Annotated in this window: 50 protein-coding genes and 1 pseudogene (1 of these 51 running past the window's edge); 12 read left to right on the forward strand and 39 right to left on the reverse strand. The window is 57.3% G+C overall.

The annotated features are described in order from the left end of the window. The first annotated feature begins 220 nt into the window (after positions 1-220). The 4 genes from tnpA to GOQ28_RS16470 all read left to right on the forward strand — a co-directional run bounded on the left by tnpA (position 221) and on the right by GOQ28_RS16470 (position 3,060). A complete protein-coding gene (gene tnpA, locus GOQ28_RS16455) occupies positions 221-562 on the forward strand; it encodes an IS66-like element accessory protein TnpA (RefSeq protein WP_160357220.1) in 342 nt (113 codons plus the stop codon). Further along, the gene (gene tnpB, locus GOQ28_RS16460) at positions 562-903 is read left to right on the forward strand and encodes an IS66 family insertion sequence element accessory protein TnpB (RefSeq protein ID WP_160357221.1); all 342 of its coding nucleotides are present in this window, start codon (positions 562-564) and stop codon (positions 901-903) included. The genes tnpA and tnpB overlap by 1 nt, the downstream gene beginning before the upstream one ends. 67 nt (positions 904-970) lie before the next feature. After that, positions 971-2,488: an IS66 family transposase gene (gene tnpC / locus GOQ28_RS16465; protein WP_160357222.1), complete on the forward strand. Its 1,518-nt coding sequence runs from the start codon at positions 971-973 to the stop codon at positions 2,486-2,488. After that, positions 2,449-3,060 (forward strand): plasmid pRiA4b ORF-3 family protein, encoded by a 612-nt coding sequence (locus GOQ28_RS16470; protein ID WP_160348593.1) that lies wholly within the window; start codon positions 2,449-2,451, stop codon positions 3,058-3,060. Before tnpC ends, GOQ28_RS16470 begins: the two co-directional genes overlap by 40 nt. Before the next feature lie 28 nt (positions 3,061-3,088). Here GOQ28_RS16470 and GOQ28_RS16475 read toward each other — a convergent pair. The 20 genes and pseudogenes from GOQ28_RS16475 to rfbB all read right to left on the reverse strand — a co-directional run. After that, positions 3,089-3,534: pseudogene (locus GOQ28_RS16475) on the reverse strand (transposase); the annotation flags it as partial. A gap of 211 nt (positions 3,535-3,745) precedes the next feature. Next, positions 3,746-4,630: a hypothetical protein gene (locus GOQ28_RS16480; protein WP_160357223.1), complete on the reverse strand. Its 885-nt coding sequence runs from the start codon at positions 4,628-4,630 to the stop codon at positions 3,746-3,748. Positions 4,631-4,965: 335 nt separating this feature from the next. Next, entirely contained in the window at positions 4,966-5,985 is a 1,020-nt protein-coding gene (locus GOQ28_RS16485) for a hypothetical protein (protein ID WP_160357224.1), read from the reverse strand. Between the two features lie 105 nt (positions 5,986-6,090). Further along, positions 6,091-8,871 carry a glycosyltransferase family A protein gene (locus tag GOQ28_RS16490; protein ID WP_160357225.1) on the reverse strand — a complete coding sequence of 927 codons (2,781 nt, stop codon included), beginning with the start codon at positions 8,869-8,871 and terminating at the stop codon, positions 6,091-6,093. A 33-nt stretch (positions 8,872-8,904) separates the two neighbouring features. Further along, on the reverse strand, positions 8,905-10,245 hold the full coding sequence (locus tag GOQ28_RS16495; RefSeq protein ID WP_160357226.1) for a class I SAM-dependent methyltransferase: 1,341 nt from the start codon (positions 10,243-10,245) through the stop codon (positions 8,905-8,907). 146 nt (positions 10,246-10,391) lie between these two features. Next, the gene (locus tag GOQ28_RS16500; protein WP_160357227.1) at positions 10,392-11,471 is read right to left on the reverse strand and encodes an alginate lyase family protein; all 1,080 of its coding nucleotides are present in this window, start codon (positions 11,469-11,471) and stop codon (positions 10,392-10,394) included. Positions 11,472-11,614: 143 nt separating this feature from the next. Then, entirely contained in the window at positions 11,615-12,781 is a 1,167-nt protein-coding gene (locus GOQ28_RS16505) for a nucleotide sugar dehydrogenase (RefSeq protein ID WP_160357228.1), read from the reverse strand. A 124-nt stretch (positions 12,782-12,905) separates the two neighbouring features. Next, a complete protein-coding gene (locus GOQ28_RS16510; RefSeq protein ID WP_160357229.1) occupies positions 12,906-14,882 on the reverse strand; it encodes a glycosyltransferase in 1,977 nt (658 codons plus the stop codon). Between the two features lie 87 nt (positions 14,883-14,969). Beyond that, on the reverse strand, positions 14,970-16,034 hold the full coding sequence (locus GOQ28_RS16515; RefSeq protein ID WP_160357230.1) for a polysaccharide biosynthesis/export family protein: 1,065 nt from the start codon (positions 16,032-16,034) through the stop codon (positions 14,970-14,972). Positions 16,035-16,071: 37 nt separating this feature from the next. Next, positions 16,072-17,184: an ABC transporter permease gene (locus GOQ28_RS16520; protein ID WP_160357231.1), complete on the reverse strand. Its 1,113-nt coding sequence runs from the start codon at positions 17,182-17,184 to the stop codon at positions 16,072-16,074. Positions 17,185-17,201: 17 nt separating this feature from the next. After that, a complete protein-coding gene (locus GOQ28_RS16525; protein WP_160357232.1) occupies positions 17,202-17,858 on the reverse strand; it encodes an ABC transporter ATP-binding protein in 657 nt (218 codons plus the stop codon). Positions 17,859-17,860: 2 nt separating this feature from the next. Continuing rightward, positions 17,861-18,658, reverse strand: coding sequence for an ABC transporter permease (locus GOQ28_RS16530; RefSeq protein WP_160357233.1), 798 nt, complete (start codon positions 18,656-18,658; stop codon positions 17,861-17,863). A 119-nt stretch (positions 18,659-18,777) separates the two neighbouring features. Further along, positions 18,778-20,769: a glycosyltransferase family 2 protein gene (locus GOQ28_RS16535; protein WP_236844397.1), complete on the reverse strand. Its 1,992-nt coding sequence runs from the start codon at positions 20,767-20,769 to the stop codon at positions 18,778-18,780. 155 nt (positions 20,770-20,924) lie between these two features. Next, positions 20,925-21,839 (reverse strand): glycosyltransferase family 2 protein, encoded by a 915-nt coding sequence (locus GOQ28_RS16540; protein WP_160357235.1) that lies wholly within the window; start codon positions 21,837-21,839, stop codon positions 20,925-20,927. 47 nt (positions 21,840-21,886) lie between these two features. Then, positions 21,887-22,723: a UTP--glucose-1-phosphate uridylyltransferase GalU gene (gene galU, locus GOQ28_RS16545; protein WP_160351728.1), complete on the reverse strand. Its 837-nt coding sequence runs from the start codon at positions 22,721-22,723 to the stop codon at positions 21,887-21,889. Positions 22,724-22,888: 165 nt separating this feature from the next. Next, positions 22,889-24,850, reverse strand: coding sequence for a capsular polysaccharide biosynthesis protein (locus GOQ28_RS16550; RefSeq protein ID WP_336603793.1), 1,962 nt, complete (start codon positions 24,848-24,850; stop codon positions 22,889-22,891). A 45-nt stretch (positions 24,851-24,895) separates the two neighbouring features. Then, positions 24,896-25,447, reverse strand: a complete 552-nt coding sequence (gene rfbC, locus GOQ28_RS16555; protein ID WP_160357237.1) for a dTDP-4-dehydrorhamnose 3,5-epimerase — start codon at positions 25,445-25,447, stop codon at positions 24,896-24,898. A gap of 6 nt (positions 25,448-25,453) precedes the next feature. Further along, positions 25,454-26,332 carry a glucose-1-phosphate thymidylyltransferase RfbA gene (gene rfbA / locus GOQ28_RS16560; RefSeq protein WP_160357238.1) on the reverse strand — a complete coding sequence of 293 codons (879 nt, stop codon included), beginning with the start codon at positions 26,330-26,332 and terminating at the stop codon, positions 25,454-25,456. Positions 26,333-26,356: 24 nt separating this feature from the next. Beyond that, complete coding sequence (gene rfbD / locus GOQ28_RS16565) at positions 26,357-27,265, reverse strand: dTDP-4-dehydrorhamnose reductase (protein WP_160357239.1); 909 nt, start codon at positions 27,263-27,265, stop codon at positions 26,357-26,359. Further along, positions 27,262-28,338 carry a dTDP-glucose 4,6-dehydratase gene (gene rfbB, locus GOQ28_RS16570; RefSeq protein WP_160351733.1) on the reverse strand — a complete coding sequence of 359 codons (1,077 nt, stop codon included), beginning with the start codon at positions 28,336-28,338 and terminating at the stop codon, positions 27,262-27,264. The genes rfbD and rfbB overlap by 4 nt, the downstream gene beginning before the upstream one ends. Positions 28,339-28,580: 242 nt before the next feature. Here rfbB and GOQ28_RS16575 point away from each other — a divergent pair, with 242 nt between their 5' ends. Further along, a complete protein-coding gene (locus tag GOQ28_RS16575) occupies positions 28,581-29,594 on the forward strand; it encodes a glycosyltransferase family 4 protein (protein WP_160357240.1) in 1,014 nt (337 codons plus the stop codon). 72 nt (positions 29,595-29,666) lie between these two features. On the opposite strand, the gene GOQ28_RS16580 is transcribed toward GOQ28_RS16575, so the two are convergent. From GOQ28_RS16580 to GOQ28_RS16605, 6 genes are all read right to left on the reverse strand, one after another. Beyond that, on the reverse strand, positions 29,667-30,455 hold the full coding sequence (locus tag GOQ28_RS16580) for an SDR family NAD(P)-dependent oxidoreductase (protein WP_160351735.1): 789 nt from the start codon (positions 30,453-30,455) through the stop codon (positions 29,667-29,669). Between the two features lie 120 nt (positions 30,456-30,575). Beyond that, entirely contained in the window at positions 30,576-31,067 is a 492-nt protein-coding gene (locus GOQ28_RS16585; protein ID WP_160357241.1) for a Dps family protein, read from the reverse strand. A gap of 104 nt (positions 31,068-31,171) precedes the next feature. Continuing rightward, positions 31,172-32,119: a LysR substrate-binding domain-containing protein gene (locus tag GOQ28_RS16590; protein ID WP_160351737.1), complete on the reverse strand. Its 948-nt coding sequence runs from the start codon at positions 32,117-32,119 to the stop codon at positions 31,172-31,174. Between the two features lie 88 nt (positions 32,120-32,207). Further along, positions 32,208-34,364, reverse strand: a complete 2,157-nt coding sequence (gene recG / locus GOQ28_RS16595; protein WP_160357242.1) for an ATP-dependent DNA helicase RecG — start codon at positions 34,362-34,364, stop codon at positions 32,208-32,210. A 17-nt stretch (positions 34,365-34,381) separates the two neighbouring features. Next, positions 34,382-34,771: a Rid family detoxifying hydrolase gene (locus tag GOQ28_RS16600; protein ID WP_160357243.1), complete on the reverse strand. Its 390-nt coding sequence runs from the start codon at positions 34,769-34,771 to the stop codon at positions 34,382-34,384. 378 nt (positions 34,772-35,149) lie between these two features. Then, entirely contained in the window at positions 35,150-35,926 is a 777-nt protein-coding gene (locus GOQ28_RS16605) for a ferredoxin--NADP reductase (protein ID WP_160351779.1), read from the reverse strand. Between the two features lie 347 nt (positions 35,927-36,273). Here GOQ28_RS16605 and GOQ28_RS16610 point away from each other — a divergent pair, with 347 nt between their 5' ends. The 3 genes from GOQ28_RS16610 to GOQ28_RS16620 all read left to right on the forward strand — a co-directional run bounded on the left by GOQ28_RS16610 (position 36,274) and on the right by GOQ28_RS16620 (position 39,874). Next, positions 36,274-37,314, forward strand: coding sequence for a Fe(3+) ABC transporter substrate-binding protein (locus tag GOQ28_RS16610; protein WP_160357244.1), 1,041 nt, complete (start codon positions 36,274-36,276; stop codon positions 37,312-37,314). A gap of 106 nt (positions 37,315-37,420) precedes the next feature. Beyond that, a complete protein-coding gene (locus GOQ28_RS16615) occupies positions 37,421-39,091 on the forward strand; it encodes an ABC transporter permease (RefSeq protein ID WP_160357245.1) in 1,671 nt (556 codons plus the stop codon). Between the two features lie 3 nt (positions 39,092-39,094). Beyond that, complete coding sequence (locus tag GOQ28_RS16620) at positions 39,095-39,874, forward strand: ABC transporter ATP-binding protein (protein WP_160357246.1); 780 nt, start codon at positions 39,095-39,097, stop codon at positions 39,872-39,874. Positions 39,875-39,988: 114 nt separating this feature from the next. On the opposite strand, the gene GOQ28_RS16625 is transcribed toward GOQ28_RS16620, so the two are convergent. Both GOQ28_RS16625 and GOQ28_RS16630 read right to left on the reverse strand, forming a co-directional pair. Beyond that, entirely contained in the window at positions 39,989-40,873 is an 885-nt protein-coding gene (locus GOQ28_RS16625) for a pirin family protein (protein ID WP_160357247.1), read from the reverse strand. 134 nt (positions 40,874-41,007) lie between these two features. Further along, complete coding sequence (locus GOQ28_RS16630) at positions 41,008-41,706, reverse strand: pirin family protein (RefSeq protein WP_160357248.1); 699 nt, start codon at positions 41,704-41,706, stop codon at positions 41,008-41,010. Positions 41,707-41,855: 149 nt separating this feature from the next. Here GOQ28_RS16630 and GOQ28_RS16635 point away from each other — a divergent pair, with 149 nt between their 5' ends. Beyond that, a complete protein-coding gene (locus GOQ28_RS16635) occupies positions 41,856-42,776 on the forward strand; it encodes a LysR family transcriptional regulator (RefSeq protein ID WP_160357249.1) in 921 nt (306 codons plus the stop codon). 37 nt (positions 42,777-42,813) lie between these two features. Here GOQ28_RS16635 and ntrC read toward each other — a convergent pair whose 3' ends face one another. From ntrC to GOQ28_RS16665, 6 genes are all read right to left on the reverse strand, one after another. Then, the gene (gene ntrC / locus GOQ28_RS16640; protein WP_160357250.1) at positions 42,814-44,397 is read right to left on the reverse strand and encodes a nitrogen regulation protein NR(I); all 1,584 of its coding nucleotides are present in this window, start codon (positions 44,395-44,397) and stop codon (positions 42,814-42,816) included. After that, positions 44,394-45,461, reverse strand: a complete 1,068-nt coding sequence (glnL, locus tag GOQ28_RS16645) for a nitrogen regulation protein NR(II) (protein ID WP_160351747.1) — start codon at positions 45,459-45,461, stop codon at positions 44,394-44,396. Before glnL ends, ntrC begins: the two co-directional genes overlap by 4 nt. A 64-nt stretch (positions 45,462-45,525) precedes the next feature. Further along, on the reverse strand, positions 45,526-46,938 hold the full coding sequence (gene glnA, locus GOQ28_RS16650) for a type I glutamate--ammonia ligase (RefSeq protein ID WP_160351748.1): 1,413 nt from the start codon (positions 46,936-46,938) through the stop codon (positions 45,526-45,528). A 185-nt stretch (positions 46,939-47,123) separates the two neighbouring features. Then, positions 47,124-48,341, reverse strand: a complete 1,218-nt coding sequence (hemW, locus tag GOQ28_RS16655) for a radical SAM family heme chaperone HemW (protein ID WP_160357251.1) — start codon at positions 48,339-48,341, stop codon at positions 47,124-47,126. 12 nt (positions 48,342-48,353) lie between these two features. Then, a complete protein-coding gene (gene rdgB, locus GOQ28_RS16660) occupies positions 48,354-48,989 on the reverse strand; it encodes an RdgB/HAM1 family non-canonical purine NTP pyrophosphatase (protein WP_160351750.1) in 636 nt (211 codons plus the stop codon). Positions 48,990-49,085: 96 nt separating this feature from the next. Next, a complete protein-coding gene (locus GOQ28_RS16665) occupies positions 49,086-50,027 on the reverse strand; it encodes a LysR family transcriptional regulator (RefSeq protein ID WP_160357252.1) in 942 nt (313 codons plus the stop codon). Between the two features lie 133 nt (positions 50,028-50,160). On the opposite strand from GOQ28_RS16665, the gene GOQ28_RS16670 reads away from it, so the two are divergent. Both GOQ28_RS16670 and GOQ28_RS16675 read left to right on the forward strand, forming a co-directional pair. Beyond that, the gene (locus tag GOQ28_RS16670; RefSeq protein ID WP_160351752.1) at positions 50,161-51,321 is read left to right on the forward strand and encodes an acyl-CoA dehydrogenase family protein; all 1,161 of its coding nucleotides are present in this window, start codon (positions 50,161-50,163) and stop codon (positions 51,319-51,321) included. A gap of 88 nt (positions 51,322-51,409) precedes the next feature. Continuing rightward, a complete protein-coding gene (locus tag GOQ28_RS16675; RefSeq protein WP_160357253.1) occupies positions 51,410-52,777 on the forward strand; it encodes an MmgE/PrpD family protein in 1,368 nt (455 codons plus the stop codon). Positions 52,778-52,875: 98 nt separating this feature from the next. Here the strand turns inward: GOQ28_RS16675 and rph are convergent, their stop codons facing one another. After that, positions 52,876-53,634, reverse strand: coding sequence for a ribonuclease PH (gene rph / locus GOQ28_RS16680; RefSeq protein ID WP_160351754.1), 759 nt, complete (start codon positions 53,632-53,634; stop codon positions 52,876-52,878). Positions 53,635-53,839: 205 nt separating this feature from the next. On the opposite strand from rph, the gene GOQ28_RS16685 reads away from it, so the two are divergent. After that, positions 53,840-54,805, forward strand: coding sequence for a YicC family protein (locus GOQ28_RS16685; RefSeq protein ID WP_160351755.1), 966 nt, complete (start codon positions 53,840-53,842; stop codon positions 54,803-54,805). A gap of 2 nt (positions 54,806-54,807) precedes the next feature. Here GOQ28_RS16685 and GOQ28_RS18555 read toward each other — a convergent pair whose 3' ends face one another. From GOQ28_RS18555 to GOQ28_RS16700, 4 genes are all read right to left on the reverse strand, one after another. After that, entirely contained in the window at positions 54,808-54,975 is a 168-nt protein-coding gene (locus GOQ28_RS18555) for a hypothetical protein (RefSeq protein WP_202109520.1), read from the reverse strand. 158 nt (positions 54,976-55,133) lie between these two features. Further along, positions 55,134-56,462 carry a type II toxin-antitoxin system HipA family toxin gene (locus GOQ28_RS16690; RefSeq protein ID WP_160357254.1) on the reverse strand — a complete coding sequence of 443 codons (1,329 nt, stop codon included), beginning with the start codon at positions 56,460-56,462 and terminating at the stop codon, positions 55,134-55,136. Beyond that, a complete protein-coding gene (locus GOQ28_RS16695) occupies positions 56,459-56,755 on the reverse strand; it encodes a helix-turn-helix domain-containing protein (RefSeq protein WP_160351757.1) in 297 nt (98 codons plus the stop codon). The genes GOQ28_RS16690 and GOQ28_RS16695 overlap by 4 nt, the downstream gene beginning before the upstream one ends. Positions 56,756-56,916: 161 nt before the next feature. After that, on the reverse strand, positions 56,917-57,671 hold the 3' portion of the coding sequence (locus GOQ28_RS16700) for an AMP nucleosidase (protein WP_160357255.1). It continues 739 nt past the right edge of the window; the window shows 755 of its 1,494 coding nt (coding positions 740-1,494); the start codon falls outside the window, past its right edge; its stop codon occupies positions 56,917-56,919.

Raw genomic sequence — 57,671 nt, forward strand, 5'->3', positions numbered from 1 at the left:
TTCCAACTCGCGGTAGATCCGGTAGACGCGTTTGTGGTTGTATTTCAAACCCTTCACGTTGCGCAGATACAGGAAGCATAGGCCGAACCCCCAATTGCGCTGTAAGCGTCCGCTGAACACCGTCTAGCGCGGTAATAAATCAGCCCCGAGAATACCGATCTCGGGCACCTTCAAATTCGTGTCCACAAAAAAATTTATGGACATAAATTTCAGGGATAAGATGACAGACAGGCCGCGCAAGTACCAACACCACCCCACCGCGTTTAAGCGCCAGGTTGTCGAGGCGTCGCTGGTGCCGGGGACGTCAGTCGCGGCGTTGGCGCTGGAGTACGGTATCAACGCCAACCAAATCTGGGCCTGGCGCAAGTTGTATAACGAAGGGCGTTTGAACATGGCGGCGCAACCGTTGCTGGCCGTTGACGTCGTCGATGTCGAGCCGAAGTCGCCCGGGACCTCGCCAGCAGGCCAATTTGAGATCACGATCGGTTCGGCACGGTTGCGCGTGTCTGGCACAGTTGATCCTCTAATGCTCAAGACGGCGATTGCCGCGTTGCGCGCGTGATGCTGCCGCCGACCAACACCCGCATCTGGATTGTGGCTGGCGTGACCGATATGCGTTGTGGCTTCGATGGGCTGGCGGCCAAGGTGCAATTGCATTTGCGATCAGATCCGTTCGGCGGCAATGTATTTGTGTTCCGTGGCCGGCGTGGTGATCGCATCAAGATCCTGTGGTTTGATGGCGATGGGATGTGCCTATTCTGCAAACGCTTGGAAGCGGGTCGCTTCGTTTGGCCGCAAGCCGAGAACGGACGCGTGGCGCTGACATCGGCACAATTGGCCATGCTGCTTGAAGGCATCGACTGGCGCAGCCCGCGACGCACGGCGCCGACGCTTGTGGCGTGATAAAAAATTGCAGCGGTAATGGCGTCAATCATGCATGACGCTGGCATAGCCCGATAAAATATCGGCTATGCAAACAACACCTGCTGCCGACACGAACGACATTGCTGCCCTCAAGGCAGTCATTGCGTCCATGCAGCAAGAGCTGGATTACCTGCGTTGGCAGCTTGCCAAGGCTCGGCAAGAGCGCTTCGGGCGCAGCAGCGAGCGTGGTGACCTGCTCAATCAGCTAGCGCTGTATCAAGAAGCGCCGATTCCTATGGATACGCCGGCCGCGGATACCGTCATTGCGCCTATCAAGTCAGATACGCCACGTCAGCCATCGCACCGTAAACCCTTGCCTGAGAGCCTGCCACGCGAAGAGCATGTGCTGCTTCCCCTGACGGGCTGTGGATGTCCGGCCTGCGGCGGTATGCTCAAGCCACTGGGTGAGGACGTCAGCGAGATGCTGGAATACGTGCCAGCGAGCATCAAGGTCGTGCGCACGGTACGCCCCAAGCTGGCTTGCGGGCGTTGCGATGCCATCGTGCAAGCCCCCGCGCTCAGCCGCCCCATCGAACGCGGCCTGGCCGGTCCCGGCTTGCTCGCCCAGGTACTGGTGTCTAAGTACTGCGACCATCAGCCGCTCTACCGCCAAAGCGCGATTTATGCGCGCCACGGCGTGGAACTATCTCGTTCGACGCTGGCCGATTGGGTCGCCGCCAGCAGTCGGCTGTTGCGTCCCTTAGTGCAGGCCCTGCACGGCCATGTGACGGCCAGCCAGAAGATCCACGCTGACGACACGCCAGTGCCGGTGTTGGCCCCAGGTCGTGGCAAGACCAAGACGGCGCGCTTATGGACTTATGTCCGTGACGATCGACCGGCCGGCCTCGATACGCCACCCGCCGTCTGGTTCGGATACTCGCCGGACCGCAGGGGCGAACATCCCGCCAAACACCTGAAGCACTTCGCCGGTATCGTGCAAGCCGATGGCTATGCGGGATTCAACCGTTTGTACGAGACGGGCAACGTCTTGGAAGCCGCCTGTTGGGCGCATGTGCGCCGCAAGTTCTACGACATCGCGCAGCAGCAGGCCAGCCCCCTGGCATTGGAGGCCATCGCACTCATCGGCGAGCTCTACAGCATCGAGGCACAAATACGTGGCCAGCCGGCAGATCAACGACAGCAGGTACGCCAGGCGCGGGCCGGCCCCTTGTTGGCGTCGCTGCATGACTGGCTACATGGGACATTACGCGCGCTTTCGCGCAAGTCGGCGCTCGCTGAGGCGATACGCTACGCGCTTGCCCGCTGGGTTGCCTTGACGCGCTACGTCGATGACGGTCGCATCGAGATCGACAACAATGCAGCCGAGCGAGCCTTACGCGTGGTCGCTCTGGGGCGCAAGAACTATCTGTTCGCAGGATCGGATGCGGGCGGTCATAGCGCAGCGGCAATCTACAGCCTGCTGGGTACGGCGGCGCTCAATGGAATCGAACCCATGGCCTATCTGCGAGAAGTGCTGGCGCGCATCGCGGATCACCCCATCAACCGCATCCAGGAGTTGTTGCCATGGAATCTGGTTTTACCCTGCAACGAAAAGGCGGCGTAAGCCGCGCAAAGGTCGTTGCCTTGCAAGGCACGGCGCTGGTGTTACGCATTGACCTGCGCCACATCACGCCAGTCATCCATCGCACGATCGTCGTGCCCAGCCGCATCACACTACCCAAGCTGCACGTGACGATTTTGCGGGCGATGGGCTGGCAGGGCGGGCATCTGCATGAGTTCACGATCCATGGCAAGCGCTATGGCGAACCGGACCCCGACTATCCAGAGCTCAACCTGCAAAGCGAAAAGCGGGTGCGACTGGACAAAGCGTTAGGCGATGCCCAAAGCCTCCTCTATCTCTACGACTTCGGTGATTACTGGGAACACGATCTGCGTATCCTCGAGGTGGCTTCCTTCAACGGCCCGTTGACTTCACCCTGGTGCCTGGACGGCGCCAACGCCTGCCCGCCGGAAGATGTCGGCGGCCCGCCAGGCTATGAACACTTCCGGCAAGTGCTCTCTGATAGAAATCACCCTGAGTACGATGACATGCTGATCTGGCATGGCAAACGCTTCGATCCCGCCGCCTTCGACCTCAATGAGGTCAACCAGCGGTTGAGCCAGATACAAATCTAAAGCAAGACGGCCTGGGCCGGACGCTTACATTGCGCTGGTTGTGCGTCAACTTGATCAGCCAGTCAGCAATAGCTTCATTTTCGGCTGAACCCTTAGCCTGATAGCGGTAACAGGTCTGGCTCACGCCAAACGTGTCGCACGCCAGGCGCACAGTCATTGACCGTTCTCGAACCGCTCTTATGGCCATCTCACGTCGCTGAGATGGCCTCACCACTTTTTTTCGATAGCCTCTTTCAGAACGTCAGCCTTTAGCCGCTCCTCGGCGTACATTTTTTTGAGCCGAGCGTTTTCCGCCTCCAACTCTTTCATGCGCGCCATCAGCCCTGCGTCCATACCGCCATACTTGGCCCGCCACTTGTAGAAACTGGCGCTGCTCATTCCGTGTTCTCGGCAGAGTTCAGGCACGGGCGTTCCGGCCTCAGCCTGTTTCAGGATCGCGATGATTTGGCTATCGGTAAATCGTGAGGTCTTCATGCAAAATTTTCCAAGGTCCTGCTGTTAGAAAATTCTACCTTCCACGACGGTTAACTAGCGGGGGGATTACCGTAGGAAATTCCCGGACAGGTCATAGCACACAGAGCCATTAGGCCAACAGTTTGCAATCATCTCGAACCCACAAACCTTTCCTCCGCCCTGACTCGGATACGGAGGTTTTACTCAGGCAATTTGCATCCGGCTGCGCCGCTTATGCGAGATGATTCCCATGCTGCAGCGCCGCCACACACCGATCGCGAAGTTGTTTAATGCTTTTTTCGTTCGCTTTTCTACCCATTTCAGGCATCTTTTCAGCGGCAACTAACAGCCTCAACGCAGCCCGATACCGGCCATGTCGTACGGCATGCTTTGCCAGATTGAAGACATAGAATCGGGTATTTTTAGCCTCCGTGGACAAACCCGAAAACACCGGATTGTCTCCAGAGATATAGCCACGCACCAGTTGCTGCAACTGGCCAGACCTCGCCAGGATCAAGCCAGAGGGATGACCAGAATGCGGAACTTTGACGTAATCAAGTCGCGGGAAGGCCCGCTTGACGATATGTCTCACATATTGATTGTCAAACTTATCATGAGGATCGTAAATCACTGCCCCCTTCTTGCCCTGGATACTCCAGCGCTCCATCTGCTCGTGTAAATAGGGTACATGTCGTCGGCGATAAATATCACTCCCGAACTTTGGATGTATAGACATTCGCGGTGAGATGGCAATTGGGAAAAAGTCATTATTCCTACTGAAATACAAAGCCGCATATGCCCCTCCACTGCTTCCATACAAATAAACCCGCTCATACGCGCCCGATATGCCCGCTAGGACGTTGTCGAACTCACACAGCGATAGATCTTGATACCACAGGGGCCGCCTCCTACAGAAGCTGAGCACGTCACACCCGAGATTTAATAGAAAACTCTTACCGAAGGTTGGGTGACGGAGCAGCTCATCCTTCGTATAACGCGCTTTGACTCCAGCCTCGAAGGTGACGACAAGCGTGGCCACGGGGGAGACGGCGCGCGTGAACAACGCGATTGTATTTCCGTTATCAAAAATCTCTTTAGTTTCGTACCCGTATTTCAATTCACATCACCATTCTCTTGCGCTCTGCTGCGAGTTTAAAAGATAAACGAAGCGTGAAACCGAGCTTGCACCCGGACTGTATCCATCTTTAGCCCTGCACCGGAGACGATTTTCTTCATAGCCGACCTCCTTGAGAGAACACAATCACCAGCCACCCATACGTTGCGAGCGCCGAGCGTGCTGGCGATGTACCCTCTTTGCCGCAGCCAGGCTGGCCTAATTTCTACCGACCCCAAAAAGCGTAACTCCAGCCCGCGTAATTAGCTCAATGCCAGGGTATCAAGCATGATCTGAAGAACCGGAGCAACCAACGAGCGGGGAGTTCAAAATTACGCCTACACTCGTCCTAAAATTTTCTGAGCATGTCCCGTTTCAAACAACTCGTCTACAGATCCTTGTTCAAGGTATAGATTGGACAGGATTTGCGACCAAACATCACCGGGAGCTGCGGTGTGGCCTTTCCCCCAATTACCCATTAGGGCAAGCACGTTGCCCTGCTGAAACGGACCAACTTCCATCGACATCTTCACACCCAAGGCGCGCATGAACCTAGAGTAATGCTGTTCGACGTGAAACTTGTCATTCACGTTCTGCATATAGATAATCCGATTAAGCATCTTTCCTTGAGATGGCCGATAAAACCAGCAAAGATTCTTCACTATACCTAGAGTTAATTGCGGCTTTTTAGCGGCTAACTCAATATCATCAATGCCATAGCAAGTCCGTAAAAATTCCAGGACAATTCTTTCCCAATACTTGAGTATATTGGTTTGAGGATTACAGACTAGCGCGATCGACCGTGGATAGAGCCGCGAAAAATACAGGCTGGCAAAGCCTCCTCCGGAAGCTCCAACGAACACAAGCATGCTTGGCTTAGCTAACGAAATCAACTTGTCGAGCACTAGCGGAACTATAACCTTCTGAGTGGCGAATTCCTTTGATCCTGCATACCAACCTATGATGATTTCCTTGTTAAAGTGTAGCGCCGGATCACTAATCGCTAGCCGAGAGCATTCCTGAGGATGAATACGATTTCCGGAAAATATCGGCAGTTTAATATTTCGCTCTACACGGCGTTGCGCCCCCTGGAAATAGATATATAGAGGCATACCAGGCTTAATAACAGAGTACAAGTCAAGGTAGGTAGCACCGATATTGACCGACGTAAGGCCGTCTTTCAATTCCTCAGCCGCAGCGAAGTCCGCCAAGCTTTCAAAATAATTCCGCATCCCTCCCCAGCGTGATTCGTTCCGAAGATCGTTATCCCCCAGGCTGATAATGCATCGCGGCTCGCTATCGCGTTGCCCCCTTTCAGGAAGCGTCGATACAGCCCTGGCGTTGGTACTTTTCCGCATATATTAATGCCGACGACTTAAAAATCAAATAGTAATGGTCGCCCGCCATCGTTTGGAAATGGCGGGTAGCCTATAGCACGCTCGCCCTACCTGTGAAGCCTATTACTACGCAGCTTGGCTTTCAACTGCCGAAGTTAATGTGGCAGCCTGAAGGCGCACAGATTCCAGCTGCGAAATACGTTCACCAAATGTGCGCACATCACAATATCGCACAACAAACTGGCGGCCCCGTCGCACCTGTTCGAGATAACGGGCCTCTGAACGCCATAATCCTTCTATCACGTCTCCCACGTCCTCCGCATCGGCATATAGCGCGGCATCACCAAAAGTTTGCCGGAATACTGGGGGCAAAACCACAGCTACCCCGATAGCCATTGCTTCCATCACCGCACGGCCGAACTCTTCAATATACTTTTCATGAGGGTAATGGATATAGAAATCTAGATCCTGGAGAAAGTCGTCTGCTTCGATGCTACCGAACGGGATAACTTCCCAATTGGGAGGAAGGTCGCCTATAACATCTGAGGCACATGACGCTCCACCCAGCATGCGTACCGGCCAAGGTTTGTTCGCGAGATAGGCCGCTCTCAAAGCGTCAGGATTACTCGGCCACTTAGTGTACGCATCGCGGCCGTGCCTTCCAATTATGGGGACAGCTGAATAGCCACCGCGCCAGCGCAATGTGCCCTTTGTCCACTCCTCCGCCTCGATCATAGGAGACCACACGCCCGGATACGGCTTTGGATATCGCTCGTCGCGTTCCATTAAGCCACGAACCAATTCCGAAATAGCAATCCAAATACCCTCTTTACCGAACAGCGTACGCAGGTTGGCGCGCACGATCAGAGGGTCATACTGCGGGTCCGAACCGTCGTATAAGCGCTCTGCAAACTGATTGACGATGACGATCACTTCATCCGTTCGAATCTCGGGGAAGTCATCGAGCATATTATTTATAATGGCCGGATAACCAAAAAGTACGAATTTGCTCGTGACTTTGTCACCAGGCGTCAATATATCCACGTCATAATTTAAACAAGCATCATACAACTTTGGGTTTACGGAGGCATGGATATTTAGGTCAAACTTCCTCCAGTGAACGACTGCAACCTTTTTACCGAGCTTACACGCGGCAATTATGTAATTTAGAGTCGAAACGAAGGCGCCGCCCTTAAGTGCAAAATCCGAAATAACCACAAAATCGTAGTGCACGTCGTCCCCACGATTAACGCGCATGCCCCGCGCAAGTGGGTACTCACGTTTGCCGCTCAGCAACGATTGGTTATGCCAAACAACACGCTTTGCGTGCCAATATTGATAGGCGTCGCGGTGGAACCAACGCATGCCGAACAGAAGACTGCGGACAGCCGTAGCCTTAGACCTGGTAAGCGAGTCGTCTCGAGACAGCGCCAGCGAAAGAATCTGACTATATCGTGTCTTGCAGATAGCGTCAGGCCCAAATCGCTGTAATAGACGAGTACGAAACTCCGCGTCACCGTTCACGCGCACCACATCCCAGCCACCCAGTTCCTGCAATACAGTCCGGTCGAACATCAGCGACGAAAAGTTCAGGTCTAAGAGTGATGACTTTGCTCGCCAAGGACCAACCACCTCTAAGTTCTCGGTTACACGAACCCAGTATGAGATGCAGGCGTGCGCAGTCGCGTTACGCTTTAGCGCGTTGACCTGTAGTTCAATCTTAGAAGGATGAGACCAATCATCGCTATCATGAACAGTAATGTAATCTCCCGTGGCGTGACGCAGACCAGCGTTGCGAGCAGCATACGCGCCCCCATTCCGCTTCTGTCTAATTAACTTTATTCGTCTGTGTTCGCGCTGGTACTCTTGAACAATCCTAACGCTGTCATCCGTACTGACATCATCGACGACGATTATCTCTAAATTTCGCCACGTCTGGTTTAATAAGCTATCTAGTACCAGCGCTATCGTCTGTCGCGCGTTGAACATCGGGATGACGATCGATACCTTCGGCCCGCCGGTCGCTTTCGCCGCGTTACCCCGTTTGGATGCCAGATTGTAAAAGTGAAGTGGTTGGGAAGGATCTTTTAACTGAAGGCCGGACAATTTCCCTTCCGAAAACATTTCATTAAGGACCGCCAACTGCGCCGACTGCACCTGAAGCAAGTCCTCGCCACGATAAAGACCTTCATGACGTATAAGTGTCGCCTTGAGTAAGAGCAGATCGGTCTTAACTTTCATGTGCCTCATGCCGAAATCTATTCGAGCATGTGCTTGATCCCATCGACGCAACTTTATGCATACGAGGACCTCCAACAACAACACCTTCTTTTCAAACTCTGGGTGGAAAATATTATAAAACTGAATATTTTCTAGTGCCCTTAGATTGTCTTCGTGGAAATAGTACCAACGTGCTAAAAACCAGGCGGCCTCAGCGCGCTCAGCGGACAAGACACCTTCATCTCTCTTAGTCTCCTCTAAGAGAGAAGAGGAAAATCTGGAATAACCACCCCACAGCTTGCGATCAAGCTCCTCAACGGCGAACTTACTGGTGGGCCTCTGGATTTCCGAGGCCGCTGCTGACACAGTGTGTAAGCCCTCTTGAGGAAATTCTAGACGCGGGACAATTTCGACAGATTTCTGAGCTCTTCTGCCTTCACGTTGGCCATATTTCAAGAAGTGGTAGTACGGATTTAACCCGGCCTTTTTTACGTCCGGATACGTATTCAGGTACACCCGCGTGGAGAATTCGGGACTAGGGTCGCGGTCCAAAAGCGCCCCCAGATGGACGTAGTGATAAATGGGATCGACACCCAGACGAAGAACATCTGGGTATCGCTGCAGATACCACTCGCAATCGAATTCCCCGTTTTTTTTAATGTACTCAATGATATGATTACTTTCCATTTTCCAAATCTGTGTATGCATTACAATCAAAATTTATAGGCTATTTATTTTTCGATTTTCCGCCTGACCGAACCTAAGAAAATGGACTAATGGATTTAAACTCGAGTCTCGGACATCCGGGTTATTTTCCAGATAGAAATTCGTATTAAATTTCTGTGAGGGATTGAAGCCGAGCGTCGCGCCAGTCGTCAGATAGTGATACGCACTCTTGCGCTGCATCTTCTCGTTACCGAGATAGGTGCGAGCATACCAAGCACTATCGAAAAACTCCGAGCTTTCAATTAAGCGAACGGCCGCTGACAAATTTGACGTCTTGCGTGTTGCCGACGGTTTGAACCATCTTGCTACGCGCTTGAAGTCAAATTGGGTGGGCTTTTTATTCGAAGATGCTGGCGGCCTTTTCGAACAGCGGTCGATTAACGCTTGCTTCTCGATGACTAAAGCGCTCAGCTTCGTGAGGTCCTCTTCCAATGCCTCCACTCGGTTTCGCATCTCGGTCCAAGCCTTCTGTAGCCTTAGGTTCTCCTCGCGGAGAGTCTTGCGTTCGGAGTCTCGCAAACCAGTAGGATCCCTATCCCCCTGCCCCGACTTTAAAGAGGTACAAACTGCGGCCAACGTCGGAGCAACTTCAGCTTGATTCCTTGGCGGATCCTCATGTGTCACGCTCCCTCCTGCCGCACCTTTTGCAGAAAGCCCGCGTCCTAAATGCTCGAACATATTTCGCAAAACCATCCGCTCTTCACGCGTTTTAGTATAAGAGAACAACTGTTCTACGGTATGTGACAGAGAGCCCCCAATCGCGAACATACGGAGGCCTGATGCGTGAACGAACTCGATTGACCGATAGCGCGGAACCATACTGGCCAGTATTCTGGATGCTTCTTCAGTCATACGTTCAGACCGCGTACCAGAAATCATCATGACCCCCCGCTGCGAGACTCGTTCCAACAGCGTCCGCACCGTCTCCGAGTTCATGTCTGCAAGATGAGCTATATCGAGGTGAACGATGTCAATACTTTCAGCGGGCAACGACGGCAAGCACTCACTTAGCGTCCCCCGCATTCGCCTGGCGGAAGTTAGGACATCTCGAGCCCGTTTTGGAGCGTCAGATAACGTGGCGTAGTCACAAATTACATCTAACTGCAGACGTTGAACGCCTTCGCTCATCACCACTAATGAGCTCATGTCTTCCGTGCAGAAATCAATAATTCGGCGTGGACGTACGGCGTCTATCATCCAGAAAACAAAAGGTGCATGCTCAATCCACGAAGACGAGCGGATGTTTCTTGGACGCCAAAACATCGCTGCTGACCCCAACGCTTCTATAGGATGAGCCAAACTACAGCTACGAATTTGTTCAGGTTCCGTATGCATATTAACTAATCGTTGATCGTGGTTAGCGTGCATTAAAGAGCACAGGCCAATAAATACACCGCTCGTCGCGTGATCTCCGCACCAGTGCCGCGTAATTCCCCGGCAGCTGTCCGCAGGGTAACATGGCCGGCAGCGAGACACGGACACTATTGGTAAGGTGTAGAAGTCAGCTTGCCACCAAGGTACAAAGTTCCTTTTATTGGATATTTTTTCAAAAAGGCGTTGTATTTCGCATCCGGAAATCGGTTAGCGAACGGTACCAACCATTCTAAGTCCGTCCCGGATACGGATTGTTTGAGCTGCTTAACGCCGGCCTCCCGCTGTACGATTCGCGGATCGTTAAGGCCATCCAAAGACAGGTTAACTAGACGGTACAGTCCGTTGTCGTTAAGCGAATATAAATCGTCACCGTTAATCCATGCGATCTCGGCAATAGCTATTAGAGGCTGAAGCGCAAACAGATGATAGCGAAGCGCCCGCGCTCCACGCTTTAGTTCCTGCGGCAGCGTTCCGTCCGGCCGAATTGAGTTGATCCCATGCCGAGCCCACTGGACACCCCATTCATAAAGATCAGGTCTCCCGCCGGCAATTCCCGCGTTGATTACAGCAAGGCCAGCCCAGTATCTGAGGTTATGCTCGCTAGTTTTAGGCATAAAGGTCGAATGGAATCGCATAACTCCTTCAGCGAGCGTTACAAGCCATTCAACAATTATTCTCTGCTGGTTCGAATCCAAGCCACTTGCGTGGCGCACCTTGAGCCAAGCCGTGGCGTACGAATTCAATATCCAAGCACGGAACAATTCTGCCTGATTCCCGGTGAGCTTTCCGGTCAAAGCGCGGCCCTTAGCTTGATCCAGCAACAAGCGGCTCGCACATCGCGCCACTTCAGTATCTCCAGCAGCCCGATACGTGTCTGCCAATTCAACAACTTGTTTTGCTGCCGTGCGCGCATTCCGTGTAGCGTCCAGGTACGCCGATCTCTTCGCGGGGTCGACGGTATAGCTGTCATCCTCATAGTATTTAAACGCTTTAATGTTCCTAACCGGCGCGACGCCGGTAGGACAACTGACGTTCTGATTTCCGTACGACGATGTCGTACTGTCCCAGGGGCTCTCCAATGTCGCGGCGTTAGCCGCGAACGCCGGAAAAATCTCTATAAGTAGCCAGACCACCCAAGCAACGCATCTAGCCCCGAAAAGTCGCTGCGGAAAAGCAAGTTGGACCACGTTCCTCTCCAGAAGTAACTGGCGCGGTAAATACCGCAGCACCCAACGAAGTTATGTATGCATCGCCTGACGACAGTGTGTCCACTCCTGCAACATCTCGTGCAAGAAATTATCGGCCCGACAACCTGACGAGATGACCGCAACTAGTCGCCACCGAACACATCACGCGAGTACACTTTGTGGCATACGCTAAGTAGTGCCTCGGACATACGGTTAGTAACGATGACGTCGGAGAGGTTCACAAACTCCTCAAAGTCATTGACGACACGAGAGTGAAAGAATTCTGGTTCTTGAAGCGTAGGCTCATACACGATGACCTCCACGCCTTTGGACTTAATGCGCTTCATCACTCCCTGAATGCTTGATGAGCGAAAGTTATCGGACCCGCTCTTCATAATAAGTCTATGTATTCCGACAATCTTAGGCTCCCGACGGAGAATATCGTCAGCGATAAAATCTTTCCTGGTTGTATTTGATGTGACGATCGCCTGGATTAGGTTCTGTGGCACGACGTTATAATTCGCCAGAAGTTGTTTGGTATCTTTTGGTAAACAATAGCCACCATAGCCAAATGACGGGTTGTTATAACCATGGCCCACGCGCGGATCGAGGCAGACACCTTCAATAATCTGTTGTGTATTAAGATCGTGGATGGCGGCATATGTATCTAACTCATTAAAGAAAGAAACTCGCATTGCCAGATATGTGTTAGCGAACAACTTTATAGCCTCCGCTTCAGTCGACCCAGTAAACAATACGGGGACGTCTGGAACCAGCGCAGCAGAGCGGAGTAAATTCGCAAAGCATTCCGCTCGCTCAGACACCTCTCCGACGATTATTCTTGCTGGATACAAATTATCATGGAGCGCCTTACCTTCACGCAGAAATTCCGGGGAGAAAATGATCCGATCACACCCGAACTCGCTTTTGACCCTCGCCGTGTACCCAACGGGCACAGTCGATTTAATGACCATGATAGCTTCGGGATTTATTTCCATCACATCACTAATGACCGCCTCAATCGACTTGGTATTGAAGTAGTTGGTCTCTGGATCATAATCCGTCGGCGTGGCTATGATGACATACTCGGCGTTAGTATAGGCTTCATGTTTGTCCAGTGTGGCTCGGAAGTTGAGCGGCTTCTCCCGGAGAAACATTTCGATGTCCTGATCCACGATGGGCGACTCATTGCGCGCCAACATCTCCACTTTCTCAGGAACAATATCTAAAGCGACTACTTCATGCTGCTGGGCCAACAGCACGCCGTTAGACAACCCTACATAGCCCGTGCCTGCAACGGCAATCTTCATATAGACCTCTATTTATCACGCAATGAAATGACGAGGGAATGGGATAAGCTAGGTAAAGCCAGAAGCCGCAAGCAATTCAGCGTAAGTTGTGGCGCAGCATATCCGCCGTACAGGCCGGGACTCTTCATGAGCTCATCCAAGGAAGTTCCACAATATTTAGAGCCGCTCGTAATTGGTCAGGCCATCGATTCTGAACGAACATAATTTTAAAATCTTCGCTAACCGCAGCGCTGCTACGTTGAAGCTCGCGTGTCGCCGCCTGTGCCGCATGGCGGACCTTAGCGTTCGCCACATAAACAATGCGTTTTCTGAACATATTCCGGACCAGATCGCACATAATCCTGTCGGATCGATAGTGGCGGCCGTTCGCGTAGTCCAGACCTCCGCAGCTATCCCAAACAGGGCGTTTTATATACACGCAAAAAAAAGGCGCGAAATTCAACTCTACCAATCGGCCCTCATGGAACAATGAAATATCACTTATGTTTCTATGGTGCGCAGAGAGGGAGACGTCACATTCCCTTTGCAGATCGGCGTATGGAACATGATCACGCATGTTAGCCGTTCCTGCCGGTACAACCTGCCTTGGCACGCTAATCGCAATCTCGTCGTCGTGATATGCGGTCTGCTGCAGAATGGTTAACGCATCGGTTTCCAATTCGGCATCGTTGTTTAATAAGAGCACGTCAGCGTCCCTTGATGCAACCGCCACTCCCTGGTTGACAGCGTACGAAAAGCCATAATTCACGTCATTGAGAATAACTTTTACGTTTGGGTGACGCAAACTAGTGACAAACTCCTTTACCTCGTCGGAGGAGTTATTATCGACGATGACCAACTCAAATAATTCTTGCGAGAGATACGGCTGCAGGGAGTCCACGCATCGACGCAAATGCTCTAAAGCCTCAAAACTCGGAATCACGACACACACGCGCCTGGCGAGAGTAGCCTTTGCAGAGGAAGAAGCGCCTGTCCATTTATGGCAAACATAGTCGTAAGCCGGCTGGAAAGGCACCGTGCTTGTAATCGAGTTAGCGACCGAAGCGGCGTAATAATTCGATTGGACAAACGGAACGGAACATATGCGGCCACTGGCCTTAATTTGCAAGATGAAGTCCCAGTCGACCAACCTTTGTAAGTTCTCGTCAAAACGAACTCCGGCATCTAACACGCGACGCCGGTGCACTAGGCAATTTAAGTCGATATAGTTGTGCTGCTCGAGCAGAGATTCATTCATCGCCCCAAATCTAATTGCGAACGGTGCCTTGGCATGAATCGAGTCATAAAGATACTGCCCACTGTATACTGCATCGATCTCGGTATGATCGTTGAGCGACGCGATTGATGCTGCCAGAAAATCGGATAACCAGATGTTATCAGAATCCAGATACGCAATTATGTCGCCGCGCGCCTCCTTCAAGCCGATATTTCTAGCTGCACATACACCAACATGTTCTGTGAGCACTACATGTCTAACTCGGCTGTCGACGCACGCTAGTTCGCTAGCTACAGCGACCGATTGATCCTCACTTCCATCATCAATAATGATGAGCTCTAGATTCAGGTAGCTCTGAGTCAGCACGGACACGGCGGCTCGCCTCAAGGTAGAGTCACGATTCCGCACAGGCATAATGACAGAGACCAAAATGGTGTGATCGGTCAAGCGATTAACCAAGCAATTCTTGATGTTTTCCATGGCGGCAAAACAGCGCCGGTCTTCTTCGGTGAAGGGCGCACGCACGATGGGACACAACAGGCTGAATATTAGGTATTCACTCAAGTTCGTGTACGGTTTGGGGACGCTCGCTGCCGGCCCTGCAACAAAAGGTCTATGCTGGATGTAGTGCAACAACGGATTAGCAGTCGCCTCATCCGATCCTATCGCGTGGATATACGTTTCCGGGTCGAACCAAGGCCCCGGCCGTCGCTGCTCTGCAGCGCCGTGACGCACGTAATGGACTGCTGGGTCAAAGCCAGCATCAGCAACATCCGGATACTGGCGAAGATACCAACCGGCGTCGAACAGATCGCTCTGGCGCACGATTTGGCTAACCGCGTCGTCAATTGATGTGAGCTTTCGCTTACGCCGGAAAAATAACATGATTAATTAGCTCGCTTAACCTTACAGCACCGCCCCAAAAAACCCCAGCGGCGTTGGCCAGTATCATCCTCAAATAGATTTCCGCTGCTAAAAACCATTTTGCAGCGTGCGACCGAAGGCCATGGCTTGGACGATTGGCGTGATGATCTTCTGCCACTCATGAACGGCGGCATTAGTCACATAAACAGCGTCCTCAGCCTTGACCAAAAACTCCTTGGCCAGAAATACTGCCGCAGGGTCTCGCATATTCAAGCGGAAGACCTCGGGCGTTGGTTCGCTCGCCCCATTTTTACGTTCTAAGCGGAATACAAAAACGCCTTGTGGATCCGCCATCGAATCATTTAACCACCCCGCCTGCCCCAGGACTTCCAGAAGGCTCGGCTGATCAGAAGGCAAATCGTGCAACCCTGGCGTTTGGACCGCACCCATCGCCACAAACCGCTTCTTCGCCCGCGATACCACGATCTCCGAACGTGGTGAGATGGGCCGATTCAGACCATTCAAGAGACTCTGATACGAATAAACCTTCGCATCTTTTCCATCCCGCACGGTAACCGACACCAGATGCGGCTCCAATAGCGGTCCCCCCGCAAGATTTATCGCGTCTAAAAGCGTCAGCGGCCCTTGCAACGCCGAGAAACGTCCAGGTTGCTTCACTGCACCCGCCACCAGCACCGACCCCGAAACATCCCCGAGTAGATTAACCATCACCTGCGGATCGGATGCAACACCCTTGAGTCGACGGCGAATCTCCTCCTCTACCCCAACCAGTGTCTTGCCCGCGACGGGAAACCGGCCAGCATAGGGTAACGAGATCTTCCCAGCGGAATCCACACGCGCTTCGAACTTGGTGCCTCCCGCAGCTAACGGTGCAAATACTGCACTTTCGGCGCCAATATCAGCGATCATTACTTGCAAAACGTCGCCGGGGATTAACCGCACCTCAAAGCTTTTAGGTGAGGAGACCGTCGTCGCGACAGTCTCATCTCGCAGCCGAGCATAAGTGCCGATGTTCGTGGGAGCCAAATCCACTAGTTCATAGGGGATCGTGCGTTTTTCGGGCGCTTCTACAATCGCGCCAATGCGCGGGCCGGTGCCAGAGAGGATTCCCCCCGCACAACCAGAGAGCAGCACCACTAAACCCAGCGACATAAACAGCCGGGAGGAACTACGCAGGGGAAACGCTGTGCTAGTCACGATGATCCTCGATGCTCGCAATTACGAAGCGGACAATGCCGTAGATAAGAAGCAAAGCTACGAACAACGTAATTAAGTTGTAGAGCTTGTGTGGGTAGGTGGGGTCCTCGGGCACGTTTGGCTGAACAACAGTCACGAGGCTGTGGACGTTTTTATTCGCTTCGATTTTGGCGTTCTGTAATGCCGAGACGCTGAGGCGATACGCCTGCTCAGCAATTTCCGCGTCGACGCTCAACTTGCGGTAGGCTGCGGCAACGACGTTCAGGTGCCCCCCTTTCGAGGACGAAACCAGATTCGCCTTTTCGGCGTTCAATTGCCGCTCCAATGCCGAAAGTCGGTTCTTTTGCTGACGGACTTGGGGCGAATCCGCATTCAGCGTCGCTTGTAAGCTCTTCAGCGTTGCTTTCTCTGTGGCGATCGTCGCTTCCAGCCCAGCGATGATGCCTGCCTGTGACTTGGCCGAGGCTTCCGCATCCAACAGACTGTTCTTGCTTTGAAATTCGACGAGTTCTTCTCGCTTGCGCTCGTAGTCCGCATGGGCTTTCGCAAGCTCCTCCTCAGCAAACAACACTTGGTTACGCGCAATCTGACGAGAAACGTCGTTGATGTATTTCTGGCTCTCGTCAAGGATGACACTTAAGGTCTTATGAGCGAACTCCGGGGTCAAGCCCTGGACTTCGATGGAAATCAGGCCCGTCATCTCATCAATATGGACCGTCACCACCCGCTCGTAGAACTTCAACAGATCTTCCTTGGAAACGGTTTTACTGAGCCAGTAAAACGGATCCGTCAGCTGGTCTGCGAAATGCTCGTGCCACTGCAGTCGTTGCTCCAACTGGTGAAGCATGTCGGGGGAGGTCAGGTACTCGTAAAGGAAGATGGTTTCAGCCTTTGAGATCTGACGTGTCGACGTTGCAAGAATAGCGGCGCCGGCATTCTGCTGAGCCATGGCCGCCGCTCCAGCGGAGTCCACCACCACCACTTGAGCGGTGCTGGCATAGCGATCGACGGCCAGTACTGCGTAGTAAATCGCCGCAAGCAGCATCGGGATCCCTATGATCCAGAGCTGCAATCGCCTATTCCGCCGTTTAGAGCTTTTATCCATTATCGCTTTTCCATGCCTTATTTTTTTCGATATGCTTCAATACCTTGCTGCACATCGTCGTAGACGATAAGCTGGCCTTTATCAACCAGAATCACCAGGTCGCAGAGTCTCTCAACCTCCCGCATATTATGCGTGGTGAGGAAAATCTTCGATTTTACAAGCTTCTGGGCGAAAACTTCCTCGCATTTTTGGCGGAAAGTGTTGTCGCCTGCCGCCATTACCTCGTCGATTAAGTAATAGTCGAAATCGAACGCCATACTGAGGCCGAATGCGATCCGAGACTTCATCCCGGAGGAGTAGGTTCGGATAGGCTCATCAAACCAGTCACCTATATCGGCGAATTCCTGCACGTACTTTACCTTCGCGCGCATTTCCTCGCCGACGAACCCATACACCCGGCACACAAACTTTACGTTGTCGCGGGCGCTCATACTGCCCTGAAATCCTCCAGCCTGTCCAACCGGCCAGGAAATACTCTTGTCCGTGCGAATCACGCCAGAATCCGGCGCATCGACGCCGGACAACAGTCGCATCAGTGTCGACTTACCCGCACCGTTCTTACCAATAAGCGCAATATTCTTATCAGCAGGAAAAGTGAACGAGAGATTTCGAAATATGTATTTCCGTCCGCTTGCCGTCAAATACGACTTAGTGATGTTATCGAGCGTAAACATCGCTAAACAATTCCCTTAATTGCCAACATTCGATTTTTCCGCAGTTTAAAAAGCCCCAGGCCAACGCATAGAAAGATTGCTGCGGAAAAGAGCACGTAACGCAATGAAGTAATGTCCAACACTCGGTAAAAGGGAAACGCGGCCTCTCGGATAAGCTCGATTAAATGCAAGAAAGGATTCCACTGCACATAGGGCAGGACGTAACTCGGGAATCGAGAAACGGGAAATATTGCGCCCGAGGAAAAATAGAGCACCAAAAAAGCGAAGCGAACAAACGTGCGCAACTCGGGAAGTAGATCGACGACCACGGCTAATACCATTCCAATGCCGAATGCCAACCCCACCCCTATAGCGAGTAGTGCCAACCACTCCAACGGGTGCGCGATCGTCATGTCGTACCCGTACCAAGCAAACGCGAGAGCCACTATCAGATACGAAATACACGCAAGGCTGCACTGCAAAATCGTCCGTGCGACAAATGTATCCATGGGGGTCACCTGTTTATAGGCAAACAAACCCCGATTCGCCGATAGACCCTCCATAATCAACATCGCTACTCCGCGGAACATCACAAAAGGCGCGATCCCGGAGAGCAGAAAGACGGGAAAAGGTATCCCTTGAACATCGCCCCGACCCCGTATGATGCCGATCACTACGGTCATCACTACGAGCTGAATCACTGGCTCTGCCAGCATCCAAAAAGCACCCATGCGCCGCTGCCCGAAACGCGCGCGCATCTCGCGAAGTAGCAACGCGAAGACTACGGCACGAGTTATCTGAAATGGGCTGCGATGAATCATTAGGAATCAATTTGCGTGAAGAGTGCTGCGGTGCAGTATACCTACGATCGGGGCGAATTAACCTGACTGTTTGTTCCAAAAAGTTCAATCGCCGCAGGACGCGCCGGTGACGGGCCTCGTCATATCATGCTCCAAGGAAATTGAACATTAGGCATACCACTCAGTCCAAAATCAGGATGCTGGTAGTTCAGGTTCGGATTATAAAAAGGGTCATGATGCATTAAATGCGCCCACCGCGTCCGCATATATTCAACTTCTGCCCTCGCGCGCGCGATCTGATCCGGACTAGTGTCCTTCCCGCGTGTTACCGACTCATGATGGTAGAGCAGCGCGTGAGGCGTCCACACGACCCGATAGCCCGCCTCACGCACGCGGAGACAATAATCCACGTCATTAAACGCGACGGTCAGTTGGACCTCATTGAGCCCATCCAACGCTTGATACACGGATTTCTTAGTCAGCAAACAAGCCGCAGTCACCGCCGACAGGTCTTGAGCGACTAGCGCACGGCCGCAGTAGCCGGGATCATCGCGACCAATCCCCGAATGCAAATGATTGGCGCATCCACCTGGCCCCACCGTATCCCCACCGTGTTGGACCGTATCATTGCCGTACAACAGCTTGGCGCCTACCGCTCCCACACCTTCTTGCAACAGGCGGCCCACCATCTCATCTAGCCAATCCGGCGAAATAACTTCCGTATCGTTGTTCAGCAAACAGACCAGCTCACCATTCGACTGAGCCACGGCATAGTTATTGATTTTGGAGTAGTTGAAGGCCTCATCAAACGGCAGTACGCGTACGTTTGACGCGCGGGCAATTTCTCCCAAGTACTTCAACGTCTCCGGCACGACAGACTGATTGTCCACGACGATAATTTCATATCGCGGGTACGATGTCAGCGTCATCAAGCTCTCTATGCAGCGTTGCAGGTGTTCTAAACCATCTCGCGTAGGGATGATGATACTCACCAGCGGCAGCGCGTCTGGCAGAGCGTAGCGAACGCGGCAACGATGGGGCCCTGACGCCGCGACGCACGCGGTCACCCCGTGGGCTGCCAGATGCGCTTGCACTATCTCGCGCGTTTCTTCCCCGTCGGTAGGATCCGCCGAGCGGTTGTCGTGGCGGATGTGCCATAGCGGCGCCGGCACATGCACCGGTTCCCTGCCCTCTGCCGCCAGGGCTAATAAAAGGCTGTGGAGCGCTCCGTTCACGCTGTAGCGTTGCGCTTCGGCGCTGTCCCAGAATCCGGTCACGTCGCGCAGACGCCACGTAAAAGCATCGCCCATATAGTTCGTCGCCCGTAAGAGCTCCGGCGACCAGTCGGGCTTGAAAGCTGGATCGCACAATCGGCCATCGACGCCAATCTCATCATGATCCGCATATACGACGTCGGCGCCCTGGCTGCCATCGATGACGTGGGCGAGCCAATACAGGGCTGCCTCGGCAAGGCGATTGCCTTCCCTCAAGATAATCACCCACTTGTCCCCGGGCGACTTGGAAGCGCCCGGCGCGATGGCATGCGCCGAGCGAGAGGCGGCCACCAACCTCGGTATCCACCCGTTTTCGGGCCAGACTTCCGCGGTGAAATGCGGATAAATTTGCTTATCCAAACCGGCGTGGTAAAGCACAGAGGCGGACTCCCGACCGTTCCTTGCTAACACAACGATTTGGAACTGCGGGGGGCTAGACCACTTGGCCAAACGCCTGCGCATTGCCTGGCGGTCTTCGGGCGCGATCCGGTAAAACTCCGCGTACCAGTCCGCGTAGCTACGCATGTAGGCGTTGGCGCGGAAGCGGCAAGCCACGCCGTAGGCGTAATCAAGATCAGTAATCAGCGTACGCACCCGAAAGCCAGCACGAAGACGTCGTTCGACAGGCTGGCGGAAAAAGACCGGCACCGCGCGTCGTAACTGGCGCAGGCGATATTCAACCCAGGTCAGCCGTCGAAGTTCTATCGACAGATCCAACACCTGTTCCGTATCGGAAGGGCCTTGAAGCTTTACAGCCTCAATGGCATCCGGCACGGAAACGATCTCTAAGATACGGCCGCTACGGGGTATCAGGATATCCAGGTCGACAACCCGCCCACCGCGCAGCTTAAATGACAATACGGCCCCGTAGGCGCGGTCGTGCCCGGTGGCCAGTCCTTGTACCAGGTATCTTCCAGCTGCGGCGGATCCGCTGTCTGAATTGGCAGGCGCCGACCAGTCAGATTCGGGATGCGGTATGAAAACCTTGGTCTGTAAAAACATGTCGCCCCGAATCAACCTCGTTTCAAACCGGATTTGAGGTTATGCAACCATTGTCTCCAGGTCGGTTCGGGGTCAACTGAGTCCACGACAGGTGCAATGAGGGCTTCGAGCCGGGCAATCTCCGCTTTGACGGCGGGGACCAGAGTCAACATTGCATCGCAAACTTCATTATTTTTATCGTGCAGTTCGAAATATTTCTTATGTTTGACCCGGCCGGCCTTTGAAGCACTGCCTTTAGGGCTTTTGCGTAGCACAAACTCTTCGAATGACTTCACGACATAATGATTAACACGTAGGTGGTCCCAAACCACCGTTTTGCTCAAACTATCTTTACGGCCCTCGCGAAAATCCAGCTCCTGCCCTAATGCGTTGATGTAGCGCCCACGCTTTAATGTCGCGTGGTGGGGCGTCGTCCAGTGATCAACATATCCCGGCCGGACGACTGCCTTGTAATGCTGGTTCACGGAAAACTTATTCAAAGAACGCTTGAGAAAGCGCTCGATGACCAAGCCGTCTTCCCAGAATCGATGCCCCGCGGATCCAAAGCACGCCCAATTCAGCGCCAGACCACCCACATCCGCGTCGGAAAACAGCTCTGTCAGTTTTGGCACAACCGATGAGGCACCCCCCATAGGCGCGATGAACTCGTCGGCGTCAATAAACGCAATCGCGTCCACGTCCGACGGACACATTTTGGTCAGCAGGTTGTACGCCCCAAGCTGCGGGCGCACGTCCGGCTCATCCTGATAATCAACGACCGTGATCGGTTCGTGCTTTTCCAGGGTAGACAGTATCTGTCGGGTCAAATCGGTGCTGCCATTATCGGCGATCAAAAACCGACTGAACCCCACAACCTTGTGGAACGCCAACCATTCCAATACATATGCGTCTTCGTTCTTGAAAATCGCACCCACTGCAAACTTCATAGGATGATGATCAAAATGGTTGTTATGCGTGTTAGAGCAAACTGCGGTCAGATACTGAAGCCGTGATATTTCTGACCCAACGCCAGAGTAGCGGAGAAGAAGCCCTGTTTATTGCCACAATCGTAGCGGGTGCCAGCATACTGGTATCCAAATACCGGGCGATCGCGCAACATGGCGGCGATACCGTCGGTGAGCTGAATTTCGCCGCCCGCGCCCTTTCCGGTCTGGCGCAGATACTCGAAAATCTCCGGTTCAAGGACGTAGCGACCCACCACGGCCTGCGTGGACGGCGCTTCCTCGGGCGCGGGCTTTTCTACCATGGCGTCCAGGCGCCACGTTTCCTCATTAATCTGATTTCCAGAAATGATGCCGTATTTGTTGGTCTCGCGACGCTCGACGTTTTGAATACCCAGCACGCTGCCTCCGCATGAATGCGCGACCTGCACCAGCTGCCGCGTTACCGGCACGTCGGCATCAATGAGGTCATCGGCCAACAACACGGCGAACGGCTCATTGCCGACGACAGGCGCTGCGCAGAGCACCGCATGGCCGAGGCCCAGCGGTGCGGGCTGTCGAATATATACGCAATTCACGTGCGAAGGAAGAATCCCACGGATAGCGCGCAGCTGCTCTTCCTTGTTCTTCGCCTCCAACTCGGCCTCTAGCTCCGGCATGGAATCGAAATGATCTTCGATCGCCCGCTTATTACGGCCAGTTACGAAAATCAGTTCCGTCACGCCGGCTGCGACTGCCTCTTCAGCAGCATATTGGATGAGAGGCTTGTCGACGACGGGAAGCATTTCTTTCGGCATAGCCTTCGTCGCAGGCAGGAAGCGCGTGCCTAGCCCGGCGACAGGAAATACAGCTTTACGGATCGGTTTCATAGCGTCCTACAAAAAAAGCGCGAGAATGAAAAATCTTTCGAAATTGGAGCAAGGCGGCCATTGTGCCTAGACGCACAGCAGCGGGTGCAACGGAGTATCAGGTTAGTAACCTAATAATTCAGGTTTGCAAAACGCTCAATTAAAGCATTTTTGCCCGCTGATTGATCATTTTTCCCGGAAAATTTTTGCTATATAGTGCCGCCAGCCTATACGACTAGGCTGCTTACGCCAGGAAACTAATTCAGCGAGAACCCGTTCCGGCGTGGTGAAGCGCTTGGTAGTTCGACTCACGTAGGTGGGATATAAGATGAGCGCGCCAGCGACGAGTTGATCGACGGACAGCCTCCGCTGGCGCCTTGCACGCACAGGATCAGTTAGGCCGCGGTCGATACTCAAGCCCCACCCAGCATAAAAAGGCTGCCCGTAGGTGACAACCGGTACCTCGCGCAGGATGGCTTCAAATCCCGTCAACGAGGTTAACGTATGCACCTCATCTACACGCGAAAGCAGGCGCTCGATCGAAACATTATCGACAATTTCATCACACCATTGCAGCGCCTCTTTTTCACCGTCGCCAGATTCTCGCAACCCCGCCAATACATCGGGGTGGGGTTTATATAGTAGATAATCATCAGGATTACTTTGCCGGACGCTGCGCAACAGATCTATATTGCGACGGACCCCATGAGCACCGAAACGAATCGATGCATCTGTTTCGACTTGACCAATGACTAATAACACGCGTGCAGTCTGGGAGGGCCGTGTCCAATCGCGCTGAGTCGAAAGATTGTATTTAGTAATACCGGCTGCACATATGGCTTCGCGCAGGGCCCGGGCACGCGCAAGTAGCTCGTCCGTAAAATCCGTCTCAGCAAGGATCCTTTCTAACCGCGACGGTCGAGTGGCATCGTAGTAGATACCTACGTCGTCTTGCACCCATGAGACAGGCCTGACTAAATCAGCACCTAAGCCCACCGAACGAAGAAAGCCGTCTTCCACGCGGATAACCGGCTTGGCCGGCGAGCGCTGAGAAAGGACAGAATCTCGCTTACATCCCCATGTTGCTAGTCCGTCGTGGTGCAACACCCTGCGCGGAAACCAGGAAAATTTGACGCGACTTCCATTAAAAAACTCGCGCACATAGCCATGCTTCCAGCCGGAAAAACCAATGGCCGTGATTTGTTCAGGGAAACGCTGCCGCATGCGCCGCTGCAACGCTAGCCACGCCAGCACCACCTCCGCATCACAGCGCTGGCCAGTCTCTGGATCCACATAGCGGCAATAGTCGATTAAAACCGCATGCGCGAGCTGCAGCAGCGAGACTGTCTGCCGCCGGGCCGGCGCGGGCTTCGCATCTGATGTCAGCCCCCACCCTGCATAAAACGGCATGCCAAATGTCCGGACGGGTTTCTCCCACAGTAGCCCTTCGAAACCCAGCTGGGACGTGACGGTGTACACCGCATGCGCCTTGGCCAATAGACTCGCCGGATGCACGTCCCGATCAAGCAGCACGACCCGCGGCTCAGCCCGCAGTTGGTCGAGGTTGAAATGCCCGCGTTTGCGGCCGGCCACCACGTCGGGATGAACTTTGACGACTATGGTTCGAGTGGGATGCTCGGCAAGCGCCGCATCGAGCATACGAAGGAAATCCTCGGGCGCGGCGTCTCCGGCACTAACCGAGGCATCGCCGAAGGTTTGATCCACGACAAGGACAAAGCCGGGCTCCAGCCCTGGGCATGCATCATCGCGACTGTGGTTATATTTCGAGACCATGCCGTCACGCCAGGCATGGATTAAAGCCGTCGCCCGCCGCGCTTCGCTCGCATTAAGCTGCCGCTTGATCATGGCCTCTAGTCGGGTCGCTTGACCAGCATCCAGGTATAGCGCCTGGTCGTCCATGACGATGCTAAGCGGCGGATCATCCGGCCCCAACCCGACTGAACGCAGAAAACCGTCTTCGATGTATCGCACCTGCAGCCCATGACGGTGCGCATAGCGTTGCGCCTTCAACGCGCTGGGCCGCTGCCCCCAGGCAAGTACGCAATCATCTGCCTCGGGACGCCTCGGTGGCGGGTACACGAGTTCGAAATCATCTAGCAGTGCGGCAAGCGTGCTGTGTTTGCGCACGCCCGCCGTACACAGTATGAGGCGGGCCCGTTTCATGACGCCCCGTCAATCATCAAACAGATCCGCTTGGGCGAATGTTTCCGCTTGCTGATCCTTTTCCGACAGGATGACACCCGAACCGGACGGCCATTCGATTTTTAATTGCGGGTCATTCCATCGGATCGAGCGTTCGAGATCTTTATCCCAATAATCCGTGGCTTTATAAAGCACATCGGCAGTCTCAGAAAGCGCGATAAACCCATGCGCAAAACCTGCCGGGATCCACAACTGCCGGCGGTTCTCTGCTGACAACACGACGCCGATCCACTTCCCCAACGTGGGAGACCCTCGTCGCAGGTCGACCGCGACGTCGTATATCTCGCCCGAGACCACGCGCACCAGCTTGCCCTGCGCGCGCGGAGCCAATTGGTAATGCAACCCGCGAATCACGCCTTTAACGGATCTCGACTGATTGTCCTGAACGAATGTGACCGTGTGGCCAACTGCCTCTTCGAATTGACGCTGATTGAAACTCTCGAAAAAGTATCCGCGCGCATCTTCGAACACGCGCGGCTCCAGCACACATATCTCGGGGATGGCAGTGCGGATAATGTTCATTGGACTTCAGCGTTCGGTGACAATATTCAGGAGATACTGACCATAGCCGTTCTTTTTCATCGGTTCAGCCAAAGCCAACAATTGATTCGCATCGATATATCCGAGACGATAGGCAATTTCCTCGGGCGAAGCCACCTTCAAACCTTGACGTGCCTCGATGGTCGCAATGAACTGGCTCGCCTCCAGCATGGACTGATGCGTGCCAGTGTCGAGCCAGGCATAACCCCGGCCAAGCGTGACGACTTCGAGTAAATCCTGCTTTAAATATGCCAGATTCAGGTCGGTGATTTCATACTCGCCACGTATTGACGGCTTGATCGTGGCGGCGATTTCAGGCGCCTGCTCGTCATAAAAATACAAGCCGGTGACCGCATAGTGGGATCGCGGACGCAGCGGCTTTTCTTCAAGACTCAGCGCCTTGCCCTGCTTGTTGAACTCGACTACCCCGTAGCGCTGAGGATCCTGCACGTGATAGGCAAATATGGTCGCGCCGGTTTCCTTTGCCGAGACGCTATGCAGCAACCGGGAAAAGTCATGACCATAGAAAATGTTGTCGCCCAACACCAGTGCCGAAGGCGCGCCGTCCAAGAAGGCTTCGCCAATGACCAAGGCCTGTGCCAGCCCCTGCGGCTCGGGTTGAATCGCGTATTGCAGATTGAGGCCCCACTGGCTGCCTTCGAGCAATAGCTGCTGGAATCGCGGCATATCCTGCGGCGTGGCAATCACCAGAATGTCGCGTATGCCCGCCAGCATGAGCACGCTGAGCGGGTAATAAATCATCGGTTTGTCATAGATGGGCAGCAGCTGTTTTGAAACAGCCAAGGTCGCCGGATACAGACGCGTACCCGAACCTCCTGCCAAAATGATGCCCTTGCGACTCTTCATGCAGTTGAACTCTCGCTTGCCATATCACCGCGCTAATTGCGCAATAGTTTGCTGAACACCGTCCTGCCATTGATCGAGCGACACTCCAAATGCCTGGCGCAATTTAGTAGTATCTAACCGCGAATTAGCAGGCCTTGCGGCCGGTAAGGGATACGCTGCAGTAGGAATGGGCGTTACAGTTTCCGGCGATGCTTTCAGCACCATACCGGCTTGTCGAGCCAGGTCCAAGATTAAACAAGCGTACGCATGCCAACTGGTTTGACCCAGAGCGGTGAGATGATAACAGCCGTATGGAATCTTCTGATTCGGCAGCAGCCCGGCCATCGCATATTTCTGACAAAAACTAATCAAGTCGGCGGTGACGTGCGCAATCATGGCGGCGCTAGTGGGCGCGCCGATCTGGTCCGCGACGACCTTTAAAGCGGCCTGATTCTGTGCCAGCCGCAAAATGGTTTTGACGAAATTTTTACCAATCCCACTGTGTACCCAGCTCGTCCGCAGTAAAAGATAACGGGAGGATTCTTGAGCAACGGCCTCTTCGCCGGCGAGCTTGCTGCGACCATAGCTGGATTGCGGTGCAGTGCTATCCGTCTCCACATAGGGCGCATCTTTATCGCCCTTGAAGACATAGTCGGTCGAATAGTGGATCAACATCGCACCGCTGGCCTCGGCCTCTTTGGCTAATAGCCGAGGTCCATGCGCGTTGATTTTCATCGCCAATTCCGGCTCGGTTTCCGCGCGATCGACGTCGGTATAGGCAGCGGCGTTGACGATAATGTCCGGCTGCTCGGCATCCAGAGTCGCCAACACGGTCTGCGGATCACCCAGGTCGCATCGCTGCCGATCGACCGCAACGATATGACCCAGCGCCGCGAGACTTTGTTGCAAGGCCTGTCCGACCTGGCCGTTCTTGCCCACCAGTAGAATCTTCACGCGCGCAGCTCCGGCGAACCAGTCTGGGCTGAAGCCAGCTCGCGATAGGCGCCGCTCAATACCCTCTCGGTCCACTGCGAATGGTCTAGGTACCAAGCGACGGTCGAGCGCAACCCTGATTCAAACGTCTCCGATGGGCTCCAGCCGAGCTCGCGGGTAATTTTGCTGGCATCGATGGCATATCGCCGATCATGGCCAGGGCGATCCGTAACGTGCGCGATTTGCTGCGCATACGGTTGACCATCCGCACGTGGCCGCATTTCGTCTAACAGCGCACAGATCGTATGCACTACGTCCAGGTTGGCGCGCTCGCTATTACCGCCAATGTTGTACGTCTCCCCTACTCGTCCTGCTCGCAACACGGTCGCTAGCGCCTGGCAATGATCCTTGACATAAAGCCAGTCACGTACCTGCTGCCCATCGCCATAAACAGGTAGGGCTTTGCCCGCCAGGGCATTCAGGATAATGAGCGGAATGAGTTTTTCCGGGAACTGATAGGGCCCGTAATTGTTCGAGCAATTAGTGGTTAATACCGGCAATCCATAGGTATGACACCATGCCCGGACCAAATGGTCGGACGCCGCCTTGGAAGCCGAATAGGGGCTATTAGGCTGATACGGATGCGCTTCAGTAAAGGGGTGATCGGTCGGGGCCAGGGACCCGTACACCTCGTCGGTCGAAACGTGGAGTACGCGGAATCGCTGCCTCTCTTCACCGCTCAGGGTGTCGTAATAAGCGCGCGCGGCCTCCAATAAGGAGAACACGCCGAGGATATTGGTCTGGATAAATGGGGCCGGACCGTCAATCGAACGGTCAACGTGCGATTCCGCCGCGAAATTAATTACCGCGCGCGGCCGATACGCCGTAAGCAGACTCTGAATACAGCCACCATCGGCGATATCGCCACGTACGAATCGATGCCTGGCGTCGCCCTGCAGCGCGTCCAAGGTTTCGAGATTCCCTGCGTAGGTCAGCTTATCCAGGTTGATGACCGGCTCGTCCGATTGTCGCAACCAATCCAGCACGAAATTGCCACCAATAAATCCGGCCCCACCTGTCACCAATATCGTCATTTCGAATCGTTCTGCTCTTCCAACTGAGATCTTGTACTCGACCCCAACGGCATAGTGTGCCGCAGCGGACATTTTTTGTTAAGCCTGATCGTAGACACTCAGTATCAACGAGCAGCAGAGTAATGTAACATTGCGATCTCCGGAAATTCTATATTTCTCAGTATCCAGTGTTAACGCCGTTATCCCGCCTCCTCTCGCGAATGCGGTATTCACGCGCTTTGCCTCACCGGCCGGAGCGCGAGGTGGAACGGTGGCTGGTTCTGCAACAAAAAGATAATCCTTCTACTGACTATTACATACGCCCCTTCCTTCGGTCCACAGGTCTGCCCGTGGTTTACAAGGATTTGGATGCCGACCACCCACAGTTTGGGGATTTGGCGCCTGGAACCGGGGTAGTCATTGTTCGATACATGAATACGCGCTGGGCCAAGGCGCTACGCCAACACCGCGCCCAGCTGAGCGAAGTTGCGTATTTCATGGATGACGATCTGCTGCACCCTGAGCACTGGGCGGGGCTACCGAACGTCTATATTAAGAAGCTGAATAAATATTGCGCGGCCTTTGCTCCCGATATTCAGGCCCTGGCTTCTGTTTATTGGTTTTCAACCGAAGAACTACGCGCGCGCTATCCGTACCAGGCCGCGCAGGTCATCGCGCCCAGGCCGTTGCCGGAGGACGCAGAAACACAGGAGCTTTGGCATCCGCAGTCGTCCAAAGGACCCGTACAAATCTTTTATCACGGCTCAGCCACGCATCAAGCCGAGATGGATTGGTTGTATCCGGTAATGCGAGAGGTGCTGAACGCCAGGCCGAGAGCGCACTTTGAGTTGATCGGCAGTCATGGCGTCAATCAGCAGTTTAGAAATTTGCCCCGTACGCGGGTATTGCATCCGCTGTCCTGGCAGAATTATGTGAGCCATTGCAGGACGCTAAACGCTCATATTGGGCTGGCCCCTTTGTTGCCCTCTCCGTTCAACATGGGGCGGTCGCATAGCAAGATTTTTGATATTACCCGCTGCGGCGCGGTAGGGATCTATTCCGACCCCAGCACTTACGCAACGGCGATTGAAGACCGAGAAGATGGTCTTTTACTAGCTAATGATCCCGACCTTTGGGTAGAAGAAATAATCGGGCTCATTGATGACTCAGCGCGTCTGAACACGCTTCGCCAGCGCGCGATTGAGCGGCATTCCACTTCACAGCCAGAGCTCGATGCGTCTGGGCATCGCGAGGCCGGCCTGGTCCTGCAGCCTTAAGGCTCTCTCCAGTCAGGCGTTGCGCTACGCCTACTACCGTTCAATATGGCGTCGACGCTAAGCTGGTCTGGGTTATCGGTAGCCCAAGCGTCGCAATATCCAGCCCGACACTGAAGGGTGAATCACCGCCAACAAGAAACACCCCAGGTTCAACGGAAACGGAAAACTTATCCGCGCACGATTACGCGCGAGACCTTGGCGAATGACGCGCGCCGCACGATCGGCGCGCCAGAGGAATGGCTTTGGTCCCGGCATGTCGAAGCACATCTGCGATTCCACGTAGCCCGGCATGATCACATTGATGCGCACGCCCTGCCCCGCCACCAGGTCACGCATGGCCTCGCCGTAAACCTTGACGGCGGCCTTGCTGGCGCTATAGCTCGGCGTTTCGGGCAACCCGCGCCAGGCGGCTAAGGAGCTTAACAACGCTATCTGCCCACCGCGACGCGCTTGCATGGCGGGCAAGCAGGCATGGAGGGTAGCCATGGTGGCTTTGACGTTGACATCGAACAGACGATGCATGTCTTCCCAACGTTCGCCTTGCTGATCGGCACCAACATTGATGTTGACGCCCGCGTTCGCGATGACAAGGTCGGGTGCCTCGGTCTCGCTCATCTCGGTCAACCATGCGCGGAGCGCGGACTCATCGCGCACGTCGAGCGCCTGTGTAATCACACGCACGCCGACGTCGCCTAGTTCACTGGCCAGCTCGTCGAGCCTATCTTTGTTGCGGCCCTGCAGAATCAACGTGGTGCTACCCGCGCGTGCATATTCCCATGCCAAAGCGCCACCAATGCCGCCAGTGGCGCCGGTAATCAACACACAGGCGGGAACGGAGTCGGAGATGGGCGGACGCGGCATATGGATTATGGCTCAATAGAAACAACACCGGCCTCCTCGCAAGGAAGCCGGTGAAACTTTGGCGGCGCGAGCACTTCGCTGGCGCCGCTTCAGCGTGTCAGGTCAATAATACCGAGACGATTACTGGAGCAAGCTGCGCAGCATCCAGGCGTTCTTTTCATGGATGTCCATACGTTGCGTCAACAGGTCTGCGGTCGGCTGATCGTTGGCGCCATCGGCCTTCTCGAAGGCAGCGCGAGCGGTTTTCGACACGGCCTCGTTGCCCTTGACGAGCAGACGGATCATTTCCATGGCGTCCGGAACGTCCTGCGGTTCGGAGATAGAGGACAGCTTGGAAAACTCGCGATAGGTGCCCGGTGCGTGCACGCCCAACGCGCGAATACGTTCGGCGATGTCATCAAGTGCCGCCCACTCTTCCGAGTACTGCGTCATGAACATTTGATGCAGCGTGTTGAACATCGGACCCGTGACGTTCCAGTGGAAGTTGTGCGTCATCAGGTAGAGCGTGTAGGAATCCGCCAGCACCTTGGAGAGCTCGGCCGCGATCGCCTCGCGGTCCGAATCCGAGATGCCAATGCTGATGTGTAGACCCGAGTTAGACGACTTCGACATGTAGTGCTCCTTATCCACGTTGAACATAAGACAAGAATACCACTGTTAAGGGGCGTATTCAGCCGAGTTGCGTCGGGTGGATACGCCCTCTCGCGCGCACCAAATCAGTGCTCTGTCGCGACCTCGTGGTCGAGCATCGTCACGCCCGGCAATTGACATTCGTAGACTGCTTTGGCGAGGGCTTCAATCGCGGCCAGTCGGGGAAAACTGCGGCGCCAGGCCAGTACCACACGGCGCTCGGGCGGACGGCCCGAAAATGGCACATAGCGGATCAGGCCTTTGTCTGAAGGCACTTCTGGGATAGCAGTTTGTGGCAGGACGGTAACCCCGATTCCCGCCGCCACCATGTGGCGAATGGTCTCCAGCGACGACCCTTCGAAAGTGCGCTGGATACCGTCGCTCGCGGCGGAGAAACGCGACAACTCCGGACAGACCTCAAGCACCTGATCGCGAAAGCAGTGGCCTGTGCCCAACAGCAACATGGTCTGCTGCTTCAGGTCCTCGGAACTGATCGATTCGCGCTCTGCCCAGGGGTGATCTTTTGGCACCGCGACAATGAAAGGCTCGTCGTAAAGCGGTTGGGTGACCAGCCCGGCCTCGGGCAGAGGCAATGCCATGATGGCGCAATCGATCTCGCCTTGGCGTAGCAGCTCGACCAGACGCAGCGTGAAGTTTTCCTGCAGTAGCAGCGGCATCTGGGGTGTGCGCGCGATCTGCGTTGGCACCAGTCGAGGCAGCAGGTACGGGCCAATGGTATGAATCACTCCCACCCGCAACGGGCCGGCCAGAGGATCGTGGCCCTGGCGCGCGATTTCCTTGATGCTGGCGCTTTCCTCAAGAACTTTCTGCGCTTGGGTAACGATGCGCTGGCCTATCGCGGTGACGCCGACTTCGGAGCCACCGCGTTCAAACAAAGTGACGCCCAGCTCGTCCTCGAGTTTGCGAATGGCGACGGACAGCGTGGGTTGACTAACAAAACAAGCTTCTGCGGCGCGGCCGAAATGGCGTTCGCGCGCAACGGCGACGATGTATTTAAGTTCGGTCAGAGTCATGGAGAGTCTTACCTAAGAAAAGTCGCCACTAACGGCAAGAATAATATGTGGGAACGTGACTGATCACGGAGAGCATGACCGCCACCCTTTACGTGCGCAGAAAGTCTTCCCGTCCACGCATCCAGCGAGCCAGATGCGCTTCTACGGCTTCGGGGTGTTCGGCTCTAAGCCAAACGGCGGCATCGCGCGCGTCTTCGGCGATGCCTACGTCGCTTTCCAGATCGGCAAAGCGCAACAATGCGGTACCCGATTGACGAGTACCAAGGAATTCGCCGGGACCACGCTGTTCGAGGTCCCGCCGCGCGATTTCGAATCCGTCGTTGGTTTCGAACATGGCGCGTAGCCGTTCGCGAGCGATCTGCGAAAGCGGCGTCTGATAAAGCAATACGCATACCGATTCGGCGCTGCCTCGCCCGACGCGGCCGCGCAGTTGATGCAGCTGGGCGAGGCCAAATCGCTCTGCATGTTCGATCACCATGAGCGATGCGTTGGGCACGTCGACACCGACTTCGATCACGGTCGTGGCGACCAGTAAATCGACTTCGCCATCGCGAAATGCCTGCATCACGGCGGCTTTTTCGGTTTGAGGCAGTCGGCCATGCACCAAGCCGATGCGGATATCCGGAAGCTCCGCGCGCATGAGCTCGTAGGTATCGACAGCGGTTTGCAGTTGCAAGGCCTCGCTTTCCTCGACGAGCGGACACACCCAATAAGCCTGCCTGCCCTGCCGCACCGCGCTTGCGATATGCAGCAGGACTTCGTCGCGACGATTATCTGACACGAGCTTGGTCACGACGGGCGTGCGACCCGGCGGTAGCTCATCGATCACCGAGACGTCGAGATCGGCGAAGAATGTCATCGCCAGCGTGCGTGGTATGGGCGTGGCGCTCATATTGAGCTGATGCGGGATCATCGCGGCGTCGGCCGCCTCGCCTTTGCGGTTCAGTGCCAGGCGCTGGCCTACACCAAACCGATGCTGTTCGTCGACAATGGATAGGCCGAGCTGCTTGAATTCGACATGGTCCTGAATCAAGGCTTGCGTGCCCACCAACAACTGAATACTGCCGTCCGCAGCGCCCGCGATAGATTCGCGGCGCCCGCGCGCGCTCTGGCTGCCACTTAACCAAGCGACCGTGACCCCTAACGGTTGCAGCCAACCGAGCAGTTTGTGGAAATGTTGCTCGGCCAAGATCTCAGTGGGCGCCATCAGCGCTACCTGGGCGCCGCAGGCAATCGCCTGCGCGGCGGCCACGGCCGCCACGACTGTCTTGCCGCTGCCTACGTCACCTTGCAACAACCGGTGCATGGGATAGGGCTGCGCGAGATCGCGCGATATCTCCGCAACGACACGCTGTTGCGCTCCGGTTAAGGAAAATGGCAACGCGGCATAGAGTCTCGCCACCAAATCAGAAGTCTCGGCGCCATCTGACGGCAAGGGTACGGCGCGAACTCTCCTTCTTGCCGCGCGCGCTGCGGCAAGCGATAACTGCTGCGCCAAGAGCTCATCGAATTTAATACGACGCCACGCGGGATGCTCACGTTCTAACAGGTCCGCTTCGGATACCCCGGGAGGAGGCGCGTGCAAAAAGCGTATGGCCGGCTCGAACGACATCAAGTCATAACGCTGCAACGCCTCGGCGGGCAGCGTGTCGTGTAAATCGGCGTGATCCAAGGCATGCGCGATCGCTTTACGCAAAGAGATCTGGCTGAGCCCTTCCGTGCTGGGATACACGGGTGTCAGCGCCTCGGGTAGCGCGGCGTCGGCGCTGCTCATGCGAGGATGCACCATCTCGCGGCCAAACAGACCGCCACGCACTTCGCCCCGGGCACGCAGGCGACGCCCAGGAGCGAGTTGCTTTTGCTGACTAGGATAAAAATTCAACCAACGCAGCTGCAGCTCGCCGGAATCATCCGCCATCACCGCCGTGAGCTGGCGGCGCGGGCGGTATAGCACCTCGCTACGCAGGATCTCGCCTTCGACTTGCGCCGGCGCGCCGGGTCGCAGCGCGCCGATAGGCACGACCCGCGTCTCGTCTTCATAGCGTAACGGCAGATGCAGAATGCAGTCGTTAGGCGTGATCAGGCCCAAGCTATGCAGTTTGCGTTGCACCTCGGTCAACGATTTACCGCCACCCGGTTTGCTACGCGGCGGAACCCGCTGCTGCTCACTGCCCGCCTTGGCCGACGCCGTACTGGAACGACGTATCGCTCCGGTACGATCACGGGTGGCGGCGGATAGTGGCATGAATGGATCCTATGAAATTAGGGCAGGACGAGGATGGCTTCGACCTCGAACTGCGCATCCTTGGGCAAGCTGGCCACGCCGATGGTGGAACGTGCCGGATACGGTTGAGGAATCAGCTCTGACATGATGGCGTTGGCCGCGGTGAACTTGCTCAGATCGGTGAGGAACAGGGTGAGCTTCACGATGTCGTTCAGCGTACCGCCCGCGGCTTCGATCACGGCGGTCATGTTGGCGAAGGCCTGGCGGACTTGCGCGTCAAAGTTCTCGGAAACGAGGTCGCCCGTGCCCGGTTCGAGGCCGATTTGGCCAGACAGATAAACGGTCTTGCCACCCTGCACGGCGACGGCCTGAGAATAAGGGCCCACAGCGGCCGGTGCGGCATCGGTATGAATGATTTGTTTGCTCATTGGCGGATTCCTTGATTGTTGTTGAGAACGCTGGATGATCGAAGTTTAAACGGCAACAGATAGACGGGGAAGCTCGTATAACTACGTGCGACAGGCGTGACACTAGGACGCGCACGGGGAATGGGCCCGGTGCGATTACGGTCATGATGGTCTTTTTCTTGCCCGCGCGCGACAGGATGGGAATATTTATTCAGCGCGCCATGCAAATCTGGAAGAGATTTGTGACGGACGTCGGCACGTTGGGGGCGGCAGGCTTGTGCGAATTCGCGGAATGCGCCTGCGGTGTCTTTGATGGCTGGCGTGGGGGAGCAGCGCTCGATCGAATCTAGCGAGCGCGCGATGACGAAGCACGGCAGTCGTGCTCCGTCGACTCACAGTTTATTTTTCGACGAACGCGCGTTCGACAACATAGTCCCCCGGCTCGCCCACACCGGGCGAGACTACGAAACCACGGTCGTTCAACATGGCGCTGATGTCAGCCAACATGTGCGGGCTGCCGCAGAGCATGGCCCGATCCGTTTCCGGATTGAGGGGGGGCAGGCCGATGTCGGCGCATAGCTTGCCGTTCTCGATGAGCTGAGTGATACGGCCTTGGTTGCGAAACGGCTCGCGAGTGACGGTCGGGTAGTAGATCAGCTTGTCGCGCACGATGTCGCCGAAGAACTCGTTGTTCGGCAGCTCGTTTTCAATGTAGTCGGCGTAAGCGAGTTCGCTGACCCAGCGCACGCCGTGCACGAGCACGACCTTTTCAAAACGCTCGTAGACAGCGGGGTCTTTGATGATGCTCATGAACGGGGCAAGCCCGGTACCCGTGCCGAAAAGGAACAAATTTTTGCCCGGCTTTAAATCATCGACCACCAGGGTGCCAACCGGCTTGCGGCTGACGAGAATGGTGTCGCCCTCTTTCAGATGCTGCAGGCGCGAGGTGAGCGGGCCGTCCTGAACCTTGATGCTCAGGAACTCCAGGTTTTCCTCGTAGTTTGCGCTGGCGATACTGTAGGCGCGCATCAAGGGCTTGCCCTCGACTTCCAGGCCGATCATGACAAAGTGGCCATTGTGGAAACGCAGGGCGGCGTCGCGTGTCGTCGTAAAGGAGAAAAGCGTGTCGTTCCAGTGACGCACGCTCAGTACGCGTTCGGTGTTAAAAGCTGCCATATCGTCGAGAAAATGCAACGCAACAGGTGCGCCGAGTGGGTTTCCGCGCGTGGCGACCAAAGACATGTCGGCGCAGCGGGCTCAGGGTTTTTCCTGATTTTACCAAGGTGAGTTGATAACTTATCTCATTAATCTGTAATGCCCTTATAACTCAATGGGTGATTGACGAGCCGGGGCATTGATGCAAGTTGTGAAGCTGACAGGTTCCTGTTATCGTCGCTCCTGCTTGATGATAATAGTTTTCGTTAACAAATGGCGGCTGTTGTCGATGGCGCTGGCGTCCCCTTCGCTACGCACGACATGCAAAGATCCCGTCCCCTTTAGATACTGTCACGGAACCTGACACTATGTGGAACCGACGCTTTACCCTTTCCTCTCTGACAGGCGCGCTTGCCTTGGCAGGCGCTGTGCTGGCTGCGCCCGCTGGCGCCGCCGAGGAAGTCAGTCTCTACACGACGCGTGAACCGAAGTTGATTCAACCGATGTTGGACGCCTTTACCAAGGAAACCGGTATCAAGGTCAACACGGTTTTCGTCAAAGATGGTCTGCTCGAGCGGGTCAAAGCCGAGGGCGCGCAGTCGCCGGCTGACGTGCTGATGACGGTGGATATCGGCAATCTGATCGATCTGGTGGATGGCGGCATTACGCAACCTATTCAATCCGAGACGCTGAACGAGGTGATTCCCGCCAACCTGCGCGGCGCGGATGGACAGTGGTACGCGTTGTCGTTGCGTGACCGGGTCCTGTATGTGGCCAATGATGTGAAACTCGACTCCTTCCATTATGAGGACCTGGCCGACACCCAGTGGAAGAACAAAGTCTGCATCCGTTCGGGTCAGCATCCCTATAACACCGGTCTGGTTGCCGCCATGATTGCTCATGACGGCGCTGAGGCGACGGAACAATGGCTGCGTGGCGTCAAGGCCAATCTGGCTCGCAAGGCAGCCGGTGGCGACCGTGACGTGGCGCGCGATATCCTGGGCGGGATCTGCGATATCGGGATCGCCAATGCCTATTATGTGGGCCATATGAAGAACGCCCAGCCCGGCACGGACGCACGTAAATGGGGCGATGCGATCAAGGTGGTACGCCCGACGTTCAAGAACGGCGGAGACGGCACGCACGTGAACATCAGCGGCGCCGCCGTGGCCGCACATGCTCCGCAGAAGGAAAACGCGGTCAAGCTGCTGGAGTTCCTGGTGTCGGAGCCCGCGCAGACGCTGTATGCCCAGGCGAATTACGAATATCCCATCCGCAAGGGCGTCAAGCTCGATCCGGTGGTGGCCAGCTTTGGCGAACTCAAGATCGACTCGCTGCCCGTGGCGGAGATCGCCAAATACCGCAAGCAGGCCAGCGAACTGGTGGACAAGGTGGGCTTTGATAACTGATCGTTGTTGAGGTGACGGCCCGTATCGGGCATCATGCGAGGTTTGGCCGGATTTCCGTCCCCCGTCTACCCCAAGCCGCCCGTCCGGGCGGCTTGATTCTTGATGTATGCACACTGAATCTCTGCCTCGCCCCTGGCGACTACGCGGCCCCGAACGCGGGGCTGGTTGGCTGCTGGGCGCGGTCCTGATCGCGATCGCGGTATTAGCGCCGTTGGGCGCGTTAGCCTGGCAGGCGCTCGACGCCGATCTGTCTCACTGGGAACATTTAGCACGGTATGTGTTGCCGCAAGCGCTGGCCAATACCGCGATGCTGCTGGCAGGTGTGGGCATACTGGTCACGCTGCTGGGCACGGGCGCGGCATGGCTGGTGACGGCCTATCAGTTTCCCACGCGGGGGATTCTGACCTGGGCTCTGCTGCTGCCGCTAGCGGTACCGACCTATATCATCGCGTTCGCGTATCTGGATCTGCTGCATCCAATTGGCCCTATCCAGACAGCGATACGAGAGCTACTCGGCTATGACAGCCCACGGCAGTTTCGTCTGCCGGATTTGCGCTCGATTTATGGGGCGATCTTCGTACTGGGTTTCGTGCTGTACCCCTATGTGTATCTGAGCACCCGCGTGATGTTCATGACGCAGGCCGCGAGCTTGCTGGAGGCCGCGCGTACGCTAGGTGCGGGTAAGGTCGGCGTGTTTTTCCGGGTCGCGCTGCCGCTGGCCCGGCCGGCCATCGCCGTGGGAGCGAGTCTGGCCCTGTTGGAAACGCTGAATGATATCGGCGCGTCGGAATTTTTAGGCGTGCAAACGCTGACTGTGTCGGTTTACACGACATGGGTGACCCGTTCGGATCTCGCCAGCGCCGCGCAGATTGCGTTGACCATGCTGGCAATCGTGGTGGCGCTCATCCTGTTGGAACGCCATGGGCGCAAACGCCAACGCTATGCCAACGCGCAACGTATGCGGCCGATGCAGCCGAAGCAGCTGTGCGGTACGGCTGCCGCCGTCGCGGTTGTGCTGGGCTGGACTCCTGTACTGATAGGGTTCGTAGCGCCGGCCTGGTACTTGGTGGTCGAAACCACCAAGCGACTGCATCTCGTGGGCAGCGTATCTGATCAGTTGATCAACGGACTGAGGAATACGGTCACGGTGGCCTTGATAGCAACGCTGGTCACGCTCGTGTGCGGGCTAATCGTTGCGTGGGCCGGGCGCACGCTGCGCGAAAGTGCCCGCATGAATCCAGGTCGCGCTTGTGCGCGCATTGCGAGCCTGGGCTATGCGGTCCCGGGCACGGTCCTGGCCATTGGTTTGCTCATTCCACTGACCTGGCTTGACCGGCAACTGGGCGCGCTGCTGGGCATGCAAGGCTTGCTGATCATGGGCTCCGTGGGCGCTCTGGTAGGCGCGTACACCCTGCGTTTTCTAGCCATTTCGGTGGGTGGTATCGAAGCGGGACTTTCACGTATCCCACCCTCGTTGGAACAGGCTTCCCGAATGCTCGGTGAAACCGCTGGTGGCACGCTGCGCCGTGTTCATCTCCCCTTGCTGCGCCCGGCGCTAGCAACGGCGGCGCTTCTGGTGTTCGTGGACACGATGAAGGAGTTGCCCGCGACGCTGTTGCTGCGACCACTGAATTTCGAGACGCTGGCGACATGGCTGTATGCGGAAGCGGCACGTGGCACTTATGAAGAAGGCGCCGTGGCCGCGCTGGCCATCGTCGTGGCGGGGCTGATACCCGTGATCCTGCTGGCACGCACCAATCTGAAAATAGGACATTGAATCTTGGCCGATCTGCTTGAACTCGATCGCATCCATCTGGCCTATGACACGCCGCGCGGACCGAAGCCCGTGGTCGATGAGCTGTCGTTGACGCTGCCCTCTGGCCACATCGGTTGTTTGCTGGGACAGTCCGGCTGTGGCAAGACGACCATTTTGCGGGCCATTGCGGGTTTTGAGCCAGTGCGTGGCGGGCATATCGCTTTGGACGGCAACATTATTTCGTCGCCCGACGTGCAGGTGGCACCGGAACATCGCCGGGTGGGCATGATGTTTCAGGACTATGCGTTATTCCCGCATCTGACGGCCGCGCAGAATGTCGCATTCGGCTTGCGTAAATTGATGAAGAAGGCCGAGCGTGCCGAGCGCGTGCAGGAAATGCTCGCGCTAGTCGGACTGGAAGCGGCCGCCGATAGCTATCCGCACGAGATGTCTGGCGGGCAGCAACAGCGTGTCGCGCTAGCGCGTGCGCTCGCGCCCTCGCCGGATCTGTTGTTGCTGGACGAGCCGTTTTCCAACCTGGATGTGGACACGCGCGAGCGCCTGGCGTTTGAAGTCCGTGAGATCTTGATTACAACGGGGCATACGGCGATCCTGGTGACCCACAATCAGGCCGAAGCCTTCGCCATCGCCGACCGAATCGGGGTGATGAATAAAGGCCATATGGTGCAGTGGGACACGCCCTATAACCTGCATCATCATCCGGTCAACGATTTCGTGCGCGACTTTATCCGGCGTGAGGCGCTGGTGGAGCAGCGCGAGCAAGCTTACGCGCGAGGCCGCTGACATAGGCAGCTTGCCACCGGTATTTAGAGCGCCCCACGCGGCAGCGGCATGTTCGACGCAGGAGCGTTTAAGACGCCGCTGCGCGACAGCGCCATGGCAGATGTCCCGCGTGGTTCAACCGCGAGCCGCGGGCAAAGGAATGTATTCCGTTTCGTCGCCCGGCACCGTTTGGTCGAACCGATTGCGCTCCCAGTCCGCCTTGGCCTGCTCGATGCGATCCTTGCTGCTGGAAACAAAATTCCACCAGACAAAACGGGGGCCGTCTAACGGCTCGCCGCCCAGCACCGCCAATCTGACGTCATCGACGGCGCGTATCGTGACAGGCACCCCGGCCGCGAAAACGATGAGTTGTCCGGGGGCATAGACCTGGCCATCGACTTCGACGCTGCCCCGGCTGAGGTAGGCGGCGCGTTCTTCATATTCAGCCGCCAGCTCGAACGTGCTGCCGGCTCGCATCTGAATGTCGCCCAGGAAAAGAGGCGATAGCGTTTGCACCGACGAGGTTTTGCCGAACAGGGAGCCGGCTGCGACCTGTGCGCGCACGCCCTCGCCTTCGACGACGGGCTGTGCGTCTAGGCCGTAGTGGACAAAGCCTGGGTTTGTTTCTTCATGGCTGCTGGGCAATCCCACCCACATCTGCAGACCGGCCAGGCGTTGGCCATCGCGCCGCGCAAGGTCGGGACTGCGTTCGCTATGCACGATGCCGCGTCCGGCGGTCATCCAGTTGATTTCACCAGGACGTATCTCTTGCACGTGCCCGGCGCTATCGCGATGCATCATCGCACCCTCATAAAGATAGGTCACCGTCGATAAGCCGATGTGCGGGTGAGGACGCACATCCATGCCTAGTCCGGGCGCAAAGGACACGGGGCCCATCTCATCCAGGAAGACGAAGGGGCCAACCATGCGGCGTTGCGCCGAAGGTAGTGCGCGGCGGACTTTGACGCCGTCGCCCAGATCACTGGTACGCGGCACGACGAGAGTTTCGATCGGGGACATGAGGGCCTCCTTAAGTGTATGAATAGCGTTGTACGGCATTCGCGGGCGGTTATGTTCGTTTAGCATCACACATAACGTCGCTGCCGCCCCTATGCCTCGGACGCCCGAGCATCCGAGGCATGAAATTGCGGGGCTTACGGCAGATCGAATACCAGGACCTCGGCTTGACGGCCCGCTGACAGTTGGACATTGGCCTCGTCGGTCAACGCGATCGCGTCCCCGGCGGTCAGCCATTCGCCATTGACGCGCACTTCACCACGCGCCACATGGACCCATGCACGCCGACCCACCGCCAAGGGCAGTTGCGCGTTTTCATCGCCGTCGAACAACCCCACATACAACCGTGCGTCCTGATGGATGCGCATTGAATCCTCCGCGCCATCTGGCGACGCCACTTGGCGTAGACGACCACGCTTGTCGGCTTCCGGAACCTGCTTTTCCTCGTATTCCGGGGTAATGCCCACGACATTCGGTTCAATCCAGATCTGCAACAGATGCGTGTTTTGATCCGCGAGCGGATTGAATTCGGAGTGCATCACGCCGCGGCCCGCACTCATCCGCTGGACATTGCCTGGACGGATCGTCGATCCGTTGCCCATGCTGTCTTTGTGTGCAATGGCACCGTCCAGCACATAGGTGATGATCTCCATATCGCGATGTCCATGCGTGCCAAAACCACGTCCCGCGGCAATACGATCATCATTGATCACGCGCAGCGGGCCAAATCCCATATGCGCCGGATCATAGTAGTTGGCAAACGAGAAGGTGTGATAGCTATCGAGCCAGCCATGATTGGCATGGCCGCGTTCTTCGCGGCGGCGCAGAGTCAGCATGATGATCTCCTTTCGGTAGTTTGAATAGTTGGGCTCAGCCAGTAATGAGGCAGCGCCCTTGATGAAACACATTGTGCTTCTCAACTGGAGGGCCGTGATAAAGGCGTTTTGATAAACTCATTCAAACTTTTTGAACGAGTTTTCACGACATGAACACCATCACGCCCGAGCTGCTTTACATGATCGACGCAATCGCGCGACATGGCAGTTTTGCCAAGGCCGCTCGCGAACTGGGCAAAGTCCCTTCGGCCGTGACGTACTCCGTTCGCAAGCTAGAGGACACGCTCGACGTGCTCCTGTTTGACCGTAGCGGCCATCGGGCAAAGCTGACTCCCGCCGGGGAAACCTTGCTACAGGACGGGCGCCAAGTTTTGCAGTCATTGGACGCGCTCGCGGGCCGGGTCAAACGCGTGGCAACAGGATGGGAGTTGGATCTGCGCGTCGCGGTTAGCGCCGCATTACCTATGGACCCGCTCTATGACGTGATTGCCGAGTTCCGGGAATTGGCTTCCGTCACCACACTGCGACTGTCCACTGAGGTATTGAGCGGAACCTGGGACGCGCTAGCTAGCGCGCGCTGTGATCTGGTCATTGGTGCCGATGCAGGTGGCGTTCCGAGCGGCGCATACTGGTCGCATCCATTGGGCGAGTTGCAGTTCGGCTTTTGCGTGGCGCCTCACCATCCATTGGCGCAGCTGGGCCGTCCGCTGACTGCGGCGGATATCAGTGCTTATTGCGCCGTCGTACTCGCGGATACATCACGCGATCTATCAGCGCGCACGCGCGGGCTGTTGATGCAGCAGCCGCAAATCGTGATGCCGACGATGCAAGACAAGATCGAAGCGCAGATACGCGGGTTGGGTTGCGGTTATTTGCCGCTGTCACTGGCCGCGCCCTACATCTTGCGAGGCGAGCTGGTGCAATGCGCGACGGATGACGTGGTGCCGATTACCGAACAGACGGTGTATGCATGGCGCGAACGCAGGCCGGGGCGCGCGTTGCAGTGGTGGCTGGATAAACTGCGCTCACCACGGCTGTGCGAAAGTTTGCTCGGTATGCAGGGGCGTTAGCCCGGGCCGCTGCGCTGCATGCCCGCGCTCGCGCGCCCTACTCTTCCATGCCCAGTTCGCGCAGCTTGCGCGTGATGGTGTTTCGGCCAATGCCCAGCCTCGACGCCGCCTCGCCACGGCGCCCGCGGCTCGCATCGAGGGCAGTCTGCAGCAACACGCGTTCAAACTGGCGCGTCATGGTGGCCATCACGGCGGGCTCACCTCTGTCTAAACGTTGCTGGGTTTCGCGTAGCAAAGCCTGCTGCCAGTCAGCCACGTTTGCCTGAGGCGTGACGCCATACCCGGACGGCGCAAACGATGGCGCCGTGGGAACGGCACCGACGACCGCGCGATCCTGGCCGCCCAGCGTAGACGTAATGGTTGTGCCGTTGGCGCTGCCGAAATGGTTTGCCTCGTAGCTTGCCGCGGGGCTCACATGACCGAAAGGCTCCGCGAGGTCCAGCGCGCGGATTTCTGGAGGCAGATCGGCTGGCTCGATGATCTGGCCCGGGGCCATCACGGTGAGCCAATGGCAGAAGTTCTCAAGCTGACGAACGTTGCCCGGGAAATCAAACCGCTTCAGAACGTTGAGTGCTTCCGGGGTAAGGCGCTTGACCGGCACGCCCAGCGTGCGTGCGCTCGCGGCCAAAAAGTGGTTCGCCAGCGCGGGAATGTCCTCGGTACGCTCGCGCAACGGCGGCAAGCGCAGACGGATCACATTCAGACGATGGAATAAATCCTCGCGAAATTGACCCTGTTCGACACGTTGCTCCAAGGGCTGGTGGGTCGCGGCGACAATGCGCACATCGACACGCACGGGCTGCGAGCCACCGACGCGATAAAAGCTGCCTTCGGCCAGCACCCGCAGCAGACGCGTCTGCAACTCGATCGGCATATCGCCGATTTCGTCTAAAAAAAGCGTACCGCCATGGGCCTCTTCGAATCGGCCTCGGCGCAAGGTGTTGGCACCCGTGAACGCGCCGCGTTCGTGGCCGAACAGCTCGGCTTCCAGCAAATCGCGGGGAATTGCTGCGGCGTTAAGCGCCACGAACGGACCGTTCGCGCGGGCGCCATGCCCGTGCAGCGCGCGCGCCACCAATTCTTTACCCGTGCCGGACTCGCCAGTGATCAGCACCGTGACCTTGGACTGCGACAAGCGGCCAATGGCGCGGAAAACTTCCTGCATCGCGCTGGATGCGGACTGCGTCATCATCCATCGTTCGTTGTTCTGGGCCGAATCCCCACCCTCGACGGTGGTTTCGGGTTGCGCCTTGGATGCCGAGTCCTGTCGCGCGCGCTCGATGAGCGCCACGGCCTCGTTTACATCGAACGGCTTGGCCAGATAATCGAAAGCGCCACCTTGGAACGCCGACACCGTGCTATCCAGATCCGCGAACGCGGTCATGACGATGACAGGCAGATCCGGATGGCGTTCTTTGATCTGGCGCAACAGATCCAGGCCGCTGCCGCCGGGCATGCGGATATCCGACACCAATGCGGAGGGCATCTCGGTCGCCAGCGCCTCGAGCACATCGGGGGCTTGTGAAAAGCTACGCGTCGGGACGTCGGCCCGCGCCAGGGCTTTTTCGAGCACCCAGCGGATGGCCTGGTCATCGTCCACGATCCAAACCGGTTTACTCACTGCGTCTGCTCCATAGGTAAGACCAGACGGAATTCGGTATGCCTGGGACGTGATTCAAATTCAATAATTCCGCCGTGTTGCTGCACGAAGTCCTGGGCCAGGCTCAGACCGAGCCCGGTGCCGCCGGGACGTGCCGTCACTAGCGGATGAAAAATACGATCCCGGATGGCGTCAGGGACGCCGGGACCGTTGTCGATAATGGCCAGCTCCAGCGCCAGACGGTGCTGACGATGGGCAAGCATGACTTGTCGCGCGACACGCGTGCGCAGCGTGATCTGCGGCGGCGGCGTGTCGGGACCGACTTTCTGCAATGCCAGCTCTTGCGCGGCATTGCGGGTAACGTTCAATACGGCTTGCATCAGGCGTGGAGCGTCGCCCTGCAAGTCCGGCACCGAGGCGTCATAGTCGCGCACCAGCGTGACCTTGTCGCGGAATTCCGCCTGAATCAGGGCGCAAACGCGCTCGCAGACTTCATGGATATTGACGGGCTGGGCCGCCAGGGGCACGCGCTGAGGGCCGCTGAGTCTGTCGACCAGCACCTGCAGACGATCCGCCTCGGAGATAATGACTTGGGTGTATTCGGCAAGCGATGGGTCGGGCAGCTCTGCCTCTAGCAACTGCGCAGCGCCCCGTAAACCGCCCAAGGGATTCTTGACTTCATGAGCCAGGTTACGCAACAGCTCTCGATGCGCCTGGATTTCGTCGACCAGCCGCTGATTGCGGTCGGCCAACACGCGTTGTTCGATTTCGCGAGCTTCGATCAATACGGGCCAATCTTGGCCACTCAACGATACCGTCGTGACGGTGACTTCAACCGATTCGCCAGCGCGACGCAACGATGACAGTTGGCGCACATCAGCAAAATGCCCCGACACAGCCCGGTCGATGGATGACTGTACTGCCTCGGGATGGGCAAACAGCGTGGCCGCGGATAGCCCGACTAGCTGTCGGCGGGACCGACCAAACAGGTCTTCGGCCGCGGCGTTGGCTCGTTCGACATGACCCTTCTCATTCAAAAGAAGGACGGCCGTGGCCAACAAATCAAACGCATCTACATTAATCATTTGAAGCACACCGGGGGTGGACGGGCCGGCGGGCCGGCCCGTCGCCCCAACTAAGCCAGAGACATCACAGGCTGTAGTACATGTCGAATTCGACAGGGTGCGTGGTCATACGCAGACGCTGCACTTCGGCTTCCTTCAGTGCAATGTAGGCGTCGATCATTTCGTTGCTGAACACGCCACCGCGCGTCAGGAACTCGCGATCCTTGTCCAGGGCTTCCAGCGCCTGGTCGAGCGAGGCGCACACGGTCGGGATCTTGGCGTCTTCTTCCGGCGGCAGATCGTACAGGTTCTTGTCGGCGGGATCGCCGGGGTGAATCTTGTTCTGCACACCGTCCAGACCGGCCATCATCAGGGCCGAGAAAGCCAGGTACGGGTTGGCCAGGGGATCCGGGAAGCGCGTTTCGATACGACGACCCTTCGGGTTGCCCACGTAGGGGATACGGATCGAGGCCGAACGGTTGCGAGCCGAGTAGGCGAGCTTGACCGGGGCTTCGAAGTGCGGCACCAGACGCTTGTACGAGTTCGTACCCGGGTTGGTGATCGCGTTCAGGGCGCGAGCGTGCTTGATGATGCCGCCGATGTAATACATGGCGAACTCGGACAAGCCAGCATAGCCGTTACCGGCGAACAAGTTTTGGCCGTCTTTCCAGATCGATTGGTGCACGTGCATGCCGGAACCGTTGTCGCCGACGACGGGCTTGGGCATGAAGGTCGCGGTCTTGCCGTAGGCGTGGGCGACGTTGTGGATCACGTACTTCATGATCTGCGTCCAGTCGGCGCGCTGAACCAGCGTGCTGAACTTGGTGCCGATTTCGAGCTGGCCAGCGCCGGCCACTTCGTGGTGGTGCACTTCAACCGGCACGCCCATTTGCTCGAGCAACAGGCACATTTCCGAGCGCATGTCTTGGAAGGAATCGACCGGCGGCACGGGGAAATAACCACCCTTGACCAGCGGACGGTGGCCCATGTTGCCACCTTCGAATTCCTGACCCGAGGACCAGGAGCCTTCTTCGGACTTGATCTTGACGAACGTGCCCGACATGTCGGTGTTCCAGGTCACGCCATCGAACACGAAGAATTCGGGTTCCGGACCAAAGTAGGCGGTATCGCCCAGACCGGAGGACTTCAGGTAGGCTTCGGCGCGCTTGGCCAGCGAGCGAGGATCGCGGTCATAGCCCTTGAGGTCCGACGGTTCAACCACGTCGCAGCTCAGGATCAGGGTGGGCTCTTCGCGGAACGGGTCCAGATTAGCGGTGTTCAGATCGGGGATCAGAAGCATGTCGGAAGCTTCGATACCCTTCCATCCCGGAATCGACGAACCGTCGAACGCCTGACCGCTTTCCAGCTTGTCTTCGTCGACGGCGCTCGTCGGCACGGACACGTGGTGCTCACGGCCCATCGTGTCGGTAAAACGGAAGTCGAGGAACTTGACGCCGTTCTCTTCGATTTGCTTCAGGATGTCTTGCGGGCTTGCCATGTCATCTCCATTAGATAAAAAGGCCGGTGGCGACGCCTGGTTCCGGCTGGCATGTACAGGTAAAAGCAATATGCGTGCCAAGTTTTGATGCAGGACTATGACACCAATGGAGAGCGTAGAGCGGCGACTATGCACCGCTATGGTGCAAAACATGGTGCATGTGATGCACCATGTTAGCGCACAAATTACAGGAACATTTCCTGCAAATCGTTCAAAAAGCGCCAACCCAGTGCACTGGCGCACAAACGTGTGGGGTCTGCATCGAGCAGGCCCCTGCTCGTCGCATCTGCAAGCGGTCTGGAAAGAGCCGCCAGCGACATACCGGTGCGTTCTTCGAAGAGCGTAGCGGGCACTCCCGCTTTGAGCCGCAATGCGTTCAACATGAACTCAAAGGGCAACTCCTCGGGGCCCACTTGGCGAGTCTCGGCGAGATGCGTGCCATCGCGTCGCACCGCCGCCGCCATCCAGCTTTCCGGGTTGCGCAGGCGCGCTTCGCGCACGATGCGATCGTGGAATGACAACTTGCCGTGCGCGCCGGGGCCGATGCCAAGGTAATCACCGAACTCCCAATAATTCAGGTTGTGGCGGCTACGCGCACCGGGCTTGGCATAGGCGGACACCTCGTAGCGCTGCAGCCCCGCCAGGTTCAAGCGTTCCTCGATCGCGTCCTGCATGGACGCGCTCGTATCGTCATCTGGCAACTCGGGCGGGTATTTCGCAAAAACGGTGTTGGGCTCTAGTGTGAGGTGGTAGTACGAGAGATGCTCGGTGCCATAGGACACGGCCTCGTTCAAGTCCCGCATACAGCCGTCCAGATCCTGGCCCGGTAGGGCAAACATCAGGTCCAGGTTGACGCGGTCCACAGCGCGGTGCGCCATCTCAATGGCCGCGCGCGCCTGATCGGCGGTATGGATGCGCCCCAGTTTCTTTAACTGCGCGTCGTCGAAACTCTGGATGCCCAGCGAGAGACGGTTCACGCCACTCGCGGCATAGTCCAGGAAGCGTCCGGCTTCGGCCGTACCCGGATTGGCTTCCATCGTGATCTCGGCGTCGGGCCAAAGATTGAGATAGGCGCGCAGCATCCCCAGCAATTCATCCAACGCCGCCGGCGACAGCAGGCTTGGCGTACCGCCGCCGAGAAACACCGAGATGACTTGCCGGCCCCAGATCGACGGCAATGCCTGCTCCAGATCCGCTCGCAAGGCATCCAAATACGCGCGCTCGGGAATCTCCGTCGGTGCTGCGTGCGAATTGAAATCGCAGTATGGGCATTTGCGCACGCACCATGGCACATGCACGTAAACAGACAAGGGCGGCAGGCTCGTCAACGTGGCGCCCGGTGGCGTCAGCTTGCCCGGCTGCGGGGCGGCGCCTGCCGGGCGTATAGGGATGGTAATGGCCACGATGAAATCCGCTCAGGAATTGCCAGCTGCGAGTTTGGCCAACAGCGCCTGCAGCGCGCGGGCCCGATGGCTGATGCGATTTTTCTCGGCGGGCTCGAGTTCCGCGGCGGTACGGCCGAGGTCCGGCAACAAAAAGAACGGGTCGTAGCCGAATCCGTGCTCGCCGCGCGGGGCGTCGATGATCTCGCCGTGCCAGACGCCCTCGCCAATCAGAGGTTGGGGATCGTCGTGGCTGCGCACCAGCACAAGCAACGCGACATACCAGGCACGTCGGTCTGCGATGCCAGCCAGGTTGCTAACCAGCAGTGCGTTATTCGCATCGTCACTACGCGCAGCGCCGGGATTCGCGAGTTGCGCATAGCGCGCCGACAGCACACCGGGCGCGCCGCCGAGCGCGCCCACGCACAGGCCGGAGTCGTCCGCGATCGCGGGCAAGCCCGTCAACTGGCTGGCGTGGCGCGCCTTGGCGAGCGCGTTTTCGACAAACGTCACGTGAGGCTCTTCAGCCTCTGGCACGCCTAGCTCCCCTTGTGGAATGAGCTCGATACCCAATGGCGCGAACAGCGCCGAAAATTCGCGCAGTTTGCCGGCGTTATTGGACGCCAGCACAACGCGGCGCAGAGAAGAATCAATGGATGCGGAAGTCATAAACCTCATTGTATGACGCCCATTAAACGGATCGGACGACGTTCCATTGGATCATCGCCTCTGCCGATCCGCGCCCGTCGCCCTCCGCCCACTCCATTAAACTGCCGGCACCTCGGGCTCATGGGGCCGCTCGCGCTCCGCTTCGGGCACATCGTCCACCAACATATTGACCAATTCCTTGGCAAAGGCGGGCAAGGCATCGCGACTGCGCACACAGATCTGCAAGGCGCGCAGCGCCCACGCGTCCGTCAGGGGAACGATCGCGATGTCGAGGACGCGCGCGAAGCGCACCGCGACGGATTCGGGAATCACGCCGATCCCCACGCCGGTCTCGATCATCCGGCAAACCGCCTCGAAATTTCCGACTTCCACCCGGAATTTAAAGGTGCGCCCCAACGCGGCGGCCGCCTGCACCAAAAAGGGGTGAATCGCGCTCCACTCCGACAACCCGACATAGTCGTTGTCGAGCGTATCGGCAAAAGCGACTGCGGACTCTTTCGCCAACGCATGGCTGCGCGCCGCGACAAGGACCAGCCGGTCTCGCCGATAGGGGATGAACTCCAGATTCGGGTCAGCCGTGCAACCGGCCACAATGCCGACATCGGCCGCGCCTTCAGCCACGGCGCGCATGATCAGATAACTCAGTCGTTCGCGCAGCTCCACGTTGACATCCGGGTGCGCCGCCAGAAACCGGCCCAGCACCGCGGGCATGAACTCGGTCATTGCCGTGGTATTGGCCAGCACCCGCACATGCCCCTTTACCCCGCGCGCGAATTCCTGCATATCGCCGCGCAGCTGCTCGACCTGCCGCATCACCGTGCGCGCATGCCGCGTCAGTGCCTCGCCCGAGGGGGTCAGCGTCACCCCCTGACTCGTCCGGTACAGCAACTGGGTGCCAAAGTACTCCTCCAGGTTTTTCACGCGCGTACTAGCCGCCGGCAAGGACAGATGCGTTTTTTCCGCCGCACGCGTCAAACTGAGCTGGTCGCCGATATGGACAATCAGCTGGAGATCGATCAAATCAAAATGCCCTGCCATGGAATCCTCAATGCTTAGGCAATTGCAAACCCGGTGTTAATGAATGTTGAATTGGCAACTGGCCCCGGGTTGCGGCAAAGTGCCGGGGTTGCCCGCCCCGCGGCGCCCTCATCATAAACACAGACATCGAACCATGCTGAACCAAGACCACGATTTCCAAGACATCCGTGAAGCCGTACGCGACCTGTGTTCGCAATTTCCCGGCGAGTATTTTCGCAAAATCGACGAGGAACGCGGGTATCCAGAGGAATTCGTCCGCGCGTTGACCGAAGCCGGCTGGCTCGCCGCGCTGATCCCGCAGGAATACGGTGGCTCGGGCCTGGGACTCACCGAGGCCTCGGTCATCATGGAAGAAATCAACCGCAGTGGCGGCAACTCGGGCGCCTGCCACGGCCAGATGTATAACATGGGCACGCTGCTGCGCCACGGCTCCGAAGCGCAGAAACGCGAGTACCTGCCCCGCATCGCCAGCGGTGAACTGCGCTTGCAGTCCATGGGCGTGACCGAACCGACGACCGGCACCGACACCACCAAGCTGAAAACCACCGCCGTGCGCCGTGGCGACCGGTATGTGGTCAATGGCCAAAAAGTCTGGATTTCACGCGTACAGCATTCGGACCTGATGATTCTGCTGGCGCGCACCACGCCGCTGGACCAGGTCACGCGCAAATCCGAAGGCATGTCGATCTTCCTGGTGGACCTGCATCATGCGATCAAAAATGGCATGGAGGTCCGCCCGATTCCCAACATGGTGAATCATGAGACCAACGAGCTCTTTTTCGACAACCTGGAAATCCCCGTCGAAAACCTGATCGGCGAAGAAGGTAAAGGATTCAAATACATCCTGGACGGCCTTAACGCCGAGCGCACGCTGATCGCGGCCGAATGCATCGGCGACGGTTACTGGTTCGTCGACAAGGTCACTGCCTACGCCAAGGAACGCACCGTGTTCGGCCGCCCCATCGGCCAGAACCAAGGCGTGCAATTTCCCATCGCCCGCGCGCATATCAACGTCGAGGCCGCCAGCCTGATGCGCTATGAAGCGTGCCGCCTGTTCGATGCGCACAAGCCCTGCGGCGCGCAGGCCAATATGGCGAAACTGCTGGCCGCCGATGCCTCCTGGGAAGCCGCCAACGCCTGCCTGCAATTCCACGGCGGATTCGGCTTTGCCACCGAATACGATGTCGAGCGCAAATTCCGTGAGACTCGCCTCTATCAAGTCGCGCCCATCTCCACCAACCTCATTTTGGCCTACGTGGCCGAACACGTGCTGGGTCTGCCGCGCTCGTTCTAAATCGCCGCCCGCTGTTTCAGGCCCGCCGCGCGTCGCATCGTGGGACGGGCCTCACGCACCGCTACTCAATCACCCAATCCGACCCGCCATGACCGACAACTCCTCTCCCAGCGCCGTGCTGGCCGCGTTCGCCGCCAACCTGCGCTACGAAGACATCCCGGCCCCCGTCCTGCGACGCGCCGAAGACCTGCTGCTGGATTGCCTGGGGTCCATTCTTGCTGGCGCCAATACCCGCCCCATCCAAGCGATTGAACGTTTCGCCCGCGCAATGGGGCCGGCCGAGGGCGGCGCGGAAGTGCTCGTGTCCCGGCGCCAGACCTCGCCGCTGTTCGCCGCGATGGTCAACGCCGGCGCGGCACACGTGGTGGAACAAGACGACGTGCATAACGGCTCGGTCTTTCACCCGGCTGCCGTGGTGTTCCCCCCTGCCCTGGCAGTCGCCCAGGCGCTCGGAAAGTCAGGCAAGGATCTGCTGGTCGCCTCCGTGGCCGGCTATGAAGTCGGTATCCGCGTGGGCGAGTTTCTGGGCCGTTCGCACTACAAGATCTTCCACACTACGGGCACGGCCGGCACGTTGGCCGCCGCCGTCACGGTGGGACGGCTGCTTGATCTGGATGCAGACCAGATGTTGCACGCCCTCGGTTCGGCTGGCACCCAAGCCGCGGGCCTGTGGGAGTTCTTGCGCGACGCGGCGGACTCAAAACAGCTGCACACGGCCAAGGCGGCTGCTGACGGGATTACCGCCGCGTATCTGGCACGCGAAGGCTTCACCGGCGCGCGTCACATCCTCGAAGGCCCGCAAGGCATGGGCGCCGGCATGTCGACCGACGCCAATCCGGCGCGTCTGACCGATCGCCTGGGAGAGCGCTGGGCGCTCGCGGAAACCTCTTTTAAGTATCACGCCTCTTGCCGCCACACCCATCCGGCCGCCGACGCATTGCAGCTGGCCATGCGCGAGCACGGTTTGCGCGCGGCCGACATCGCGGAAGTCATTACCCACGTGCATCAAGGCGCCATCGATGTATTGGGACCCGTGGTGGATCCGAAGACGGTGCACCAATCCAAGTTCTCCATGGGCACCGTGCTTGCCCTGATTGCCCTGAAGAGTCACGCCGGTCTGGCCGAATTCGACGCCGCACCCGGAGACGCCGAAGTCGCCGCGCTGCGCGAGAAAGTGCGCATGGAGCTGGATGCCGAAGTCGATTCCGCCTACCCCGAGCGCTGGATCGGCAAGGTCACCGTCCGCACCACCGACGGACGCACCCTGCACGCGCGCGTGGATGAGCCGAAAGGCGATCCCGGCAACACGCTGTCGCGCGCGGAAATCGAGGAAAAAACGCTGCGCCTTGGCGTCTACGCACAGGCCGCTAGCGAAGCAGAGGTGCGCGAGCTGATCCAGACGATTTGGGGTCTGGAACAGCAATCCCGCGTAGACCGGTTATTGCCCGCCCGGTAATTCCAAGGCTGGCTGCTGGCATCGTTGTCACGCACGAATGTCCCGCGTACCTGCCAGCAGCCACACGGCGCGAAGCCGCGCCGTTCTTGAAGTTCCGTCTAGCGTTGCGCCGAAGTCAGCGCCTCGCGCTGCGCGCGCGTCAGCTGTGCAATGCCTTGTTCGGCTAACCCCAACAGCGCATCCAGATCCGCGCGCGTGAACGTCGCGCCTTCGCCAGTGCCCTGCACTTCCACGAAATGGCCCGCGCCGGTCATCACCACATTAACGTCGGCATCGCAGGCGGAGTCTTCCTCGTAATCGAGATCCAGCACCGCGCGGCCGCCAACCATTCCCACTGACACCGCGGCGACGGTATCGCGAATCGGATTCGTCGCCAGATCGCCACGTTGCATCAACAACGCCACCGCGTCCGCCGCCGCCACCCAGGCGCCGGTGATACTGGCGCAACGCGTGCCTCCATCGGCCTGCAGTACGTCGCAATCCAGATGCAGCGTGCGTTCTCCCAACGCCTGCATGTCGAACACCGCGCGCAGGCTGCGGCCTATCAGACGTTGGATCTCTTGCGTACGGCCGCTCTGTTTACCACGCGCGGCCTCGCGATCGCCGCGCGTGTGGGTGGCACGCGGCAACATGCCGTACTCCGCCGTCACCCAACCTTCGCCCCGGCCTTTCAGAAACGGCGGCACCTTGTCCAACACGCTAGCCGTGCATAGGACATGGGTATTGCCGGCTCGCACCAGCACCGAGCCTTCGGCATAGCGGGTAAAGCCGCGCTCCAGGCTGAACGGGCGCAGCTCGTCCACAGCACGACCAGAGGGGCGGGAAATAAGGGAAGATGACGACAAGGCAGGCTCCATGACAGGTGGTGGCAGTAAATCGCATTGTACGAGGCTGCGGTCGCCACACCGGTCTACAGCATGCGAGTTGCTGGCCCTTCCCGTTGGCTGCAAACCGCGACGTCATCAAGGCCAAGCGTCGCTTTCGGCACGGCATAAGGTATCCTGCGGCCATTGAAATCTAAATTTGCGGTCCGCGCTTTTTCTCTTTCATCAGGACACTTCCATGATTCGCAGCATGACTGCCTTCGGCACCGCCCGCGTCGATCTCGACGCAGGCACGTTGGTACTGGAACTTCGCAGCGTCAACAGCCGTTATCTCGATCTGCATTTCCGTTTGCCAGACGAGCTGCGCCACGCAGAAACACCGCTGCGCGAGTTGCTGACGGCGAACCTTGGCCGAGGCAAAGTCGAGGTGCGTGCCTCGTTCACCCGCAGCGCTGGCGCCGAGCTCACCAAGCTCGATCCCGCTTGGCTGCAACATCTGGCCACTCAGCTCGCGGCCGCGCGCCAGATCCTGCCGGATATCGAAGCACCCCGTCTGGCCGAATTATTCAATTGGCCGGGTCAGCGCAGTAACGAAGCCTTGGACCCGCAAGTCTGGACCGCTGCCTGTCTGCAAGCTGGGAAAGAGGCGCTGGCGCAGCTACAAGAAGGCCGCGCCCGCGAAGGTCAACGCCTGGCCGACATCATGCTGGCTTGCGCCGATGATGTGGAAAAAATCGTGGAATTGGTCAACACGCACCTGCCGCAGCTCTTAGCCGATCATCGCGAAAAGCTCTCCAACAAGCTGCGCGAAGCGATGGAATCCGCCTTTCCGGCAGGCTTCTCCCATATCTCTGGCGCCGAACTCACCGAGCGCCTGGCTCAGGAAAGCAATTTGTTCGCTTTGCGCATTGACGTTGCGGAGGAACTGGGACGCCTCAGCTCGCATCTGGACGAACTGCGCCATCTATTGGGCGGCAAAGCCGGCTCAAGCAACAACGCCGCACAGGCGAAGTCAGGCAAAGCGTCCGCTCAGACGCGACCCACGGGCAGCGCCGGCAAACGCCTGGATTTCCTGTTCCAGGAAATGAACCGCGAGGCCAATACGCTGGGTTCCAAAGCGGGCAGCATGGAAGTCACCCGTGCAGCGATGGACCTCAAGCTGCTGATCGAGCAAATGCGCGAGCAGGCGCAGAATATTGAGTGATATCAGAGGATGTTACCGGGGTCCTTGCCCAAGGCTCGCTTTTCCTGCTCTTGTCTTTCCTTCGCTTTCTCTTTTTTCTCGCCGTCGAAATGCGACTTGATAGCGAAGAACATGCCCGTGAACAAGACGAGCAACTTGAATGTACCGAAGATGATAGGGACCGACCCCATGATTTCCTCAAACCGCTGCTTCAGCAGCCTTACGTACCGCGTACCGGCGCGATAGCGCCGGCCCATTGACCACGACGCGACCCATAAGACGCATCGCGTTTTCCATATTGTAGGGGTTTTCTTCGTAGCGCTAGGCCCCCATGCCGGACCGCCACGCCCTACCGTACGGATTTGACCATGGGATGCGCTTGAAAATGCGTCAGCAGATTCTTCCGCTGTCGCTCTGTCAGGGTGGACGCCTCGATCATCAGCGGCCATTGTGCATGCGCCGCCTTGACGCAGTCGCTTACCGCCTTCGCAGCCGGCTTTTCAGGAATGCGCAGCTGCGCACAAAACGCCCGCAGCACGGCCGGCGACAGCGACGGTTTGCCGGTGGCGTTACGCCGTGGCGCCAGCGCGGGCGGCAGGATGCGCAACGCATGACCCTGGCACGGATGGTAGGCCGAGTACGCGACGATGTCATACGCGGGCGCAAGCGTCGGAGTGATTCCGTCGTGATAGATCAATCCCAAGTTCTTGAGATGCATATCAGGATTGCCGAGCATTTCGTTCACCGTCATGCGACGCAATAGCTCGTGCACAGCAGGCTCGCCTAGCGACGGAAACGCCATCATCACGGCCGCCACGTCGAGATAGCTCGCGGCCTGATATTTCTGTTCCGGCATCGCGCCCAGCACTTGGGCAAAGTCCTCGCAATGAATGCGGCGGCCGGGCTCTCGGTCATAGCGCACCACGGCCAGAAATTGCGTGCACGCATCCGCGTCGCCCAGATCGTAGCCATGCTCGGCGACCAGATTCTCCAGGGGCTCCAGGTAAGCTTGGCAAATCTGCACGCCTGCTGCTTCGGCCAGCTGCAAGGACAACGCCTCCAATTCGGGTAACAGTGGCTGCCCTACCACGGGCAGTTTCGCAATGATGTGTGTGTCGTGTTCACGCGTGCGTCCGACGTAACGCTGCCCTTCCTTGATCACGCCCAGCTTGGGTTGCACGCCGGATAGGGACACCCCCTCTTCCATTGGATCGGCGGTGACGGTCATCTCCAGTGCGTCCTGGTTTTGCGTCACATACTGTGCAAGCTCGTTGCGCGACAGCTCCACGGGTCGTGCATACACATTGCCCGGCAGATCCCCCCCGCAGGCGGCCAGCATCTCGAAATGGTCCCTGGGATCGCATCCGCGCACCCTCGCCACATGGTCACGAAAGACGCCCTCGGGCAATAGGTTCTGGAAAAAGGCGGGTAGCAGCCAACCATTTTGCGGCGAATAGCGACCATTTAAAGGCTCGCTGCGCACATCGGCCCAAAACGCCGCCTGATCTTCCGGGCTAGCGGCCAAATAAGCGGCCGAGATCACCGGCGCTTCCGTGCGCCGCGCAAACGCATCGTCGGCGACAAAGCGGGTGACGACGTCAGCGCCCTGCATGCGGTATTGAAACAGAACGCCAACGCGTTGCTTGCCGATATAGATTGCCAATGCTTGAACGTTCATGGCTCTTCGCTCCACCGGCGACGCGCCATCTCGATGCGAGTCGGCACTTTCGGCTTGGCCACAGCACCGGCTTCGACGGCAGCGGCCGCCCCCTTCGGGACGAGCAGCAGTTCCAAGCCGAGCCGGTCCGCGAGGGCAAGCAGCGTACTGACTTTGAAATCTTGCTCGCCGCTGAACACATTAGTGAGCGTGCGTTGAGAAATGCCCGCCGATTCGCGCAATTGAGCTTGGGTGTGCCCTTGCTCCCGGAGCCGAGTTCGAAGGATATTGGCGATTTCTGGAAGGGTTGTCATGGGCGGCGTTTTTGCACGACGCGCTGCAAAAAATCGTGCAAAGTAGCAATAGAGTAGTGTTTACAGGTTTTTTACTACTTTAATGCTACTGAAGCAATCGTCATAGCAATTGAAGATGGCAATAAAGTAGTTTTTTAGAACTTTCTACTACTTTAGTACCATCATTGAAACGCGGTCTCCATAAATGTACGCAGCTTGCGTGAGTGCAAGCGCTCAGACGGCATATCACGCAGCCGTTCCAGCGCCCGGATCCCAATCTCCAGATGCTGATTAACCTGATTCCGGTAAAACGCGCTAGCCATTCCAGGCAATTTCAACTCGCCATGCAAAGGCTTATCCGACACACATAACAAAGTGCCATAGGGCACCCGAAACCGAAAACCATTCGCCGCGATGGTTGCCGATTCCATATCCAGCGCAATTGCCCGCGACTGGGTAAACCGCCTCACCAACTCATCATGATCGCGCAGTTCCCAATTCCGGTTGTCGATGCTGGCGACCGTGCCCGTCCGCATAATGCGCTTCAGCTCCCAGCCTGAGAGCCCCGCCACTTCCTCGACCGCCTGTTCAAGCGCCACCTGCACCTCCGCCAGCGGCGGAACCGGCACCCAAGTCGGCAGATCATCGTCCAACACGTGGTCTTCGCGCACATAACCATGCGCGAGCACATAATCGCCCAGCCGCTGCGAATCCCGCAGGCCCGCGCAATGCCCCAACATCAACCACGCGTGCGGACGCAACACGGCAATATGGTCTGTAATCGTCTTCGCATTGGAAGGCCCCACCCCGATATTGACCAGCGTAATCCCGGAATGGTTGGCGCGCACCAAATGGTAAGCCGGCATCTGCGGCAGCCGCATGCCACCGGGTGGCGCCAGCTCAGGCGACTCTCCGCGCCGTGTAATGCGATTGCCAG

The organism is Bordetella sp. 02P26C-1, from assembly GCF_009763255.1.
GTDB lineage: Bacteria > Pseudomonadota > Gammaproteobacteria > Burkholderiales > Burkholderiaceae_B > Bordetella_A.

Coding starts and splice junctions, on each gene's coding strand:
- GOQ28_RS16590 (WP_160351737.1), bottom strand. CDS start 32,119: ATGACTCTGACCGAACTTAAATACATCGTCGCCGTTGCGCGCGAACGC.
- tnpA (WP_160357220.1), top strand. CDS start 221: ATGACAGACAGGCCGCGCAAGTACCAACACCACCCCACCGCGTTTAAG.
- GOQ28_RS16490 (WP_160357225.1), bottom strand. CDS start 8,871: ATGGAAAGTAATCATATCATTGAGTACATTAAAAAAAACGGGGAATTC.
- GOQ28_RS16485 (WP_160357224.1), bottom strand. CDS start 5,985: ATGCGGAAAAGTACCAACGCCAGGGCTGTATCGACGCTTCCTGAAAGG.
- GOQ28_RS16530 (WP_160357233.1), bottom strand. CDS start 18,658: ATGATTCATCGCAGCCCATTTCAGATAACTCGTGCCGTAGTCTTCGCG.
- recG (WP_160357242.1), bottom strand. CDS start 34,364: ATGCCACTATCCGCCGCCACCCGTGATCGTACCGGAGCGATACGTCGT.
- glnL (WP_160351747.1), bottom strand. CDS start 45,461: ATGATTAATGTAGATGCGTTTGATTTGTTGGCCACGGCCGTCCTTCTT.
- rfbC (WP_160357237.1), bottom strand. CDS start 25,447: ATGAACATTATCCGCACTGCCATCCCCGAGATATGTGTGCTGGAGCCG.
- GOQ28_RS16630 (WP_160357248.1), bottom strand. CDS start 41,706: ATGCTGACTCTGCGCCGCCGCGAAGAACGCGGCCATGCCAATCATGGC.
- GOQ28_RS16505 (WP_160357228.1), bottom strand. CDS start 12,781: ATGAAGATTGCCGTTGCAGGCACGGGCTATGTAGGGTTGTCTAACGGC.
- rdgB (WP_160351750.1), bottom strand. CDS start 48,989: ATGACTTCCGCATCCATTGATTCTTCTCTGCGCCGCGTTGTGCTGGCG.
- GOQ28_RS16495 (WP_160357226.1), bottom strand. CDS start 10,245: ATGCATACGGAACCTGAACAAATTCGTAGCTGTAGTTTGGCTCATCCT.
- GOQ28_RS16580 (WP_160351735.1), bottom strand. CDS start 30,455: ATGCCGCGTCCGCCCATCTCCGACTCCGTTCCCGCCTGTGTGTTGATT.
- GOQ28_RS16585 (WP_160357241.1), bottom strand. CDS start 31,067: ATGTCGAAGTCGTCTAACTCGGGTCTACACATCAGCATTGGCATCTCG.
- rfbB (WP_160351733.1), bottom strand. CDS start 28,338: ATGACGATATTGGTGACAGGTGGGGCCGGATTTATTGGTGGCAATTTC.
- GOQ28_RS16600 (WP_160357243.1), bottom strand. CDS start 34,771: ATGAGCAAACAAATCATTCATACCGATGCCGCACCGGCCGCTGTGGGC.
- GOQ28_RS16605 (WP_160351779.1), bottom strand. CDS start 35,926: ATGGCAGCTTTTAACACCGAACGCGTACTGAGCGTGCGTCACTGGAAC.
- GOQ28_RS16470 (WP_160348593.1), top strand. CDS start 2,449: ATGGAATCTGGTTTTACCCTGCAACGAAAAGGCGGCGTAAGCCGCGCA.
- glnA (WP_160351748.1), bottom strand. CDS start 46,938: ATGGCAAGCCCGCAAGACATCCTGAAGCAAATCGAAGAGAACGGCGTC.
- GOQ28_RS16610 (WP_160357244.1), top strand. CDS start 36,274: ATGTGGAACCGACGCTTTACCCTTTCCTCTCTGACAGGCGCGCTTGCC.
- GOQ28_RS16520 (WP_160357231.1), bottom strand. CDS start 17,184: ATGGATAAAAGCTCTAAACGGCGGAATAGGCGATTGCAGCTCTGGATC.
- GOQ28_RS16670 (WP_160351752.1), top strand. CDS start 50,161: ATGCTGAACCAAGACCACGATTTCCAAGACATCCGTGAAGCCGTACGC.
- rfbA (WP_160357238.1), bottom strand. CDS start 26,332: ATGAAGAGTCGCAAGGGCATCATTTTGGCAGGAGGTTCGGGTACGCGT.
- GOQ28_RS16515 (WP_160357230.1), bottom strand. CDS start 16,034: ATGTCGCTGGGTTTAGTGGTGCTGCTCTCTGGTTGTGCGGGGGGAATC.
- GOQ28_RS18555 (WP_202109520.1), bottom strand. CDS start 54,975: ATGGGGTCGGTCCCTATCATCTTCGGTACATTCAAGTTGCTCGTCTTG.
- GOQ28_RS16635 (WP_160357249.1), top strand. CDS start 41,856: ATGAACACCATCACGCCCGAGCTGCTTTACATGATCGACGCAATCGCG.
- galU (WP_160351728.1), bottom strand. CDS start 22,723: ATGAAACCGATCCGTAAAGCTGTATTTCCTGTCGCCGGGCTAGGCACG.
- rph (WP_160351754.1), bottom strand. CDS start 53,634: ATGGAGCCTGCCTTGTCGTCATCTTCCCTTATTTCCCGCCCCTCTGGT.
- GOQ28_RS16625 (WP_160357247.1), bottom strand. CDS start 40,873: ATGTCCCCGATCGAAACTCTCGTCGTGCCGCGTACCAGTGATCTGGGC.
- GOQ28_RS16665 (WP_160357252.1), bottom strand. CDS start 50,027: ATGGCAGGGCATTTTGATTTGATCGATCTCCAGCTGATTGTCCATATC.
- tnpC (WP_160357222.1), top strand. CDS start 971: ATGCAAACAACACCTGCTGCCGACACGAACGACATTGCTGCCCTCAAG.
- GOQ28_RS16615 (WP_160357245.1), top strand. CDS start 37,421: ATGCACACTGAATCTCTGCCTCGCCCCTGGCGACTACGCGGCCCCGAA.
- GOQ28_RS16540 (WP_160357235.1), bottom strand. CDS start 21,839: ATGAAGTTTGCAGTGGGTGCGATTTTCAAGAACGAAGACGCATATGTA.
- GOQ28_RS16690 (WP_160357254.1), bottom strand. CDS start 56,462: ATGAACGTTCAAGCATTGGCAATCTATATCGGCAAGCAACGCGTTGGC.
- GOQ28_RS16685 (WP_160351755.1), top strand. CDS start 53,840: ATGATTCGCAGCATGACTGCCTTCGGCACCGCCCGCGTCGATCTCGAC.
- GOQ28_RS16525 (WP_160357232.1), bottom strand. CDS start 17,858: ATGTTTACGCTCGATAACATCACTAAGTCGTATTTGACGGCAAGCGGA.
- GOQ28_RS16675 (WP_160357253.1), top strand. CDS start 51,410: ATGACCGACAACTCCTCTCCCAGCGCCGTGCTGGCCGCGTTCGCCGCC.
- GOQ28_RS16695 (WP_160351757.1), bottom strand. CDS start 56,755: ATGACAACCCTTCCAGAAATCGCCAATATCCTTCGAACTCGGCTCCGG.
- GOQ28_RS16510 (WP_160357229.1), bottom strand. CDS start 14,882: ATGTTATTTTTCCGGCGTAAGCGAAAGCTCACATCAATTGACGACGCG.
- tnpB (WP_160357221.1), top strand. CDS start 562: ATGCTGCCGCCGACCAACACCCGCATCTGGATTGTGGCTGGCGTGACC.